This window comes from Enterobacter cloacae complex sp. SHL018 (assembly GCF_049237905.1).
In the GTDB taxonomy this organism is placed as follows: domain Bacteria; phylum Pseudomonadota; class Gammaproteobacteria; order Enterobacterales; family Enterobacteriaceae; genus Enterobacter; species Enterobacter hormaechei_C.
In genome coordinates, this window is sequence record NZ_JBMKJE010000005.1 from 169128 (window position 1) to 226798 (window position 57671).

52 protein-coding genes and 1 tRNA gene (2 of these 53 cut by a window edge) are annotated in these 57671 nt (G+C 54.8%); 22 read left to right on the forward strand and 31 right to left on the reverse strand.

Annotated elements, in window-relative coordinates; genetic code table 11:
• Positions 1-341, reverse strand: the 5' portion of a protein-coding gene (arsD, locus tag ACOTY5_RS18430) for an arsenite efflux transporter metallochaperone ArsD (RefSeq protein WP_023305193.1). Its footprint begins 22 nt before the window's first position; only the first 341 of its 363 coding nucleotides appear in the window; it begins with the start codon at positions 339-341; the stop codon falls past the left edge of the window.
• A 48-nt stretch (positions 342-389) separates the two neighbouring features.
• Entirely contained in the window at positions 390-740 is a 351-nt protein-coding gene (gene arsR / locus ACOTY5_RS18435; RefSeq protein WP_023305194.1) for an As(III)-sensing metalloregulatory transcriptional repressor ArsR, read from the reverse strand.
• A 300-nt stretch (positions 741-1040) separates the two neighbouring features.
• Between arsR and ACOTY5_RS18440 the strand changes: the two genes are divergently transcribed.
• Positions 1041-2027: an AAA family ATPase gene (locus ACOTY5_RS18440; RefSeq protein WP_023305195.1), complete on the forward strand. Its 987-nt coding sequence runs from the start codon at positions 1041-1043 to the stop codon at positions 2025-2027.
• Positions 2028-2030: 3 nt separating this feature from the next.
• Positions 2031-4421: a S8 family peptidase gene (locus ACOTY5_RS18445; RefSeq protein WP_023305196.1), complete on the forward strand. Its 2391-nt coding sequence runs from the start codon at positions 2031-2033 to the stop codon at positions 4419-4421.
• Positions 4422-4521: 100 nt separating this feature from the next.
• Here the strand turns inward: ACOTY5_RS18445 and ACOTY5_RS18450 are convergent, their stop codons facing one another.
• Complete coding sequence (locus ACOTY5_RS18450; RefSeq protein WP_023305197.1) at positions 4522-5706, reverse strand: tyrosine-type recombinase/integrase; 1185 nt, start codon at positions 5704-5706, stop codon at positions 4522-4524.
• A gap of 162 nt (positions 5707-5868) precedes the next feature.
• Positions 5869-5963 (reverse strand) — tRNA-Sec (locus tag ACOTY5_RS18455).
• Between the two features lie 288 nt (positions 5964-6251).
• Here ACOTY5_RS18455 and ACOTY5_RS18460 point away from each other — a divergent pair.
• Both ACOTY5_RS18460 and yicI read left to right on the forward strand, forming a co-directional pair.
• The gene (locus ACOTY5_RS18460) at positions 6252-7643 is read left to right on the forward strand and encodes a glycoside-pentoside-hexuronide family transporter (protein WP_015570055.1); all 1392 of its coding nucleotides are present in this window, start codon (positions 6252-6254) and stop codon (positions 7641-7643) included.
• 12 nt (positions 7644-7655) lie between these two features.
• Entirely contained in the window at positions 7656-9974 is a 2319-nt protein-coding gene (gene yicI / locus ACOTY5_RS18465; protein ID WP_045142715.1) for an alpha-xylosidase, read from the forward strand.
• 128 nt (positions 9975-10102) lie between these two features.
• Here the strand turns inward: yicI and ACOTY5_RS18470 are convergent, their stop codons facing one another.
• Together ACOTY5_RS18470 and xanP are read right to left on the reverse strand one after the other, a co-directional pair.
• Positions 10103-11797 carry an AsmA family protein gene (locus ACOTY5_RS18470; RefSeq protein WP_017383632.1) on the reverse strand — a complete coding sequence of 565 codons (1695 nt, stop codon included), beginning with the start codon at positions 11795-11797 and terminating at the stop codon, positions 10103-10105.
• 118 nt (positions 11798-11915) lie between these two features.
• Complete coding sequence (xanP, locus tag ACOTY5_RS18475) at positions 11916-13307, reverse strand: xanthine/proton symporter XanP (RefSeq protein WP_015570053.1); 1392 nt, start codon at positions 13305-13307, stop codon at positions 11916-11918.
• Between the two features lie 225 nt (positions 13308-13532).
• Between xanP and gltS the strand changes: the two genes are divergently transcribed.
• Complete coding sequence (gltS, locus tag ACOTY5_RS18480) at positions 13533-14735, forward strand: sodium/glutamate symporter (protein WP_006812438.1); 1203 nt, start codon at positions 13533-13535, stop codon at positions 14733-14735.
• Between the two features lie 3 nt (positions 14736-14738).
• Here gltS and recG read toward each other — a convergent pair whose 3' ends face one another.
• The 5 genes from recG to gmk are packed head-to-tail and all read right to left on the reverse strand — an operon-like array spanning position 14739 to position 20605.
• Positions 14739-16820, reverse strand: a complete 2082-nt coding sequence (gene recG, locus ACOTY5_RS18485; protein WP_045142716.1) for an ATP-dependent DNA helicase RecG — start codon at positions 16818-16820, stop codon at positions 14739-14741.
• A 3-nt stretch (positions 16821-16823) separates the two neighbouring features.
• Entirely contained in the window at positions 16824-17513 is a 690-nt protein-coding gene (gene trmH, locus ACOTY5_RS18490; protein ID WP_003860922.1) for a tRNA (guanosine(18)-2'-O)-methyltransferase TrmH, read from the reverse strand.
• A 4-nt stretch (positions 17514-17517) separates the two neighbouring features.
• Positions 17518-19632 carry a bifunctional GTP diphosphokinase/guanosine-3',5'-bis pyrophosphate 3'-pyrophosphohydrolase gene (gene spoT, locus ACOTY5_RS18495; protein WP_003860921.1) on the reverse strand — a complete coding sequence of 705 codons (2115 nt, stop codon included), beginning with the start codon at positions 19630-19632 and terminating at the stop codon, positions 17518-17520.
• Positions 19633-19651: 19 nt separating this feature from the next.
• A complete protein-coding gene (rpoZ, locus tag ACOTY5_RS18500; RefSeq protein ID WP_000135058.1) occupies positions 19652-19927 on the reverse strand; it encodes a DNA-directed RNA polymerase subunit omega in 276 nt (91 codons plus the stop codon).
• Between the two features lie 54 nt (positions 19928-19981).
• A complete protein-coding gene (gmk, locus tag ACOTY5_RS18505; protein ID WP_006177710.1) occupies positions 19982-20605 on the reverse strand; it encodes a guanylate kinase in 624 nt (207 codons plus the stop codon).
• A gap of 250 nt (positions 20606-20855) precedes the next feature.
• On the opposite strand from gmk, the gene ligB reads away from it, so the two are divergent.
• The 8 genes from ligB to etk all read left to right on the forward strand — a co-directional run bounded on the left by ligB (position 20856) and on the right by etk (position 30928).
• Positions 20856-22526 carry an NAD-dependent DNA ligase LigB gene (gene ligB, locus ACOTY5_RS18510; RefSeq protein WP_062934144.1) on the forward strand — a complete coding sequence of 557 codons (1671 nt, stop codon included), beginning with the start codon at positions 20856-20858 and terminating at the stop codon, positions 22524-22526.
• Between the two features lie 710 nt (positions 22527-23236).
• A complete protein-coding gene (locus tag ACOTY5_RS18515; RefSeq protein ID WP_017383628.1) occupies positions 23237-23533 on the forward strand; it encodes a hypothetical protein in 297 nt (98 codons plus the stop codon).
• A 115-nt stretch (positions 23534-23648) separates the two neighbouring features.
• On the forward strand, positions 23649-24293 hold the full coding sequence (locus tag ACOTY5_RS18520; RefSeq protein ID WP_045142465.1) for a YjbF family lipoprotein: 645 nt from the start codon (positions 23649-23651) through the stop codon (positions 24291-24293).
• Complete coding sequence (locus ACOTY5_RS18525) at positions 24290-25027, forward strand: capsule biosynthesis GfcC family protein (protein ID WP_045142425.1); 738 nt, start codon at positions 24290-24292, stop codon at positions 25025-25027. The genes ACOTY5_RS18520 and ACOTY5_RS18525 overlap by 4 nt, the downstream gene beginning before the upstream one ends.
• Positions 25027-27120: a YjbH domain-containing protein gene (locus ACOTY5_RS18530; protein WP_074132691.1), complete on the forward strand. Its 2094-nt coding sequence runs from the start codon at positions 25027-25029 to the stop codon at positions 27118-27120. Before ACOTY5_RS18525 ends, ACOTY5_RS18530 begins: the two co-directional genes overlap by 1 nt.
• 43 nt (positions 27121-27163) lie before the next feature.
• A complete protein-coding gene (locus ACOTY5_RS18535) occupies positions 27164-28297 on the forward strand; it encodes a polysaccharide export protein (protein ID WP_045142427.1) in 1134 nt (377 codons plus the stop codon).
• On the forward strand, positions 28285-28728 hold the full coding sequence (locus ACOTY5_RS18540) for a protein-tyrosine-phosphatase (RefSeq protein ID WP_045142428.1): 444 nt from the start codon (positions 28285-28287) through the stop codon (positions 28726-28728). The genes ACOTY5_RS18535 and ACOTY5_RS18540 overlap by 13 nt, the downstream gene beginning before the upstream one ends.
• A gap of 22 nt (positions 28729-28750) precedes the next feature.
• A complete protein-coding gene (gene etk, locus ACOTY5_RS18545; RefSeq protein ID WP_062934143.1) occupies positions 28751-30928 on the forward strand; it encodes a tyrosine-protein kinase in 2178 nt (725 codons plus the stop codon).
• Between the two features lie 26 nt (positions 30929-30954).
• Here etk and ACOTY5_RS18550 read toward each other — a convergent pair whose 3' ends face one another.
• Positions 30955-31572 carry a trimeric intracellular cation channel family protein gene (locus tag ACOTY5_RS18550; protein ID WP_015570045.1) on the reverse strand — a complete coding sequence of 206 codons (618 nt, stop codon included), beginning with the start codon at positions 31570-31572 and terminating at the stop codon, positions 30955-30957.
• Positions 31573-31780: 208 nt separating this feature from the next.
• Complete coding sequence (locus ACOTY5_RS18555) at positions 31781-32644, reverse strand: YicC/YloC family endoribonuclease (protein ID WP_003860907.1); 864 nt, start codon at positions 32642-32644, stop codon at positions 31781-31783.
• Positions 32645-32769: 125 nt separating this feature from the next.
• On the opposite strand from ACOTY5_RS18555, the gene rph reads away from it, so the two are divergent.
• Both rph and pyrE read left to right on the forward strand, forming a co-directional pair.
• Positions 32770-33486, forward strand: a complete 717-nt coding sequence (gene rph, locus ACOTY5_RS18560; protein WP_015570044.1) for a ribonuclease PH — start codon at positions 32770-32772, stop codon at positions 33484-33486.
• Between the two features lie 66 nt (positions 33487-33552).
• Entirely contained in the window at positions 33553-34194 is a 642-nt protein-coding gene (gene pyrE, locus ACOTY5_RS18565; protein ID WP_015570043.1) for an orotate phosphoribosyltransferase, read from the forward strand.
• Between the two features lie 82 nt (positions 34195-34276).
• Here the strand turns inward: pyrE and slmA are convergent, their stop codons facing one another.
• The 3 genes from slmA to coaBC form a co-directional block, all read right to left on the reverse strand.
• Positions 34277-34873: a nucleoid occlusion factor SlmA gene (gene slmA / locus ACOTY5_RS18570; protein WP_003860901.1), complete on the reverse strand. Its 597-nt coding sequence runs from the start codon at positions 34871-34873 to the stop codon at positions 34277-34279.
• A 121-nt stretch (positions 34874-34994) separates the two neighbouring features.
• Positions 34995-35453 (reverse strand): dUTP diphosphatase, encoded by a 459-nt coding sequence (gene dut / locus ACOTY5_RS18575; protein ID WP_015570042.1) that lies wholly within the window; start codon positions 35451-35453, stop codon positions 34995-34997.
• On the reverse strand, positions 35431-36642 hold the full coding sequence (gene coaBC, locus ACOTY5_RS18580) for a bifunctional phosphopantothenoylcysteine decarboxylase/phosphopantothenate--cysteine ligase CoaBC (RefSeq protein ID WP_168728665.1): 1212 nt from the start codon (positions 36640-36642) through the stop codon (positions 35431-35433). The genes dut and coaBC overlap by 23 nt, the downstream gene beginning before the upstream one ends.
• Before the next feature lie 173 nt (positions 36643-36815).
• Here coaBC and radC point away from each other — a divergent pair, with 173 nt between their 5' ends.
• The 4 genes from radC (at position 36816) to mutM (ending at position 39007) form a co-directional block, all read left to right on the forward strand.
• On the forward strand, positions 36816-37481 hold the full coding sequence (gene radC, locus ACOTY5_RS18585) for a RadC family protein (RefSeq protein WP_045142430.1): 666 nt from the start codon (positions 36816-36818) through the stop codon (positions 37479-37481).
• A 217-nt stretch (positions 37482-37698) separates the two neighbouring features.
• Positions 37699-37935, forward strand: a complete 237-nt coding sequence (rpmB, locus tag ACOTY5_RS18590; RefSeq protein ID WP_002436699.1) for a 50S ribosomal protein L28 — start codon at positions 37699-37701, stop codon at positions 37933-37935.
• Between the two features lie 22 nt (positions 37936-37957).
• Positions 37958-38125 (forward strand): 50S ribosomal protein L33, encoded by a 168-nt coding sequence (rpmG, locus tag ACOTY5_RS18595; RefSeq protein WP_003024094.1) that lies wholly within the window; start codon positions 37958-37960, stop codon positions 38123-38125.
• A 72-nt stretch (positions 38126-38197) separates the two neighbouring features.
• Positions 38198-39007: a bifunctional DNA-formamidopyrimidine glycosylase/DNA-(apurinic or apyrimidinic site) lyase gene (gene mutM / locus ACOTY5_RS18600; protein ID WP_003860879.1), complete on the forward strand. Its 810-nt coding sequence runs from the start codon at positions 38198-38200 to the stop codon at positions 39005-39007.
• A gap of 2 nt (positions 39008-39009) precedes the next feature.
• Here the strand turns inward: mutM and coaD are convergent, their stop codons facing one another.
• The 7 genes from coaD to rfaQ form a co-directional block, all read right to left on the reverse strand.
• Positions 39010-39489, reverse strand: coding sequence for a pantetheine-phosphate adenylyltransferase (gene coaD / locus ACOTY5_RS18605; protein ID WP_015570040.1), 480 nt, complete (start codon positions 39487-39489; stop codon positions 39010-39012).
• Between the two features lie 3 nt (positions 39490-39492).
• The gene (locus ACOTY5_RS18610) at positions 39493-40263 is read right to left on the reverse strand and encodes a glycosyltransferase family 2 protein (protein ID WP_003860875.1); all 771 of its coding nucleotides are present in this window, start codon (positions 40261-40263) and stop codon (positions 39493-39495) included.
• Positions 40263-41537 carry a lipid IV(A) 3-deoxy-D-manno-octulosonic acid transferase gene (gene waaA / locus ACOTY5_RS18615; protein ID WP_003860874.1) on the reverse strand — a complete coding sequence of 425 codons (1275 nt, stop codon included), beginning with the start codon at positions 41535-41537 and terminating at the stop codon, positions 40263-40265. Before waaA ends, ACOTY5_RS18610 begins: the two co-directional genes overlap by 1 nt.
• Positions 41538-41603: 66 nt before the next feature.
• Positions 41604-42593 carry a glycosyltransferase gene (locus ACOTY5_RS18620; protein WP_015570038.1) on the reverse strand — a complete coding sequence of 330 codons (990 nt, stop codon included), beginning with the start codon at positions 42591-42593 and terminating at the stop codon, positions 41604-41606.
• An 11-nt stretch (positions 42594-42604) separates the two neighbouring features.
• Positions 42605-43705 carry a glycosyltransferase gene (locus ACOTY5_RS18625; protein WP_045142431.1) on the reverse strand — a complete coding sequence of 367 codons (1101 nt, stop codon included), beginning with the start codon at positions 43703-43705 and terminating at the stop codon, positions 42605-42607.
• Between the two features lie 2 nt (positions 43706-43707).
• Positions 43708-44835, reverse strand: a complete 1128-nt coding sequence (locus tag ACOTY5_RS18630) for a glycosyltransferase family 4 protein (protein WP_023295714.1) — start codon at positions 44833-44835, stop codon at positions 43708-43710.
• Positions 44832-45902, reverse strand: a complete 1071-nt coding sequence (gene rfaQ / locus ACOTY5_RS18635) for a putative lipopolysaccharide heptosyltransferase III (RefSeq protein WP_017383615.1) — start codon at positions 45900-45902, stop codon at positions 44832-44834. The genes ACOTY5_RS18630 and rfaQ overlap by 4 nt, the downstream gene beginning before the upstream one ends.
• A gap of 150 nt (positions 45903-46052) precedes the next feature.
• On the opposite strand from rfaQ, the gene ACOTY5_RS18640 reads away from it, so the two are divergent.
• Positions 46053-47006 carry a polysaccharide deacetylase family protein gene (locus ACOTY5_RS18640; protein ID WP_045142432.1) on the forward strand — a complete coding sequence of 318 codons (954 nt, stop codon included), beginning with the start codon at positions 46053-46055 and terminating at the stop codon, positions 47004-47006.
• A 26-nt stretch (positions 47007-47032) separates the two neighbouring features.
• Here the strand turns inward: ACOTY5_RS18640 and ACOTY5_RS18645 are convergent, their stop codons facing one another.
• The 6 genes from ACOTY5_RS18645 to rfaD are packed head-to-tail and all read right to left on the reverse strand — an operon-like array spanning position 47033 to position 53218.
• Complete coding sequence (locus ACOTY5_RS18645) at positions 47033-48244, reverse strand: O-antigen ligase family protein (protein WP_015570034.1); 1212 nt, start codon at positions 48242-48244, stop codon at positions 47033-47035.
• Positions 48232-49131 carry a glycosyltransferase family 2 protein gene (locus ACOTY5_RS18650; protein ID WP_045142433.1) on the reverse strand — a complete coding sequence of 300 codons (900 nt, stop codon included), beginning with the start codon at positions 49129-49131 and terminating at the stop codon, positions 48232-48234. Before ACOTY5_RS18650 ends, ACOTY5_RS18645 begins: the two co-directional genes overlap by 13 nt.
• 5 nt (positions 49132-49136) lie before the next feature.
• Positions 49137-50246, reverse strand: a complete 1110-nt coding sequence (locus ACOTY5_RS18655) for a glycosyltransferase family 9 protein (RefSeq protein WP_045142434.1) — start codon at positions 50244-50246, stop codon at positions 49137-49139.
• 3 nt (positions 50247-50249) lie between these two features.
• The gene (gene rfaC, locus ACOTY5_RS18660; protein WP_045142435.1) at positions 50250-51233 is read right to left on the reverse strand and encodes a lipopolysaccharide heptosyltransferase RfaC; all 984 of its coding nucleotides are present in this window, start codon (positions 51231-51233) and stop codon (positions 50250-50252) included.
• A gap of 3 nt (positions 51234-51236) precedes the next feature.
• Entirely contained in the window at positions 51237-52283 is a 1047-nt protein-coding gene (gene rfaF, locus ACOTY5_RS18665) for an ADP-heptose--LPS heptosyltransferase RfaF (RefSeq protein WP_062934140.1), read from the reverse strand.
• A 2-nt stretch (positions 52284-52285) separates the two neighbouring features.
• Positions 52286-53218 (reverse strand): ADP-glyceromanno-heptose 6-epimerase, encoded by a 933-nt coding sequence (gene rfaD / locus ACOTY5_RS18670; RefSeq protein WP_003860858.1) that lies wholly within the window; start codon positions 53216-53218, stop codon positions 52286-52288.
• 213 nt (positions 53219-53431) lie between these two features.
• Between rfaD and kbl the strand changes: the two genes are divergently transcribed.
• Both kbl and tdh read left to right on the forward strand, forming a co-directional pair.
• Complete coding sequence (gene kbl / locus ACOTY5_RS18675) at positions 53432-54628, forward strand: glycine C-acetyltransferase (RefSeq protein ID WP_015570030.1); 1197 nt, start codon at positions 53432-53434, stop codon at positions 54626-54628.
• A gap of 9 nt (positions 54629-54637) precedes the next feature.
• Positions 54638-55666, forward strand: coding sequence for an L-threonine 3-dehydrogenase (gene tdh / locus ACOTY5_RS18680; RefSeq protein WP_045142437.1), 1029 nt, complete (start codon positions 54638-54640; stop codon positions 55664-55666).
• A 26-nt stretch (positions 55667-55692) separates the two neighbouring features.
• On the opposite strand, the gene ACOTY5_RS18685 is transcribed toward tdh, so the two are convergent.
• On the reverse strand, positions 55693-56607 hold the full coding sequence (locus ACOTY5_RS18685; RefSeq protein ID WP_015570028.1) for a hypothetical protein: 915 nt from the start codon (positions 56605-56607) through the stop codon (positions 55693-55695).
• Positions 56608-56622: 15 nt separating this feature from the next.
• On the reverse strand, positions 56623-57671 hold the 3' portion of the coding sequence (locus ACOTY5_RS18690) for a glycosyltransferase (RefSeq protein ID WP_017383609.1). It continues 157 nt past the right edge of the window; the window shows 1049 of its 1206 coding nt (coding positions 158-1206); its start codon lies beyond the right edge, outside the window; the stop codon is at positions 56623-56625.

Genomic DNA, 57671 nt, shown 5'->3' on the forward strand with positions numbered 1-57671 from the left:
CCACAGCAACTGGTGGGAGCTAACCCTACCTTCTCCAGAGGAATACCGAACCAGCGAGCCAGCTCTGCACGTTTTGGGTATCGCCCTGCCATCACAGTTTCACCGTCCAACAGCAGTAGCGGAAGCCCTTCTGCTCCAGATGCTTCGAGGAATGCTTTCGCTTTCTCATTCTCAACAAAGCTCATGGGCTGCTGCGCCAGGTTGTAACGTTCAACCTGTACGCCACGTCCTTTCAGCCACTGCACATCAGCAGAAAAATCAACCAGAACCTGATCGACATCTGAGCCACATACGCCGGTACTGCAGCACATTGCCGGGTCAAACACCGTTAACGTCTTCATTCTAAATACCTCACATTCGTAAAATCATATATGTTCAGGCAAATTTTTTTAGATGCAAACAGCCTTACCGCTACCTGAGCAGTTTGCCGATGCCAGCTTACGGGCGATGGCCTGTACGTCGTCCTGTTGGCTTAACCAGGCCTGCTCAATCACCTGAGCGGCCCAGGAAGGAATATGCGGGGATAAGCGGTAGTGAACCCACTTGCCCTGTTTACGGTCCAGCAATAGACCACTTTCCCTGAGCATTGCAAGATGACGGGAGATCTTGGGCTGCGACTGCTCCAGCGCCGCGCAAAGATCGCACACGCACAGCTCTCCCATCTCCCTGAGCAGCAGCACGATGCCCAAGCGGGTTTCATCGGAGAGATTTTTGAAGAGTTGTAAGGATGTTAGTAGCATCTGTCCTCCGGTTAGTTTAATAACAGGATACTCTGTAGGTCTAAAATCGCAACAATACATTCGAAAAATCATATATAACTTTTGTTGTGGGATTTTTTTATCATGATATCAGTAAGTTGCTTAACTTATTGATATTCATATTTTTATAAAATTCCCTAAAGGATGTAACCCCCATTCTGATATGCAAACAAAATCTTCAGGGATTCAAGAAATGTTGATAGAACGAACTTCTTATGGCGTTACGCCGATGCTAAACTGAACTAAAGGTTTTATTTGTATGGGTATGCTCAGGGGAAAAAGATGGCTAACGGTAAGGTTCTCAGACAGCTTATAAAAGCTGGAGCGACAGGTGATGTCGCGGCCTTCCGTCGTGTTTCGGAAGTGATCATTGAAGAAGAACGACAAAAACAACATCATCTTCTTGCCAATGACCTTGAACATATTCTTTATGGTGATCATGCGATACAAACCTCTCGAGTGCCCGCTGCACCGCCAGTGCCAGTGGACAAAGAGCGAGGCTTGCCCTTGCTAGATATTAGACAGCCAAGTCGTTCTTTAGATGAAATCGTACTACCTGAATCAAGTTCAGATGCTGTCGAAGAGATACTTGAAGAAAATCGTAGGGCTGATGTGTTACGCACTTACGGAATGAAAGCTATCAGTAAAGTTATTTTTTTTGGTCCTCCTGGGTGCGGTAAAACTCTTGCTGCAGAAGTAGTGGCTTGTGAATTGGATATGCCGTTGGCCATCGTCAGGCTTGATACTCTGGTTTCTTCATATCTTGGTGAAACTGCTGCTAACCTACGCCAAATATTTGATTTTATCTCTCAATACCCAATGGTTGTACTCTTCGATGAGTTTGATGCTATAGGTAAAGAACGTGGGGATAGTGGGGATCATGGTGAGTTAAGACGAGTTGTAAATGCTGTTTTACAAATGATGGATGCATACCAAGGAAAAAGCTTAATTCTTGCAGCAACAAACCATGAACATATCCTGGATAGTGCTATTTGGAGGCGTTTTGACGATGCTATCGAGTTTCCACTACCCGATAAACATCAGTTGTCAGAATTGATGAAACTCAAACTTCGTGGTATTCGCCGCCAGTTTGAGCTTGAAGACGATGAGGTTCTCTCACTATTCCTTGGAAAAAGTGGTGCTGATTTAGAACGGATTGTAAGACGTGCAATCAAGAGAATGATTTTACGTAGCCAAGAGTTTTTGACTCTCAAAGATCTTAAGAATGCACTTTTACGGGAAAATATAAACAAAACTCGTCAGGGATAATAAATGACGGAACAATATCAACATCTTAGTATTGCTAAAGAATCTCTTCAGAACCCTAGACGCACACGCCAGTTCAAAATTCCGAGAACACAGCGTGCTGACTTGCGCTTACATGGACGCATTTTGTCTGAGCAATTACGAAGTATTACACAATTAGCTAATCCACAAATTCCAGGAAGGGATAATGATGGTCGGTATATGCTGAAATTACAGTATACCGGGATGTTAGATATTGCTCATATGGATAGGCATGGAATAGAGTTCGTCAGTCAAGAAGATAAAACAATATGTATTGCCTTTGCTGATGAACGAGGAATCGCTCTTTTTGAGGAACACCTTTCACAGCTTGGTCACGCTCATATAACCTACCAGCAAATTTTAACCGCATTGGATAGCGTTGATGTTTGGACTAATGAGGATCGCAAAAGCTGGTCAGTGAAACAGTATGGGTTTCCTGATTCAGATTCCTTCGGTCTAGATGTTGAGCTGTGGCCGGTAGAAACGACACAACATCCTTCTCGAGCTCGGATCTGCGGAGAATTTGAAAACTGGCTCCGTGAAAATATGATTCATCGCTTGGATAGAATTAATCTTGATAGTTTGCTGATGTACCGAGTACGAGTAAATTTAGAGCAAGCTGAAAAACTGCTTGAGCACCGTGATGTTCGAATGGTGGATCGTCTTCCTGTCAGTGGAATCTCTTATGAGAAACTGAACAAAGATATCAATTTTATCCCCGAATATATCCCATCTCCATTACCTAATGCCGTAAAAGTTTGCATCCTTGATAGTGGAATTAATACCGCACATCCATTATTGCGTAGTGCAATAGCCGAGAGTGCCTGCTTCGTGGATAATGAAGATGAATCTGACCATTTTGGACATGGTACTGCTGTTGCAGGTATTGCCCTATATGGTGATGTTGAGGCTTGCGATGCTAGCAATTTCTGGCAACCGTCAATGTGGTTATATAACGGCAAAATTCTTAATGCCCAAGGGGAATTTGATACTGCTACGATTGAAACAACTTTGACCGAAGCAGTTGAATATTTCGTTGGTCTAGGATGTCGTATTTTTAACTTATCACTTGGCAATGCAAATGCGCCTTACGATGGAAAGCACATCCGAGGTATTGCTTATGTGCTTGATGTGCTGGCGAGGCGTCACAATATTCTTTTCGTAGTTTCCGCAGGTAATTTTAATGGTAGCAGTGACCCTGATGTTCCAGTAGAAAGTTGGCGGGCAGAGTATCCCAGCTATTTAATCCACGATAGCTCAGTTATTATTGATCCAGCTCCTGCTCTCAATGTTCTAACGGCAGGAAGTTATGCAAGGCATAATGCAACATTTGACGCTCAACGTCGTGCTGATGAAATTAGCCATTTAAGCCCTGCAGGTGAATATCAACCTTCACCATTCACACGGCATGGACCTTCTGTGAAAGGTGCATTTAAACCAGAAATAGTTGCGCACGGTGGAAACTTTGCGGCACCTATGCGTAATGCTGGAGGTCAATGGCGACAACATGCCAGAGGACTTGGTGTGCTAAGCTGCCACCATCAATTCCAAGGAAGTACACTTTTCTCAGAACAAAGTGGAACTAGTTTTTCTGCACCTTATATCACGCACCTCGCTGCACGTTTACTCAATGAATATCCAGATATGTCTGCCAATATGTTGCGAGCGATGCTTGTCAATCACGCTGCGCTGACACCGCAGATGGAGAATACATTCTCAGAAGAGGTTACAGAACATTATAAATCTGCACCTTCAACCCGAAATCGTAGTGTTATTCGAGATGTCGTTGGATATGGAATTGTTGAGGAAGATGGTTTATATCGCTCGTCCGAGGAAGTAGTTGTTATGATGTGTGAAGAGCAAATCTCTGATGATACTCATCAATTCTTTGAGCTTCCATTACCTACATCTTTTTTAAGAACTCAGCGAGCAGTAAGAGAACTGCACATTACTTTAGCGTATTCACCAGCAGTCAGGACAACGCGATTAGATTATACAGCAACGCAAATATCTTACAGGCTTGTTAAAGGTTCTTCGTTGCAAGATGTTCAGCAATACTTTAATCATGATATACAAGATGGTACTGATTCTAGGAATGACGATGCGGTAAGCAATCGTTCTATTACTGCACAACAACGTGATCATGGTACAGTACAATCCTCTAGTTGGACTTTTAAGCAACGGTCTCCAGATGAAAAGTGGTTTGTGGTTGTAACTAGAAATGATCGTGAGTGGGGCACCCCACTTAATAGCCAACATGAACCTTATGCATTAGTTGTTACTGCAACGGACAGAGAAAACGCTGAAGCTAATCTTTATGCCGAAATTGAGGCACGAATTCGTGAGCAGGAGCGTTCCAGGGCTCGGGTAAGTTAAATATAAAGTATTTAGCTTTTGAGCTAGAGGGAAAAAAAGATTCTCAATCTCTATTATAAGAATGCTAATAGGGGTTGAGAATCTTTATACTGCTGAATTTTCACACACCTCGAGAGACTAAACTTTCTACGTAATCTGCATACTTCTGCATCATTTCTCTCCGCCCCTCCAAATACTGCGCATGGTTGTAAGTCCCACGTATCGCGTTCTTATCCACATGTGCTAGCTGCGTTTCTATCCAAGCTGAGTTAAAACCTTCTTCATGGAGGATGGTACTCATCGTGTGGCGGAAACCATGCCCTGTCAGCCTTCCTTTATATCCCAATAACTCAATAACCTGATTAACGCTTTCCTTTGAGATCGGCTTCGTTCGATCGTTACGTCCGACGAATACCAGTGGGTATAGCCCGGTAATAGGTTTAAGTGACTCAAAGAGCTCGACAACCTGATCCGACATCGGAACGATGTGTGGTCGTTTCATCTTCATCACTTCAGCAGGGATCTCCCAAAGCCGCTTTTCAAAATTGATATCCTCCCAGCGGGCAAAACGTAATTCCTGAGTTCGTACCCCTGTAAGCATGATGATTTGAGTCGCAGTCTTGGTAATAACGCTACCGGTGTAACCGGCAAGATCCCTAAGAAAGTGAGGGAGTTCTTCGGCTGTCAGGAATGGAAAATGTGTTTTCTTTGGTGTTGCGAGGGCTGTGGCGAGATCGGGTGCTGGATTGTATTCAGCGCGTCCGGTCACAATCGCATGACGGAATACTTCACCGCAGCGCTGTCTGACTTTGCGCATCTTTTCTAATGCACCACGCTTTTCCATACGACGAAGGGTTTCCAGCAATTCCATGGGCTTAATTTCAGCTATAGGGCGCTTACCGATGTAGGGGAAAATATCCTTTTCAAAGGTATCAATAATTTCATCGCGATAGCGTAATGACCAACGATCCGCTCTCAACTGATGCCATTCACGGGCAATAGCTTCGAAGGTATTTTCATAGTTAAGCTTTTGGGCAATTTTCTCTGCTTTCTTTACTTCACCGGGATCGCTTCCAGCAGACAGCAGCTTTTTCGCAGCATCACGCTTTTCGCGTGCTTGAGCGAGAGAAACCTCGGGATAAACGCCGAAAGCAAGACGCTTTTCTTTACCTGCGTAGCGATACTTTAAACGCCAGTAACGTGAGCCGTTGGTAGTTACTTCAAGGTAGAGGCCTCCACCATCAGATAGCTTATACGGCTTCTCTTTAGGCTTGGCTGTGTCGATTTGTCTAACTGTGAGCTTCATTGGGGGCATCTCAAAATGGGACTATAAATCATGCCCCCCATTATGCCCCCAGAATGCACTTGATTCTGGTAGAGACAGTAGACCTCGGGAGAACATAATCAGCTTTAATTGCGGGTATTATAGGGGATTTACTTGAGACAGTGGAGTTCTGTAGAGGCTAATTGGCGGAAGATCACAGGAGTCGAACCTGCCCGGGAACGCTGGCGCCCCCAACTGGATTTGAAGTCCAGCCACCTCACCGGAGATGACGATCTTCCGCGCCTGCATTGCTACATGGAGGCGGGGCGCATTATAGCTACTTTCAGGCATTTACCACATACCCCACACCACTTTTTTCACCTCTCTTTTGACCTGAATCCCCCTGTTTCAGTTAATTCTTAAGAAAATCCTCAGGTTAGCATTTCGTGCTCACCAACTTTTATCCCGATCACAAAAAACAAGAAACGTAATCTCTTAACCAGAAAACGCAATACCCGCTCCTGAAACAATGGTTTAAAAAACGGTAACCGGTCTCAGCGCCCCCTACAGCGTGAAGGATAAAAAAGATGAGCGAAGTCCTGTCAGTAAAAGAGAAGATTGGCTACGGCATGGGAGACGCCGCCAGCCATATCATTTTTGATAACGTCATGCTTTATATGATGTTTTTCTACACCGATATTTTTGGTATTCCCGCCGGGTTTGTCGGCACCATGTTCCTGCTGGCCCGCGCGCTGGATGCGATCTCCGACCCGTGCATGGGGCTGATTGCCGACCGCACCCGCAGCCGCTGGGGCAAGTTCCGCCCGTGGATTTTATTCGGCGCGATCCCGTTCGGCATCGTCTGCGTGCTGGCCTATACCACGCCGGACCTCAGCCTTAACGGAAAAATGGTTTACGCCGCCATCACCTACACGCTGCTGACCCTGCTCTATACCGTGGTCAACATCCCTTACTGCGCGCTGGGCGGCGTGATCACCAACGACCCGACGCAGCGTATTTCCCTCCAGTCCTGGCGCTTTGTGCTGGCGACGGCGGGCGGCATGCTCTCCACGGTGCTGATGATGCCGCTGGTAAACCTGATTGGCGGTGATGACAAAGCATTCGGCTTTCAGGGCGGGATCGCCGTGCTGTCGGTGGTCGCGTTCCTGATGCTGGCGTTCTGCTTCTTCACCACCAAAGAGCGCATCCAGGTGCCGCCGAGCACCACCTCCATGCGTGAAGATCTGCGTGATATCTGGCAAAACGACCAGTGGCGCATCGTCGGCGTGCTCACCATCCTCAACATTCTCGCCGTCTGCGTGCGCGGGGGCGCGATGATGTACTACTGCACCTGGATCATGGGTTCGCCGGAAGTGTTCGTCGCGTTCCTCACCACCTACTGCGTCGGCAACCTGATCGGCTCCGCGCTGGCGAAACCGCTCACCGACTGGAAGTGCAAGGTCAGCATCTTCTGGTGGACCAACGCCGCGCTGGCGGTGGTCAGCGTGGCGATGTTCTTCGTGCCGATGCATGCCACCGTCCTGATGTTCGGCTTCATCTTCGTTATCGGCGTGCTGCACCAGCTGGTGACGCCGATTCAGTGGGTAATGATGTCCGATACCGTCGACTACGGCGAATGGACCAACGGCAAACGTCTGACCGGCATCAGCTTTGCGGGCACGCTGTTCGTGCTGAAACTCGGCCTGGCGCTGGGCGGGGCGATGATAGGCTGGATGCTGGCAGGCGGCGGCTACGACGCGGCAGCCAAAACCCAGAACAGCGCGACCATCAGCATCATCATCGGCCTGTTTACCCTGGCACCGGCGATCTGTTACGTGCTGAGCGCCATCATCGCCAAACGCTACTACACGCTGAAAACCCCCTTCCTGACCAAAATTCTGCGCGAGCTGGCGCAGGGCGCGCGCCGCAATCAGCAGGAGTTTGAAAACCTGCCGGTCAGCAAAGAATTGCAGAACTAAGAGGACGTAAGCATGAAAATCAGTGATGGAAACTGGCTTATTCAACCGGGCCTGAATGTGACCTATCCGGTGCAGGTGTTCGACGTGGAGCAGCAGGGCAATGACCTGGTGGTGTATGTGGCGCCGCGTGACGTGCGCGAACGCACCTGGCAGCTCGACACGTTGATGTTCACGGTGCGCCTGTTTGCCCCGCAGGAAGGGATTGTCGGGGTGCGCATTGAGCACTTCCAGGGTGCGCTGAATAACGGTCCGCACTATCCGCTGAACGTTCTGAAGGATGTAAAAGTTGAGATTGAAAACAACGCCAAATTTGCCGAGCTGAAAAGCGGCAGCGTCAGCGTGCGCGTCACCAAAGGCGAGTTCTGGGCGCTGGATTTCCTGCGTAACGGCCAGCGCATTACCGGCAGCCAGCTGAAAAACAACGGCTACGTGCAGGACAGCAATACCGACCGCAATTACGTGTTCGAACGTCTGGATCTGGGCGTGGGCGAAACGGTCTACGGTCTGGGCGAGCGCTTTACCGCGCTGGTGCGCAACGGCCAGACGGTCGAAACCTGGAACCGCGACGGTGGCACCAGCACCGAGCAATCCTACAAAAACATCCCGTTCTACCTGACCAACCGCGGCTACGGCGTGCTGGTGAATCACCCCGAGAACGTCTCGTTTGAAGTCGGCTCCGAAAAAGTCTCCAAAGTGCAGTTCAGCGTGGAAGGGGAGTATCTGGAGTACTTCGTGATCGACGGCCCGACGCCGAAAGAAGTGCTGAACCGCTATACCCGCTTCACCGGCCGTCCGGCGCTGCCGCCTGCGTGGTCGTTCGGCCTGTGGCTGACCACCTCGTTCACCACCAACTACGACGAAGCGACGGTTAACAGCTTTATCGACGGCATGGCCGAGCGCGACCTGCCGCTGCACGTGTTCCACTTCGACTGCTTCTGGATGAAGGCCTTCCAGTGGTGCGACTTCGAGTGGGACCCGGTGACCTTCCCCGATCCGGAAGGCATGATCCGCCGCCTGAAAGAGAAAGGGCTGAAGGTCTGCGTGTGGATCAACCCGTACATCGGCCAGAAATCGCCGATCTTCCGGGAGTTGAAAGAGAAGGGCTACCTGCTCAAGCGCCCGGACGGCTCCCTGTGGCAGTGGGACAAATGGCAGCCGGGGCTGGCGATCTACGACTTCACCAACCCGGACGCGTGCCGGTGGTATGCCGACAAGCTGAAAGGCCTGGTGGAGATCGGCGTCGACTGCTTCAAGACCGACTTCGGCGAGCGTATCCCGACGGAGATCCAGTGGTTTGACGGTTCCGATCCGCAGAAGATGCATAACCATTACGCCTACATCTACAACGAACTGGTGTGGAACGTGCTGAAAGAGACGGTGGGAGAAGAAGAGGCGGTGCTGTTTGCCCGTTCTGCCTCCGTGGGTGCGCAACAGTTCCCGGTACACTGGGGTGGCGACTGCTACGCCAACTATGAGTCGATGGCCGAAAGCCTGCGCGGCGGGCTGTCGATTGGGCTGTCCGGCTTCGGGTTCTGGAGCCACGATATCGGCGGGTTCGAAAACACCGCTCCGGCGCACGTCTACAAACGCTGGTGCGCGTTCGGGCTGTTCTCCAGCCACAGCCGCCTGCACGGCAGCAAATCCTACCGCGTGCCGTGGGCGTACGATGACGAGTCCTGCGACGTAGTGCGTCACTTCACCCAGCTGAAATGCCAGCTGATGCCGTACCTGTATCGTCAGGCGGCGCTGGCGCGCGAGTTCGGCACGCCGATGCTGCGGGCGATGATGCTGGAGTTCCCGGACGATCCGGCGTGCGATTACCTCGATCGCCAGTACATGTTGGGGGATTCAATGATGGTGGCGCCGGTGTTCTCCGAGGCGGGGGACGTGCAGTTCTACCTGCCGGAAGGGCGCTGGACGCACCTGTGGCACAACGACGAAATTCAGGGTAGCCGCTGGCATAAGCAGCAGCATGATTTCCTGAGCCTGCCGGTCTATGTGCGCGACAACACGCTGCTGGCGCTGGGTAACAATAACCAGAAGCCAGACTATGCGTGGCACGAGGGGACGGCCTTCCAGCTCTTCAACCTGAGCGATGGCGCAACGGCGGTAAGTGAAGTGCCTGCGGCGGACGGTTCTGTGGTGTTTACGCTGAAGGCGTCACGTCAGGGCGACGTCGTGACCTTTACCGGCGCGGGAGATGCGCAAAACTGGTCGGTGTGCTTGCGCAACGTGCAGAAGGTCGGCGGCGTAAAAGGCGGTTCACATGCGGGCAGCGAGTGGGGTGTGGTGGTGAAAGCCGAGGGGGATGAGGTGGTGGTTCACCTCTGAGCTGGAAAAATGCCCGGTGGCGCTTCGCTTACCGGGCCTACGGTAATTATGCGGTCTGATGCCCTCACCCACGGTAGAAGGAACCAAAACCTCGTAGGCCGGGTAAGGCGAAGCCGCCACCCGGCTTTTTACTGTGCCGGAGCCACCGTCGACACCACACCACCCGTCATGGTCTGTTGCACCTGCTGTTTATCCATATTCACCGCGCTCAGCTTCCCGTTCACCGTCGGCTTCAGCGGCGCATTCGCCTGCACGCTGCCGCTGGCGGTGAGCTGAATATTGCCGTCGCCCGCAATCGGCAGCGCTGGCCAGCCCCACTGCTGCAAAACGTTGAGCGGTACACCGCGCCCGTTCAGGCTCACGGTGGTTTGTCGCTGTGGCAGCTGTGACACGGTGGCGGTCGCTTCCAGGATCCCTTTCTCGGTAAAGGCGCTCAGATCGGTAATATTTACCGTTGCGGCGTTGGCATTCAGCGCCAGCGACGGGCGACGCACGTCGACGCGGTTAAAGGTTGCTGCCGCCCCGTTGAGGGTTGCGTTACCGCCCCACACGCCCCACTTGTGATCCTGCGCCAGCCGCAGATTAGCGCCATAACCGTCGAGGGAGGTGATCTGCCACGGGAACGCCGGATCGATGTCGATCACCAGGTTGCGGCTCAGGCCAAATTTTTTCAGCGTCACGCTGTTCAGCCATGACGGGAGCGGGTCCATCCACAGCGTTTTCCAGTTTTCCGGAAGCGTATATTCCAGCCCGGCAATGGCAACGTCGTCCAGCACCAGCGCCTGACCCTCGCGCAGCCAGTTGCCGGAGGTGCGCACCATGCCTCCTTCCCAGCGGGAGGTGAACTGACGCAGCGCAATGCCCTGCGGGGAGAATTCCGCATTCAGGATAGGGTCAAACAGATGCAGCGAGCCGTAGATAAATTCGCTGGCGTTCATGGATAACCGTCCCTCCTGGCTTTGCCAGTCACCTTTACTCAGGGTGAGGTTACGCAGGCTGAGATCGAGGTCGGTTACCGCCCAGTCTGGCCCCTGTAGACGGGCATCGGTCACTTCCAGCCGCCCAATCTGTAACGAAGGCAGGGTGGAGAGAGGGGCGAAGAAATCCAGCAGCGATTTGTCGCTTTGCAGGCGGATCTCATTCAGACGCAGGGTGTTGATAACCCAGCCACCGTCGGCATTACGCAGAGCCGAGCCCGTCAGCGAGCCGCGCGCCATATCGGCACCGATGGTATTCAGCACCACCTCTTTGCCGTTGAGTTGTCCCTGAATCAGCACGTTGTTGGCCGGTATGCCGTTGAGCGTGAGCGACCCGGCGCTCATCTGGATTTGCGCATTTTTTCCCAGTACGTTCCCCGCCTCGGGCTGCCACGGGCTGACGCCGCCGGTCACCTTTTGCGCACTGAGATCCCACTCCGTATTCGGGCTGTTAAAGGCCATGTTATTCAGTTGCAGACGGTCGGCCTGGAACGGCAGCGGCGCCGTCTGCGGCGATAAATTCAGCGTGCCATCGAACAGGGTGATGGCATCCATATGCAGCGGGTCGGTGATCTGGCGGCTGCTTAAGCCAATATCCACTTTTTTAGCGACCAGCGTGGCCGGTTTGCCATCTCGTCCGAAGGTAACGTTTTCCAGAAGGATGTGAGAAGGGGATGAAAAGCGGTGATCCATCAGGTCAAAGTTGAGCTCGTAATCGGTATTCACCGTGATCCAGCTGCTGACCTGCGATGCGCCCCAGCGGGTCTGGAGCAGAAAATAAAAGGCGAGCACTACAATGAGCAGGGCTACCAGAAGATAGATAAGCAGCTTTCCAATAAATTTCATGGTCTTCCTTCCCGCGAAACGCACATAAGGGTGTTATGCACGATTTATGCGCAATGCTCAAGGCGGGAATGGTGTAAAGAGATGTCACGGCAGGCATTGACAGCCTGCCGTGTGGGGATCAGTTCTTTTCAGGCGGGAAAATGAGATTCAGCACAATAGCGGTAATACCGCCCGCGGCGATGCCGGAAGAGAGCAGGTTTTTCACCCAGTCCGGGGCAAACTGCAAAATCATCGGCTGCTGGGAGACGCCAAGCCCTACGGCGAGAGACAGCGCAATAATCATGATTGCGCGGCGGTTCAGCGGCTCGCGGGAGACGATACGCACGCCAGAGGCCGCGATGGTACCGAACATGACCAGCGTCGCGCCGCCCAGCACCGGCTCAGGGATGTGCTGCACAAACCCGCTCACCGCCGGGAACAGGCCGAGGACCACCAGCATCAGCGCTACCACGAAGCCCACGTAGCGGCTGGCCACGCCGGTCAGCTGGATCACGCCGTTGTTCTGGCCAAAGCAGGAGTTCGGGAAGGTGTTGAACACCGCCGAGACAAACGAGTTCAGTCCGTTCGCCAGCACGCCGCCTTTGAGACGTTTCATGTACAGTGGGCCGGAGACCGGCTGCTCGGACACGTCGGAAGTGGCGGTGATATCGCCGATGGTTTCCAGCGAAGTGATCATAAAGACCAGCATCAGCGGCAGGAGCAGACTCCAGTCAATGCCCAGGCCGTAGTAGAGCGGCGTTGGCACGGTAATCAACGCGCTGTTGGTTGGGGTGGTGTTTTCCGGCAGCATGCCCAGCGCCCACGCCAGCAGGTAACCGGCCGCCATGGCGATCACCAGCGATGCCACGCGCAGGTACGGGTTACGCTGGCGGTTAAGCAGAATAATGATCGCCAGCACCACGCCTGCCAGCAGCAGGTTTTTCGGCGCGCCGAAGGTATGGTCGCTCATTGCCGCGTAGCCGCCCCCGATGGAGGTCAGACCCACCTGGATCAGTGACAGGCCGATAATCATCACCACCACGCCGGAGACCAGCGGGGTGATCACCCGGCGCGCCAGGTGCAGAACGCGGGAAATGATCATCTCTGTGCAGCTTGCCAGCATCAGGGTGCCGAAAAGCGCCGCCATCATCGTCGGGACATCTGCGCCGCCGGTTTTCAGTGCCGTACCGCCCATGATCAGCGGCGCCACAAAGTTAAAGCTGGTGCCCTGAATCGACAGCAAACCCGAGCCCACCGGACCCCAGGCTTTAATTTGAATGATGGAGGCCACGCCGGAAGCGAACAGAGACATACTGATGATGTGTTGCGTATCCTGCGCCGGTAACCCCAGCGCCTGGCAAATCAGCAGAGCCGGCGTGATGACCGCAACGAACATCGCCAGCAGGTGCTGGCAGGCGGCAAACAGGGTTTGAGGCAGCGGGGGACGATCTTCAAGGCGGTAAATCAGTTCGCTGTTTTGCTTCTGCGCAATCGGTTGCGCATCAGCAGACTCCAGAGTGTTAACAGACATCGGCGGCAATCCCACGGTGGAAAAGCGGGCATTTTAGCTGACCACCTGGTAAAAGCAAACGATTGCCAGCAAAAAAAAGAGAGAAAATCTGCCGGTGTGAGCAGGTTTTCTACAACGAACAGGAAAAAAAAATTACACTTTTCGCGCCGGCGGCTCATGACGAGCATCACCCGGCCCAGGATAACGCCGCGTGTGTATGGAACACGCGCATAACAGGAGCCTTTTATGATTCATCTCGATACGTTGTCGACCCTTGTTGCCGCAACGCTGGTTCTTCTGCTTGGTCGCAAGCTGGTACACAGTGTTTCCTTTCTGAAAAAGTACACCATTCCTGAACCTGTCGCCGGTGGATTGCTGGTGGCGCTGGCCCTGCTGGTACTGAAAAAAAGCATGGGCTGGGAAATCGATTTTGATATGTCCCTGAAAGATCCGTTGATGCTGGCCTTCTTTGCTACTATCGGCCTGAACGCTAACCTCGCAAGCCTGCGTTCGGGCGGCAAGGTGCTGGGCGTGTTTCTGATTGTTGTGGTGGGCCTGCTGCTGATGCAAAACGCCATCGGCATCGGTATGGCGTCGCTGCTGGGGCTGGATCCGCTGATGGGTCTGCTGGCGGGGTCGATTACCCTGTCAGGTGGCCACGGAACGGGCGCGGCGTGGAGCAAGCTGTTCATCGAACGCTATGGCTTTGAAAACGCAACGGAAGTGGCAATGGCCTGCGCGACCTTTGGCCTGGTGCTTGGCGGGCTGATTGGCGGCCCGGTGGCGCGCTATCTGGTGAAACACTCCACCACGCCGGAAGGCAGGCCAGACGATGAAATGGTGCCGACCGCATTTGAAAAACCGGACGTTGGCCGTAGTATCACCTCGCTGGTAATGATTGAAACCATCGCCATGATTGCCATCTGCCTTACCGTGGGCAAAATCGTTGCGCAATGGCTGGCGGGAACGGCTTTCGAACTGCCAACCTTTGTCTGCGTGCTGTTTATCGGGGTGATCCTGAGCAACGGTCTGGCGCAGATGGGCTTCTACCGCGTCTTTGAGCGCGCAGTGTCCGTGCTGGGGAACGTCAGCCTGTCGCTGTTCCTGGCGATGGCGCTGATGAGCCTCAAGCTGTGGGAACTGGCCTCGCTGGCGCTGCCGATGGTGGCGATCCTGGCGGTGCAGGCCGTGTTCATGGCGCTGTATGCCATCTTTGTTACCTGGCGCATGATGGGCAAAAACTATGATGCGGCGGTACTGGCTGCGGGTCACTGTGGATTTGGTCTGGGAGCGACGCCAACGGCCATCGCGAATATGCAGGCGATCACCGAACGGTTCGGCCCGTCGCACATGGCGTTTCTGGTGGTGCCGATGGTGGGCGCATTCTTCATTGATATCGTCAACGCGCTGGTCATTAAGCTCTACCTGATGCTGCCGATGTTTGGCTGACCGTCAGGCGTTGGAATACCGCTCGGTTTCCGGCATCCAGCGTTCAATTAACGCTGCCGCCTGTTCGGGGTAGCGTTCATGAATATGACGCGCAAGGCGTTGTACTTCGGGGATCATGGCCTGATCGCGCAACAAATCCGCCACTTTAAATTCGGCGTTACCCGTCTGACGCGTGCCCAGCAGTTCGCCCGGGCCGCGGATCTCCAGATCTTTTTGCGCAATGACGAAGCCGTCATTGCTGTCGCGTAATACCTGCAAACGCATCTGCGCGGTTTTCGACAGCGGGGCTTTGTAGAGCAGCACGCAGTGAGAGGCGATCGCGCCACGGCCCACGCGGCCTCGTAGCTGGTGGAGCTGCGCCAGGCCCAGGCGCTCCGGGTTCTCAATAATCATCAGGCTGGAGTTCGGCACGTCCACGCCCACTTCGATGACCGTGGTCGCGACCAGCAAATGCAGCTCGCCCTGTTTGAACGACTGCATCACCGCCTGCTTCTCGGCAGGCTTCATGCGCCCGTGAACCAGACCTACGTTCAGCTCCGGCAGGGCGAGCTTTAACTCTTCCCACGTGGCTTCGGCAGCCTGCGCTTCCAGCAGCTCAGACTCTTCAATCAGGGTACAGACCCAGTAAGCCTGACGTCCTTCGTGGGTGCAGGCGTTGCGCACGCGGTCAATGATGTCGCTGCGGCGCGTGTCCGGAATGGCGACCGTTGTCACCGGCGTACGACCCGGGGGGAGTTCGTCGATGGTGGAGGTATCCAGATCGGCATAGGCCGTCATCGCCAGGGTGCGCGGAATCGGCGTGGCGGTCATGATCAGCTGATGCGGGTGGAAGCCCTGTTGCAGACCTTTCTCCCACAGCGCCAGACGCTGATGAACACCAAAGCGGTGCTGTTCGTCGATAATGACCAGCGCCAGGCCGTTAAACTGCACCTGTTCCTGGAAAATGGCGTGCGTGCCGACAATCATCTGCACCTGCCCGCTGGCAATGGCTTCCTGCTGCGCAAGGCGCGCTTTGCCCTTCTGCTTCCCGGCCAGCCAGCCCACTTCAATTCCCTGCGGGGCAAACCAGTTCCGGAAATTGTTGGCGTGCTGCTCGGCCAGCAGTTCCGTCGGCGCCATCAGCGCCACCTGCTTACCGTGGGCGATGGCGCGCAAAGCGGCCAGCGCGGCGACCAGCGTTTTACCGGAACCCACGTCGCCCTGCACCAGGCGCATCATCGGCACATCCAGCGCCATATCGCGTTCGATCTCGGCAGTCACCCGCGCCTGGGCGCCGGTGGGTTTAAACGGCAGTGAGGCCAGCAGCTTATCTTTGAGCTCATCACGCTGGCTTAATGGCTGCGCGTGGAAGCGCTGCGCTCCTGCGCGCAGAGCCAGCATGCTCAGGTTGTGAGCCAGTAATTCCTCAAGGATAAGACGCCGTTGGGCGGGGTGTTTCCCGCTCTCTAAATCAACAAGCTGAAGCGTTGGCGGTGGACGGTGCAGGGTGCGCAACGCCTCCGGCAGGCTCATCATGCCCTGCGCCAGCTCCGGCGGCAGCAGCTCGTTAATGGCGCAGGTATCAAGCAGCTCCAGCGCCTGGTCGGTGAGCTTGCGCAGCGTAGCCTGCTTAATGCCTTCAGTGGTTGGATAGACCGGCGTGAGCGTCTCCTGTAGCTCAGGTGAGCTGAGATCGCCCTGCACGCGGTATTCCGGGTGGATCATCTCCGCGCCGTATTTGCCCCGTTTGGCTTCACCGTACGCAAGTACGCGTCGTCCAGTGGCAAGGCTGTTTTTCATTGCCGCATTGAAGTTGAAAAAGCGCATGGTGAGAATGCCGGTGCCGTCGCTGATCTGGCAGGTCATCATCCTGCGTCCGCCAAAGGTGATGTTGCAGTTCAGCACTTCCCCTTCAACGGTGGCGTAAATAGCGGGCAGCAGATCGCCAATCTTATAAAGCTGAGTACGGTCTTCGTAGCGCAGGGGGAGGTGGAGCAGGAGATCCTGCACGGTGTGCAGGCCTATCTTCGCCAGTTTACTGCTTTGTGCCGCGCCCACGCCCGTCAGGCTGTTGAGCGGTATGGCGTCCAGCAGGCGGCCTTTCATGATTTACCCCGCGTACTGCATGGTGGACCACCACTCGGCATCGGCTTCAATTTCGCCCTGCGCGTTGACGTGGGGGTAAGGCAATTTCTTCTGCTTCGCAACGCGAGCCAGCACCGGATAGCCACCTTCAAACAGCAGGCGCTGCTGCTCCTCTTCCGGCAGCATGCTGTTGCTGCGCTCGTACATTCCGGCATTCTGACGCTGGCGCTGCGCTTCATACAGGATCAGCGCTGAGGCGACCGACACGTTGAGTGACTGGACCATGCCGATCATTGGAATGATGATGTCCCGATCGGCCAAATCCAGTGCTTCCTGCGTGATCCCCGTTTTCTCCTGGCCCATTAAAATGCAGGTCGGACGGGTGTAGTCGATCTCACGGAAATCCACGGCTTTAGCAGAGAGGTTGGTTGCCAGAACCTGCATGCCACGCCCTTTCAGGTGCGAGACCGCTTCACCAATAGTCTGGTGAGTTTTCACGGATACCCAGCTGTTGCTGCCTGCGGCGGTGGAGGCCATGGTACGCATACGTGCGCCAGGCCAGACGGCGTGGACTTCATGCACGCCGACGGCATCTGCGGTGCGGACGATAGCAGAGACGTTATGAGGTTTATGGACCTGCTCCATGCAGACCGTCAGATCAGGCTGACGCCTGGCGAGCATTTCGCAGATTCGCTCGTAACGTTTTGAATTCATAATGCTAGTTTCGGTTACGGGTGACTTTAATGACATCCGGCATCACGCGGATCTTGCGCATAATATTGGCCAGATGCACACGGTCACGGGCGGTCAGGCGAATAAAGGCGCTATAAACGCGGCCATCTTTTTCTTCCGTATTCAGGCTTTGAATGTTGGATGAGGCGGTGTTGATCGCTGCCGTCAGGTTCGCCAGGGCACCCTGGTGGTTGAACATATCCACCTTGATTTCAGTGATAAATTCCTGGGCCGTCTCTTTATCCCACTCGACCGCCATGAACTTCTCAGGCTCTTTCTGATAGCCACGGATGTTACGGCAGGATTCATGGTGGATCACCAGCCCTTTACCCGGGCTGACATGCGCAATAATCGGGTCGCCCGGGATAGGACGGCAGCATTTGGCGAAGGTGATGAGCACCCCGTCAGCGCCTTTGATCGGCAGGTGACCATGATTTTGCGTGGTGGCAGGAACGGCTGTCGTTTCGCCTTGTTGCAGATTCTTCGCCACGACCACGCTCATGGCGTTGCCGAGACCAATCTCTGCCAGCAGGTCATCCAGCGAGGCGAGCTTCATACGCTCCAGCTCATGCTGAATGTTTTCTGGTGGGATCTCTGCCAGTTTGCGGCTGCCACCCAGCGCGTGATTGAGCAGACGACGCCCCAGGCTAACGGAGTCGTCGCGCTTGAGGTTTTTCAGCAGCTGGCGGATTTTTGCGCGCGCTTTTGAGCTCACGACAAAGTTCAGCCAGGCGGCGTTAGGACGTGCCCCCGGCGCGGTAATGATCTCCACCGTCTGTCCGCTGAAAAGCGGCTGCGACAGCGGATACGGCTGCCTGTCGACGCGGGCACCTACGCAGGCATGGCCGATATCGGTATGCACGGCGTAAGCGAAGTCGACCGGTGTCGCGCCCGCAGGCAGTTCGACAATGCGCCCTTCCGGCGTGAAAACGTAAATCTCATCCGGGAAGAGATCGGATTTAACGCTCTCGATAAATTCAAACGAGCTACCTGCGCTCTGTTGCAGCTCCAGCAGGCTCTGCATCCAGCGCTGGGCGCGGATTTGCGCGGTGGTGCTGCTTTCGCCGCCGTGCTCTTTATAAGCCCAGTGCGCCGCGACACCCATCTCCGCCATCTGATCCATATCTTCGGTACGAATCTGCACCTCAACAGGGACACCGTGCGGGCCAATCATGGAGGTGTGCAAAGACTGGTATCCGTTCGCTTTTGGAATGGCGATGTAATCTTTGACGCGCCCCGGACGCGGCTTGTACAGGCTGTGCATCTGCCCCAGCACGCGATAACAGGTGTCTGAATCGTGGACGATGACGCGGAACGCGTAGATATCCATGATCGAGTGAAAACGCTGCTCTTTGAGCACCATTTTGCAGTAGATAGAGTACAAATGCTTTTCGCGACCGCTCACGCGGCACGGAATGCCCGCTTCCTGCAAACGCCCTTCGATTTCAGAGAGGATCTTTTGAATCATCTCTTTACGGTTACCGCGAGCGGCTTTCACCACCTCTTTAATCACGCGATAGCGGTTCGGGTACAACGCCTCAAAACCCAGCTCTTCCAGCTCGGTTTTAATGTGATGAATACCTAAACGGTGCGCCAGCGGACTGTAAATTTCGAGGGTTTCACGGGCGATGCGGCGACGTTTATCCGGGCGAAGTGAGCCCAGCGTGCGCATATTGTGGGTGCGGTCAGCCAGTTTGATGAGAATGACGCGGATATCCTGCACCATCGCCATGATCATCTTGCGGAAGTTTTCGGCCTGCGCCTCTTTCTTGTCGCGGAATTTCAGCTTATCAAGCTTAGAGACCCCTTCCACCAGCTCGGCAACGCTTTTGCCAAACAGCTGTTCCATGTCCTGGTAGGTGGCAGGGGTATCTTCGATCACGTCGTGCAGCAGGGCGGCCATCAGCGTTTCGTAGTCGAGTTTCATCTCGGCCAGAATACAGGCCACCGCTACCGGGTGCGTGATATAGGGTTCACCGCTTGAACGTGTCTGGCCCTCGTGAGCGTCACGTGCAACGAGATACGCCTGCTGAAGACGCTTAATCTGGTCTTCAGGCAGGTAGGTTTGAATCAGTTGATTCAGGCTTTCAAACAGATACAAGGGCGACCCGCAGGTTTAATTAACGACGACCTTCAGCAATAGCGGTAACAGCTTGTAATTCAGCGGCTTCCTGCTCTTGCTGCTCCTGGCGCTCACGCACGTCGAGGATCTGGTTGTTGATCAGACCTTCTTCGATTTCGCGAAGTGCAATAACGGTGGTTTTATCGTTTTCTTCCGGTACCAGCGGATCTTTACCGCCTACCTGCATCTGACGAGCGCGACGCGCGGCGACCAGCACCAGGTCAAAACGGTTACCAATTTTCTCTACAGCGTCCTGAACAGTTACGCGTGCCATACTTAAAATGCTCCACAGGTGAAGAAATGACTGGGCATGATACTGAAAGTGGGTTCAGTCTGCCAACAGTTTGGTGATTAATGCGTCATGTCGCTGCTTCTGGCGGCTCATACGCAGACGTTCTGCGCGAAGGATAGTTTTGAGATCGCTCAGCGCGGCATCAAAATCATCATTCACAATAAGGTAATCATATTCCGCGTAATGGCTCATTTCTGCAACTGCCTGCGCCATACGCTTCGCGATAACTTCTTCGCTGTCCTGGCCGCGACCACGCAGGCGGCGATCCAGTTCATCTTTCGATGGCGGTAAAATAAAGATACTGCGCGAATCAGGCATTTTCTTACGAATTTGCTGTGCGCCCTGCCAGTCGATATCCAGGAACACGTTAACGCCGGTCGCCAGTACCTGCTCAATGGTTTCACGCGAAGTACCGTAGTAGTTACCGAAAACTTCTGCGTGTTCAAGAAACGCGTCTCTGCCAATCATCGCTCTGAATTCGTCGTGATTCACAAAGAAATAGTGTTCACCGTGCACTTCACCCGGACGCGGTGCTCGCGTGGTGTGAGAAACAGAAACCTGCGTATCGTACAACGGTTGGGTTTTTAACAGTGCCTGAATAAGGCTGGATTTACCCGCGCCACTAGGGGCAGAAACAATATAAAGCGTGCCTTGAGCCATGAGAGTCTTTTGTATGTGTTAACGAAGAAGTCCTACATACGGGCTTATTATACACGTCGCCGCTGTGTGACGTAGCCTTTGTCACACTTTTTCCCCTGGATGATTAAATTTTGCGTGCCGTTTTCAGCTTTTACCTTCTTTTTGCTGCAATAAAAACAATGCGCTGAAGCGCGCTCGTAAAATGCAATTTTGCAGCTGGTCTGCGGCTCCCGGGCAGGGTATACCCTTCGCAAAACAGGGAGGGGTAATAATGGTGAAATGGATAAGCATACTGATGATCTTCTTAAGCAGCGGGGCGATGGCTATCTGCCCGGTCTGGTCACCGGCTAAAGCCGGGCAGGAGATCGCGGCCCTGAAGGCGCAGCTGACCCGCTGGAATGATGATTACTGGAAGCAGGGCAGCAGCGAGGTGAGCGACGACGTTTACGACAGGCTTAACGCCCGCTTAAAACAGTGGCAGCGCTGTTTTCACGATGAACCGCTGCACGACGATCTTCCAGCTGCCAGTGGGACGGTGAAACATCCCTTCGCCCATACCGGCGTGCATAAGGTAGAAAGCAAGCAGGCGCTTAGCCGCTGGATGGCGACGAAGCAGGATCTCTGGGTACAGCCAAAGGTGGATGGTGTTGCGGTCACCCTGGTCTACAAAAACGGCAAGCTGGTGCAGGCGATTAGCCGGGGCGACGGCTTACAGGGGGAAGAGTGGACGGCACAGGCGCGAATGATCCCCGCTATTCCGCAAACGCTGGCCGGGCCGCTTGCCAACAGCGTGTTGCAGGGTGAACTTTTTCTGCTGCGCGAGGGGCATATCCAGCAGCGGATGGGAGGGATGAACGCGCGTGCGAAGGTAGCGGGAGCGATGATGCGCGCGACCGATCGCGCAGCGCTGAAGCAGACAGGCATTTTTATCTGGGCCTGGCCGAACGGCCCAAAAGCGATGAAAGCACGCCTTTCCACGCTGGCGGAGGCAGGTTTTACCCTGACGGCCCGCTATACCGTGCCGGTTAAAAACGCGGCTGATGTGGAGGCGCAGCGGACGGTTTGGTTTAAGGCTTCGTTGCCCTTCGCCACGGATGGTATTGTGGTTCGCGCCTCGGCAGAGCCGCCGGGCGAGCGATGGCTGCCGGGGGAAGGGAGTTGGGTCGTCGCATGGAAATACCTTCCTGTGGCCCAGGTGACGGAAGTCAAAGCGATTCACTTTACCGTTGGCCGTACCGGGCGGATCACCGCGATTGCGCAGCTTGAGCCGCTGATGCTCGACGATAAACGCGTACAGCGCGTCAGCTTAGGGTCGGTTAACCGCTGGCAGAGGCTGGATATTGCCCCCGGCGATCAGGTGCTGGTAAGCCTGGCGGGACAAGGTATTCCCCGGCTGGATAACGTGGTGTGGCGCAATGTGGATCGCCGTAAACCGCAGCCGCCCTCATCGCGCTATAACGGCTTAACCTGTTTCTATGCCTCCCCGGAGTGCATGGAGCAATTTTTTGCCCGGCTGACGTGGCTAAGTTCCAGGCAGGCGTTAGATATCGAAGGAATGGGCGAATCAGGATGGCGGACCCTCTATCAGGCGCATCGGTTTGAGCACCTCTTCTCCTGGCTACAGCTCACGCAGGCGCAGCTCACCGCGACGGCGGGGATATCGGCATCGCATGGCGCTGCGCTGTGGCATCAGTTTAACCTGGCGCGGGAGCGACCTTTTATCCGCTGGATCACCGCGATGGGAATACCGCTGGCCCGGTCGACGCTCAAGGCGGCAGGGGATCGCACCTGGCAGGCGCTGATTCAGCGAAGCGAAGCGGAGTGGCGGATGCTGCCGGGTGTCGGGCAGGAGAAGGCCCGCCAGATCGTAAACTGGCTGCATCAGCCTCAGATTGATGCCCTGGCAAAATGGCTGGCCGCAGAGCACATCGGTGGATTTTAATCTGCGTGCGCTCCTGAACAGACTGGCGAGGGGGCACACTTCCGCTGCCGTGAATAGCGTATTTATGAGACGCGGTTTATATACGCAATAATTATGAATATAAATGAATTATTCATGGTAAATATATTTTGAGGAAATATTATTCCCGATCCCGATCCCGATTTCAGGATTTGCTCTGCTTGCGTTTTTATTTTCTTTGAGAGATCGGCATAATTGATCTCAATCACTATTAATCGAGAGCAATAGCCGGGAATGAAGGGGTTATAGGTGATGTAGCCTGTATGCTGAATGAGGTGTTACTTTTAATTTCAATCACTTAACTGTTTTATTAATAATGTGTTGAGTTTTTCTTGGTTAACAATTGGTCATATTTATTCTGCCGGAAATCATTGCGTCAAATTATTATAAGAATTATCTTATCCAAAATTTTTAAGGTAGTTACCGCTGGGGTGCATTTCGCATCACTTCTGCGTTTTCCTTTCTTTTTGCACCCCGTGAGGGAGTTAACTATCTGAACTCCAATTGAAGCAATTAAGGGTACCGAAATATATCCTGGCGGTTTATATGCGCTGGTGTTCAGAGCCCAGGGCTTTTACATGGATGATTTTCCGTCCCTGTCGGGCCGGAATTCAGCCCCGGGCTTTATGCCCGTTAACCGGGACCTGGTTTCCAGGTGCTCATATTTTCCTTCATTTGAATGAGGACCAAAAATGAAAAGGACGCTTTGTACAGTGCTGACGGCACTCACGCTGGCGACTGCCCTGCCTGCTATAGGCGCTACCACCGAAGCAGGTAGCACCAGCGCAGCAACAACCGGTACAACAACCGGAGCAACGGTGGGAACTACCGCTGGCACTACGGGAGGACTGGCGGCAGGCGCGATTGGGACAACCGCTGTTGTCACCACCGCTGCGATTGCCGGCGTAGCGACGTTAGCCGTTGTCGCGGCAAGCGACAGTGGCGATGACTCAGGCAATGGTACTTCCACGACGACAGTTACCCGCTAAGGCTGGCGCGCAAGGCGATATAGCTTTGCGCTGAACAGCGCAACGACTTGACCCGGCGGAAATATCAAAGCCGGGTATTTAATTGATTTCAATGTTATTTAATCAAGGATTTCTGGTGAGACTGTTTATTCTGCTCATCATGACTCTGCTGATCCAGGGATGTACGCCGAGCCAGCAGAGCATTATTGAGACCTTTAACGCCAGCCTGGACGGGCGCCAGGATGTGACGGTAACGGACGGGCAGATTCAGGCGCTCCCATACTCAACCATGTACCTGCGTCTGGATAATGGCCCGAGGATCCTGGTGGTTCTCGGATACATCGAACAGGGAAACAGTAAGTGGTTATCGCAGGATAATGCGATGATCGTTACGCATAACGGTCGCCTTATCCACACGCTCAAGCTCCCTTATAACCTGCTTGAGGTAACCAATCTTGAGCACGATCCGCTGCGCCACACGCCGCAGCTCCGCGACGGCAGCCAGTGGTCGCGTGATGTGCGCTGGCAGGAAGAGGGGCGGTATCGCTCCGCACACCTGACCTCGCGCTTCTCCCTGAGCGGGATGGAAAACCTGACCCTTGCCGGAAATACGCTACGTTGTCAGGTCTGGCAGGAGACGGTGCAGGCCGACGGCCTCGATCGTCGCTGGCATAACACCTTCTGGATTGATTCCGCCACCGGCCAGGTACGCCAGAGCGAACAGATGCTCGGCGCGGGCGTATTCCCTGTCGCCATGACGATGTTGAAGCCCGCCCCATGAACAGACTCAGAAAATGGTTACCTGGTGTAGGGCTATCTCTCTTCAGCCTGCCCGCCTTATGCGCAAGCGTCGTTACCGTGCATCAGCCGGGCAAAACGTGGTCTGCTGAACCGGCTGATACGCTCTCCCGGCTGGTCACCCAGCCGCAGCTGAACAACGTCTGGTGGCAGGGCGCTGTCATCGCAACCCCTTCCGCCACGCGGCGCGCGCAACAGACGCAACAGCAGGTGCTGGCGTCGCTTTCAGCCTGGCAGAATCGCGCCGATGACGAGCGGATCGCGACCATTCGCGCTGTCGCTGCACAGATCCGCTCCCTGCGGATCGTCGGGCGGCAGTTTGTCAGCCTCGATCCAGACGCCGTGCGTACCGACGCCCGCGGCGATCGTTCCCTTGAGGGCCGTTACGATCTGTGGCTCTCGCCTGCGCCCCGCACCGTCACGCTGATGGGGGCGGTCGCCACACCGGGGAAACTGGCCTGGCGACCGGGCGCAAGCATCAGGGATTACTTACAGGGGCAGCTGCGGCTGGCTGGCGCCGACAGGAATAACGTGACCGTTATCGATCCTGACGGCAGTAGGGTTGTTGCGCCGGTGGCGTACTGGAACGCACGCCATATTGAAGCAGAGCCGGGCGCTGTTCTGTGGGTGGGGTTTGATCCCCGGGCGGTGCCGGACGATTTTACCGGTCTGAATGAGCAAATCGTTGCGCTCCTGACGCGGCGGATACCTGACTGATGAACAAACTTTTTTTACTGAGCGGCCTTGCTCTGGCGATCTCTTCTGCCTGCCACGCGGAGCTGCGTACCTGGCCCGATCCGACCGGACCTTCACAGTCCGACTTTGGCGGCACCGGCCTGATGCAAATGCCCGACGCGCGCTTTGGTCGGGAAGGGGAATTCAGCGTCAACTACCGCGATAACGACCAGTATCGTTTTTACTCCTCTTCGGTCGTGCTCTTTCCGTGGCTGGAAGGGACGATTCGTTATACCGACGTCCGCACCCGCAAATACAGCAGCGACGAGGATTTCAGCGGCGATCAAAGCTACAAGGATAAGTCGTTCGATTTTAAGGTTCGTCTGTGGGAAGAGGACTATAGCCTGCCGCAGGTGGCGCTCGGCAAGCGCGATATTGCGGGCACCGGCCTGTTCGACGGTCAATATCTGGTTGCCAATAAAATGGCCGGACCGGTCGATTTTACCTTTGGAATAGCCTGGGGATATCCCGGTAATAGCGACAACGTGGGTAACCCGCTGTGCCACGACAACAATAAGTATTGCACCCGCGGCGAATCACATGATGCCGGGGATATCAGCTTTAGCGATATGTTTCGTGGTCCGGCGTCGCTGTTTGGCGGCCTCCAGTATCAGACGCCCTGGCAGCCCCTGCGCCTGAAGCTCGAGTATGACGGCAACAATTATGCCGATGATTTTGCCGGCTCCATTAAGCAGTCGAGCCATATCAACGTGGGGGCAGTCTATCGCGTTGCCGACTGGGCCGATCTCAACCTCAGCTACGAGCGCGGCAATACGCTGATGTTTGGCTTCACCCTGCGGACCAACTTTAACGATCTGCGCCCCGCGCTGCGTGATAACCCGAAACCGGCCTGGCAACCGGCACCGGCAGGCGAGACGCTGGACTATACCTCGGCGGCAAACCAGCTCACCGCGCTTAAGTACAACGCAGGCTTCGATGCGCCGGAGATCCTTCAGCACGGCAATACCTTATACATGACCGGCGAACAGTATCGCTATCGCGATCCGCGCGAAGCGGTGGATCGCGCCAACCGTATTCTGATCAATAACCTGCCCGACGGGGTCGACACGATCGCTATCACCCAGCAGCGTGACCATCTGCCGCTGGTCACGACGCAAACCGATGTCGCCAGCCTGCGCAAACAGCTGGCGGGACAGCCGCTCGGCCAGGAGGAGGCGCTCAGGCAGCAGCGCGTCGAGCCTGTGGATACCACAGCGTTCGGGCGCGGCTACCGTATTCGCGCCGATCGCTTCAGCTACAGCGTCAAACCGACGCTGGCGCAGTCGCTGGGCGGCCCGGAAGATTTCTATATGTTTCAGGTGGGGGTGATGGCCAGCGCCAGCTACTGGCTGACCGATCGTCTGCTGCTCGACGGCGGCGTGTTCGCCAACCTCTATAACAACTACGACAAGTTCAAATCCTCGCTACTTCCCGCCGACTCCAGCCTGCCGCGCGTCAGAACCCATATTCGCGATTATGTCAGCAATGACGTCTATATCAACAACTTACAGGCCAACTATGTCGATGCGCTGGGGCACGGCTTCTATGCCCAGATTTATGGCGGCTACCTCGAAACCATGTACGGCGGCGTGGGAGCAGAGGCGCTCTGGCGCCCGCTGGATAGCGACTGGGCGCTGGGCGTGGATGCGAACTACGTCAAGCAGCGCGACTGGGACGACATGATGCGCTTCACCGACTACAGCGCGCCAACCGGATTTATCACCGCCTACTGGAACCCGGCGAAGCTCAACAGCGTGCTGATGAAGCTGAGCGTCGGGCAGTACCTGGCGAAGGATAAAGGCGCCACCCTCGACGTCGCGAAGCGATTCGACAGCGGCGTGACGGTAGGCGTCTGGGCGGCGCTGACCAACGTCTCGAAAGAGGATTATGGCGAAGGTGGCTTTAGCAAAGGCTTCTACATCTCGATCCCGCTTGATCTGATGACGATCGGCCCAAATCGCAACCGGGCGGTGGTCTCGTGGACGCCTCTCACCCGTGATGGCGGCCAGATGTTAGGCCGTAAATATCAGCTCTATGACATGACGTCAGAACGCGAAACCCCGGTAGGGCAGTAGTACCGGATGAAACAGGCATTACTTAACCAGATGATTTTCCTGAATGAAAAACGTTAAATTTTCCGTGCTTGCGTTGGCTATGATGGCGTTAAGCGGTTGTACTATCGTACCGGGCCAGGGACTTCGCACCCAGGGCAAAGATATTATCGATCTGCCTGACAGCAATTACGATCTGAATAAGATGGTCAACGTCTATCCGCTCACGCCGGGGCTGGTGGAGCAGTTGCTGCCTGGCAAAGTCGACTCCTGCGCGAATCCTGAACTGGATCGCCAGCTTCAGAACTACCAATATCGCATCGGCGTCGGCGACGTGCTGATGGTTACCGTCTGGGACCACCCGGAGCTGACCACCCCCGCAGGTCAGTACCGTAGCGCCAGCGATACGGGCAACTGGGTGAATGCCGATGGCACGATCTTCTACCCCTATATCGGCAAAATCCGCGTCGTCGGCAAAACGCTGGCCCAGGTGCGCGATGAGATCGCCGCCCGGCTGGACTCGGTGATTGAGAGCCCGCAGGTGGATGTCAGCGTCGCGGCGTTCCGCTCGCAAAAAGCCTACGTGACGGGCGAAGTGGCTAAGTCGGGCCAGCAGCCCATCACTAACATTCCGCTGACCATAATGGATGCGATCAATGCGGCAGGCGGCCTGACGTCGGAGGCGGACTGGCGCCACGTGGTGCTGACCCATAACGGCCAGGACACGCACATTTCTCTCTACGCGCTGATGCAGCGCGGCGATCTCACCCAGAACAAACTCCTCTATCCGGGCGATATTCTCTTCATTCCCCGTAATGACGACCTGAAAGTGTTTGTCATGGGCGAGGTGGGTAAACAGAGCACCCTGAAGATGGACCGTAGCGGCATGACGCTGGCGGAAGCGCTGGGTAATGCGCAAGGCGTAAATCAGGATATGGCCGACGCCACGGGGATCTTTGTGATTCGTCCGTTGCAGGGCAAGCAGAACGGCAAAATCGCCAACATCTACCAGCTTAACGCCCGGGATGCCACCGCGATGGTGTTGAGCACCGAATTTCAGCTTGAGCCTTACGACATCGTCTATGTCACCACCGCGCCGCTGGTGCGCTGGAACCGCGTGATCTCTCAGCTTGTGCCGACCATTACCGGCGTACATGACCTGACTGAAACAGGGAGATATATCAGAACATGGCCAAACTAACGTTTAACGCCATCCTGGTGATCTGTACCGGCAATATCTGCCGCTCTCCCATTGGGGAACGGCTGCTGCGTCGGTTGCTTCCCGCCGCCCGGGTCGATTCAGCGGGAATTTGTGGCCTGGAAGGGCGCACCGCCGATTCACAGGCGACAGAGATCGCCGCCGAACGCGGCACCCTGCTTGAGGGCCACGTGGCGCGCAGGCTCACCCCCGCCATGGTGCGCGATTACGATCTGATTCTGGCGATGGAGCTGGAACATATCGAGCAGGTCACGGCTATCGCACCGGAGGCGCGCGGCAAAATGATGCTCTTTGGTCACTGGACGGGCAGAAAAGAGATCCCGGACCCCTACCGTAAAAACCGGGACGCATTTGAATATGTTTATGGGCTGCTGGAGCAGGCCAGTCTGGAATGGGCGAAACGGCTCAGTTAATCACACGGGATAGTTACGTTTTATGTCAACAAATAACCTTCACGCCCATGATGCGTCTGCCGCGAATAACGAGATCGATCTGGTGCGCCTGTTGGGTGAGTTGCTCGACCACCGAAAATTTATTCTCATCCTTACCGCGCTGTTCACGCTGGCGGCACTGCTTTATGCGCTCTTTGCCACACCAGTTTATCAGGCCGATGCGCTGATACAGGTGGAACAGAAGCAGGGCAACGCGCTACTCAGTAACCTTAGCGAGTTCATCCCTGACTCCTCGCCTGAGTCGGCGCCGGAGCTTCAGCTTCTCCAGTCGCGCATGATCCTCGGTAAAACGATTGATGACCTGAACCTGCACACGCAGGTAAGTGAAAACTATTTTCCCCTTGTCGGACGCGGCTGGGCGCGGCTCACCGGCCAACAGCCTGGCATCGTCGATATCCGTATGCTCAATCTTCCCCCTGTCGCGGGCCGGGCGCAAAAGCTGACGCTGACCGTCGGCGAGAAGGGCCACTATCAGCTGGAAGGCGATAACGTGACGTTACAGGGCGTCGTGGGACAGCCGCTGAGCGCGGCGAATATCGCCATTACCATTGCCGCTATCCAGGCGAAGCCGGGTACGCAATTTACGATTACACAGCTGAGCGAGCTGGAGGCCATTGACGCGCTACAGCTGCGTTTTTCCGTGAGCGAGCGCAGCAAGGACAGTGGGATGCTTGGCCTGACCATCACGGGGGAAGATCCCGATGAGATGGCGCGCGTGCTTAACTGCATCGCCGATAACTATTTACAACAGAACGTGGCTCGCCAGGCGGCGCAGGATGCGAAAAGCCTGCAATTTTTGAAGCAGCAGCTTCCGCAGGTGCGCAGCGAGCTGGACCAGGCCGAGGAGAAGCTCAACCGCTATCGCCAGCAAAATGACTCCGTTGACCTGAACCTGGAGGCAAAAGCGGTGCTGGAGCAGATTGTAAATGCGGACAATCAGCTCAATGAACTGACCTTCCGGGAAGCGGAAATTTCGCAGCTCTACAAAAAAGATCACCCCACCTACCGGGCGCTGATTGAGAAACGCCAGACGCTGGAGCAGGAAAAAAACCGCCTGAATAAACGGGTATCGTCCATGCCGTCGACCCAGCAGGAGGTGTTGCGCCTGAGCCGTGATGTGGAGTCGGGACGCGTTATCTACCAGCAGCTGCTTAACCGCGAACAGGAGCTGAGCATCGCCCGGTCGAGCGCAATTGGTAACGTCCGCATTATCGATCCGGCCGTGACCCGGCCGCAGCCAGTCAAGCCGAAAAAAGCGCTGGTCGTCGTTCTGGGGGTTCTCCTGGGTCTGTTCGTCTCTGTGGGCTGGATCCTGGCGCGCAGTATGCTGCGTATGGGCATTGAAACGCCGGAGCAGCTGGAGGAGCATGGGATTAACGTCTATGCCACCGTACCGCTGTCGGAATGGCTGGCTAAAAAGATGCGTTTGCGCAAAAAAGACTTTATGTCCTCAGGGCTGCGCCATAAGACCAAACATATCCCCTTCCTGGCGGCGGATAACCCGGTCGATCTCTCCGTGGAGGCGATTCGCGGCCTGCGCACCAGTCTGCATTTTGCGATGATGGAGTCAGCGAACAATATACTGATGATCTCTGGCGCCACGCCTGACAGCGGTAAAACCTTTGTCAGCAGTACCCTGGCGGCCGTCGTGGCGCAGGCGGGCCAGAAAGTGCTCTATATTGATGCGGATATGCGTCGCGGGTATGCCCATGATCTGTTTAAGCTCGACAAGACCTGCGGCTTGTCGGAGATGTTGTCCGGTAAGGCGGAGTTTACCCAGGGCGTACAGACCTTCGATAAAGGCGGGTTCGATACCATCGTGCGCGGGCAAATCCCCCCTAATCCGGCGGAGCTTCTGATGCATACGCGTTTCCAGCAGCTGCTGGACTGGGCGAATGAACGCTATGATCTGGTGATTATCGATACGCCACCGATCCTGGCGGTCACCGACGCGGCGGTTGTCGGCCGTCGCGCAGGCACCACGCTGCTGGTCGCCCGCTTCGGGATGAACAGCGTGAAGGAGATGCTGGTCTGTGTACAGCGTCTGGAGCAGAGTGGCGTCAATACTAAAGGGGTGATTCTCAACGGCGTCGTTAAGCGGGCAAGCAACGCTTACGGCTACGGCTATCATCATTACGGTTACAACTATTCGAGTAACTGATTATCCGGCGCCTGCCCGCTCTGACATTAATGCGCATTGTGTTTGTAATGAAAAACGGGCAGGCCCAGCTTAAGGCGCAATGCCAGCATACGCGCGGTGAAGCCAAACAGCAGGGTGGAGATAACCACCACATCGTGGCTGGTGACATAGTGCTGCAAGGCGACATAAAGCACTGCCGCGGCAAAGGAGATGCCGGCATACAGTTCCTTCTGGAAAACCAGCGGGATACGTTTGCAGAACATATCCCGCAGCACCCCGCCAAACACGCCCGTGATCACGGCAGCAATGGTGGCGATAACCGGGCCTTCACCCATATCGAGAGCGATTTGTGCGCCAATGATGGAAAAAACAATCAGCCCAAGCGCATCCAGCACCAGGAACACGCGGCGCAGATGAGGCATCACCGGGGCCACAATCGTGGTTAGCACGGCTGCCGTTGCCACGATAATGACGTACTCAGGGTTTTTTACCCAGCCGAGCGGATAATGGCCAAGCAGGATATCGCGCACGGACCCGCCGCCGAGCGCGGTGGCCGTGGCAATAATAATCACGCCGAAGGTGTCCATACGGCGACGTCCGGCAGCGAGCGCGCCGGTCATGGCTTCTGCGGTAATGCCAATAAGATAGAGAATGTGAAGCAGCATAAACCCTCCGGAATGAAGAGGAGGAGATTAGCGATTTGTGCGGAAGATCACGATTGAGATTTTCTAAGGCGAGGGGGTTTGCCCTACAGAAATTTATCAACGCATGCCTGGCGGGCTTGTGATAAGGCGGGAGGAAAAGAAAGTAAGGCTAAATAAGGATTAGAAAAAGTAATGGGTGATGGGCGAGGCAACACCACCCTGAAAGGAATTACTCGATATTCTGGATCTGCTCGCGCATCTGCTCAATCAGGACCTTCAGCTCAATCGCTGAATTGGTTACCTCTGCATTGATAGACTTAGACGCCAGCGTGTTCGACTCGCGGTTGAACTCCTGCATCATAAAGTCGAGACGGCGGCCTACCGCTTCTTTCTTCTTCAGAATGTTGTAGGTCTCTTTAACGTGCGCTTCCAGACGATCCAGCTCTTCAGCCACGTCCACACGCTGCGCCATCAGCACCAGCTCTTGTTCCAGACGGTTGTTTTCCAGCTGAACTTCCGCCTCTTCCAGTTTGGCGACAAGACGCTCACGCTGCCATTGCAGCACTTCTGGCATATGAGCGCGCACTTTAGCGACTTCGGCGCTCACGCCTTCAAGGCGTTGCTCAATCATCGCTTTCAGCGCCTGGCCTTCGGTTTCGCGGGCAACGATAAAGTCGTCCAGCGTGCCGTCGAGTGCAGCCAGGATTTCAGCGGTAATCGCGTCCAGATCCTGCTCTCCGGCGGCCATCACGCCAGGCCAGCGCAGAATATCAACCGGGTTGATCTCGCCTTCATCGCTTTGCATTTTGACCCAGTTCGCCGCATTAACCAGCTGTTTTGCCAGCTTTTCGTTCAGGATCAGTTCGCCCTGTGCGCTGGCATCGGGCTCAAAACGCAAATTACATTCCACTTTCCCGCGGGTCAGACGCGTACGGATACGCTCACGCACCACAGGCTCCAGGCTGCGGAACTGTTCCGGCATACGGAAATACGTTTCCAGATAGCGCTGGTTTACCGAGCGCATTTCCCAGGTAGCGCTACCCCAGCTACCCTTGATTTCACGCCGGGCGTAGGCGGTCATACTGCGGATCATAGACATTCCCGTTTTTAAAGGAGAGATGGGGGGATTATAGCTTTCAGGGGCTTCCCAGGATAGGAATAAGCGTCCTTTATCCGTATAATGCGCAGCCACATTCGTTTCAAGCCGGAGAATCCATCATGCGTCCAGCAGGTCGTAGCGCCAACCAGGTGCGTCCCGTCACCCTGACCCGTAACTATACAAAACACGCTGAAGGCTCCGTGCTGGTTGAGTTTGGTGACACCAAGGTGCTTTGCACCGCGTCCATTGAAGAGGGCGTGCCTCGCTTCCTGAAAGGTCAGGGCCAGGGGTGGATCACCGCCGAATACGGTATGTTGCCGCGCGCAACCCATACCCGTAATGCCCGTGAAGCGGCAAAAGGTAAGCAGGGCGGCCGTACTATGGAGATCCAGCGCCTGATCGCGCGTGCGCTCCGCGCCGCGGTTGACCTGAAAACGCTGGGTGAGTTCACCATCACGCTGGACTGCGACGTGATCCAGGCCGATGGTGGCACGCGTACGGCCTCTATTACCGGTGCCTGTGTGGCGCTGGCAGATGCCCTGAACAAACTGGTTGCCGCCGGTAAGCTGAAAACCAACCCAATGAAAGGGATGGTTGCTGCTGTCTCCGTTGGTATCGTTAACGGCGAGGCGCTTTGCGATCTGGAATACGTTGAAGATTCTGCCGCAGAAACCGACATGAACGTGGTGATGACCGAAGATGGTCGCATCATTGAAGTGCAGGGTACGGCAGAAGGCGAGCCATTCACCCACGAAGAACTGCTCACCTTGCTGGCGTTGGCCCGAGGGGGAATCGAATCTATTGTAGCGACGCAGAAAGCGGCGTTAGAAAATTGATTTTAAGGCGACCAATGAGTCGCCTTTTTTTTGCCTGTAAGACTGAAAAGACAAAGGAGCAAATCCATGAAATCGTATCAGCGCCAGTTTATTGAGTTTGCGCTTAACAAGCAGGTACTTAAGTTTGGCGAGTTCACGCTGAAATCCGGGCGTAAAAGCCCGTATTTCTTCAACGCCGGGCTGTTTAATACCGGGCGCGACCTGGCACTGTTAGGCCGCTTCTATGCCGAAGCGCTGGTGGATTCCGGGATTGATTTTGACCTGCTGTTTGGCCCCGCGTACAAAGGCATTCCAATTGCAACCACCACGGCGGTAGCGCTGGCGGAGCACCATGACCGCGACGTACCGTACTGCTTTAACCGTAAAGAGGCCAAAACCCACGGTGAAGGCGGCAATCTGGTAGGCAGTGCGTTGCAGGGGCGTGTGATGCTGGTGGATGACGTGATCACCGCAGGTACCGCGATCCGTGAATCGATGGAGATTATCCAGGCTAACGGCGCAACGCTTGCGGGTGTGCTGATTTCGCTCGATCGTCAGGAGCGCGGGCGCGGCGACATCTCTGCTATTCAGGAAGTGGAGCGCGATTATGGCTGCAAGGTCACGTCGATTATCACGCTGAAAGACCTGATTGCGTATCTGGAAGAGAAGCCTGAGATGGCTGATCATCTGGCGGCGGTGCGTCAATACCGCGAAGAGTTTGGCGTATAATTCAATTGCCCGGTGGCGCTACGCTTACCGGGCCTACCCGTTCGTAGGCCGGATAAGGCGAAGCCGCCATCCGGCGATGGCGTTACTGTAACTGAGCAGCCACTAACGGCCAGCGGGCGTCAAAATCGTCCGTTGGTCGATATTTAAACTCGCTGCGCACAAACCGGGAGAGCATCCCTTCGCAAAATGCCAGGATCTGGCTTGCCAGCAGGGTCTCATCCGTATTATATCCCTCGCCTTCCCGCATTTTCTTCTCGCGCAGAACCTGACGCAGCTGGGCTTCGATACGCTCAAAAAGCTGGTTTATACGGCCTTGCAGACGATCCTGTTCAAACATCAGCGCGTGGCCGGTCAGAATACGGGTCAGACCCGGGTTACGTTCACCAAAGCCCAGAATCAGCAGCACAATCAGACGCAGACGCGTGCTGGTGTCTTTTTCATCCTTCAGAATCAGGTTGATGCGCGTGATCAGGCTGTCTTCGATAAACTCGATCAGGCTGTCAAACATCCGGGTTTTGCTCGGGAAATGACGGTACAGCGCCGCCTCTGACACGCCCACAGAGGCCGCCAGTTTTGCGGTGGTGATGCGTTGACTGCCGTCGCTGGATTCAAGCATCAGAGCCAGAGATTGAAGTATTTCTTCGCGACGATTCCTTTTCGCGGTTTGTTTTTCTGCCATGTTACAAAATACCCCTGAAAATAAGCACTTGTCAGGCTGGCAACCACACAGCGACCCGCAAACTGACGTTTGCGGTTTGTTATTGCATTATGGCGCTGTGAGATGCGTGTTTGTCGGGCAGTTATTTGCGCCCGGAATGGCCGAAGCCGCCTTCGCCACGGTCGGTAGCGTCGAAGTCTGCCACCAGGTTAAATTCTGCCTGCACCACCGGTACAAACACCATCTGCGCGATACGCTCGCCCGGCTCAATGGTGAAGCTGTCCTGGCCACGGTTCCAGACGGATACCATCAGCTGACCCTGATAGTCAGAGTCGATCAGGCCGACCAGGTTACCCAGCACGACGCCATGCTTGTGGCCCAGGCCAGAGCGCGGCAGGATCACCGCTGCCAGTGACGGGTCAGCAATGTGAATCGCCAGCCCGGTCGGGATCAGGGTCGTTGCACCCGGCGCCAGTTCTACGGCGTCATCAAGACAGGCGCGCAGGTCAAGACCGGCAGAGCCGGAGGTGGCATACGTTGGCAGCGGAAATTGCTCGCCAACGCGCGGGTCCAGAATCTTAACGTCGATTTTTTTCATCATAACGGGTAACGATCTCGTCCAATAAGTGTTGGCCCAGGAGTTCTTTGCGCTCAAGCGGTAAGACTTTATCTCCATCCTGCCAGAAAAGGTGCAATGCGTTGCTGTCGCTGTTAAATCCTTGCGTGGACAGCGATACGTCGTTCGCGCAAATCAAATCGAGGTTTTTGCGGGTACGTTTTTGCCGGGCATATTCTTCCACATTATTCGTTTCTGCGGCAAACCCAACAACGTAAGGTCGATGAGTTTTCAATGCGGCGACACCGGCAACGATATCCGGGTTCTTCACCATTTTTATTGTTAATTCATCACCTTGCTTTTTAATTTTGGCGTCGGCAATGGTTTCGGCGCGGTAATCAGCGACGGCCGCACAGCCGATAAAAATATGCTGCTGTTGAGCATGTGCCTGTACGGCGGCTTCCATTTCCAGCGCGGTCGTTACATCAATACGCTGCACAAACGCAGGGGTGGTAAGCGACACCGGGCCGCTCACCAGCGTGACGTTCGCGCCGCGTTTGGCTGCCGCGGCAGCAATCGCAAAGCCCATTTTGCCTGAGCTGTGGTTGGTGATGTAACGCACCGGATCCAGCGGCTCGCGCGTGGGGCCCGCGGTAATCATGATGTTGAGATGTTGCAGATCGTTGACAGGCGAGAAATGGGCGGCGGCCATATCAACAATCGTCAATGGGTCGAGCATACGCCCTGGCCCAACGTCGCCGCAGGCCTGGCTGCCACTGTCCGGTCCCCAAATCAGCAGGCCGCGCGAGGCCAGCGTGTCCAGATTATGCTGGGTAGCGGCGTTGCGGTACATCTGCTGGTTCATTGCGGGCACAACCGCGACGGGCGCAGGCGTGGCGAGGCAAATGGTCGTTACCAGATCGTTCGCCATACCGGCTGCCACGCGGGCAATTAAATCTGCCGTGGCGGGGGCAAGGATAACCAGATCGGCCCATTTCCCCAGCTCAATGTGGCCCATTGCGGCTTCGGCCGCCGGGTCGAGCAGGCTGTCGGATACCGGGTATCCCGAGACGGCTTGCAGGCTCAGCGGGGTGATAAAGGCTTTGCCGCCTTCGGTGATCGCGACCCGTACGTCGGCCCCGCGCTCGCGCAAACGGCGCACCAGGTCTGGCGTTTTATAGGCAGCAATACCGCCGCTGACGCCAAGAACGATTTTTTTACCGGCCAGGCTCATCATGATTCTTTCCTGTTGGGTTTCACCAGAGAGCGGGCATTTTATCACAATCCCTAAAACGGGGTGATGATGTCCTTAATTCACTTTGCGAGGCGTTACGCAAGAACGAAATGCCAGCGTCGAACCCCGAATTTGCCTGTGGCAGCATAATGGCAAACAGAAGGAGGCCGGGCATGGAAGATACTGAACTGCTGCTACCGCGTGAAAAAATGCTGCGTCATGGCGTCACGTTGTTAAAGGACGACGAGCTGCTGGCGCTCTTTTTACGCACAGGCACGCCGGGGAAAACGGTATTTACGCTGGCGAAAGAACTGATAGACCATTTCGGTTCACTGTATGGATTGCTGACCGCTGAGCTGGAGGCGTTTACGCACGTTGAGGGCATTGGCGTGGCGAAATATGCCCAGTTACGGGGCATTGCCGAGCTGGCCCGGCGATTTTACAACGTGCGTATGGAGGAAGAAGACCCGATCCTCACCCCCGACATGACCCGCGAATTTCTGCAAAGCCAGCTCTCCGATCTGGAGCGGGAGATCTTTATGGTGATCTTTCTCGACAACAAAAACCGGGTACTGAAACATACCCGCCTTTTTTCGGGAACATTGAGTCACGTTGAGGTGCATCCGCGTGAAATTGTGCGGGAAGCGATAAAAGTGAATGCAGCCGGCGTGATCCTCGCGCATAATCACCCCTCTGGCTGTGCAGAACCAAGCAGAGCTGACAAAGCAATTACCGAACGTATTATCAAATGCTGTCAATTCATGGACATTCGTGTGCTGGACCATCTGATAATTGGCCGCGGAGAGTACATTTCTTTTGCCGAACGTGGCTGGATTTAGGCCTTTTCTCGCGATCCATCGGGATCTTTGTCTGTTCGGGACTTGAGCACACCGCCGAGTCAGCGTATACTACGCCACCTTTGAGAATCTCGGGTTTGGCATTTGGGCCTGGCAATCGAGAGTTCAATAGAACTATGCGATGACCGGGCTGTAAAGCCTGACGAGGCGCCGATACCCCATACGAAGCTCGAGCTAATTTGATTTTTGGAGAATAGACATGTCCCGAGTCTGCCAAGTTACTGGCAAGCGTCCGGTGACCGGTAACAACCGTTCCCACGCACTGAACGCGACTAAACGCCGTTTCCTGCCGAACCTGCACTCTCACCGTTTCTGGGTTGAGAGCGAGAAGCGTTTTGTCACCCTGCGCGTATCTGCTAAAGGTATGCGTGTAATCGATAAGAAAGGCATCGATACAGTTCTGTCCGAACTGCGTGCCCGTGGCGAAAAGTACTAAGTACTTAAAGAGGAAATAAATCATGGCTAAAGGTATTCGCGAGAAAATCAAGCTGGTTTCTTCTGCTGGTACAGGTCACTTCTACACCACCACGAAGAACAAACGTACTAAGCCGGAAAAACTGGAACTGAAAAAATTCGATCCAGTTGTACGCCAGCACGTACTGTACAAAGAAGCTAAAATCAAATAATTTTAGTCTCCTTGTATTGAAAAACCCCGCAACTGCGGGGTTTTTTGCATTCTGCATCTCAACGGAGGAACCATGCCTGAATTACCTGAGGTAGAGACCAGCCGCCGCGGCATTGAGCCCCATCTGGTTGGCGCGACTATTCTTCATGCTGTCGTTCGCAACGGGCGTCTGCGCTGGCCGGTGTCCGATGAGATCCACGCGTTAAGCGACAAACCCGTCCTGAGCGTGCAGCGCCGCGCGAAATACCTGCTGCTGGAGCTGCCTGACGGCTGGATCATTATCCATCTGGGCATGTCGGGAAGCTTGCGCATCCTCACCGAAGAGTTGCCTGCGGAAAAGCACGACCACGTTGATCTGGTGATGAGTAACGGCAAAGTGCTGCGTTACACCGACCCGCGTCGCTTTGGCGCATGGCTGTGGACCAAAGAGCTGGAAGGACACAACGTGCTGGCGCATCTCGGACCTGAGCCGCTGTCAGAGGCGTTTAACGCGGATTATCTCAAAGAGAAGTGCGCGAAAAAGAAAACCCCGATTAAACCCTGGCTGATGGATAACAAGCTGGTGGTGGGCGTGGGAAATATCTATGCCAGCGAATCGTTGTTTGCCGCCGGGATCCATCCCGATCGGCTGGCCTCCTCGCTGTCGGCGCAGGAGTGCGAGCTGCTGGTCAGAGTAATTAAAGCGGTACTGCTGCGCTCAATTGAGCAGGGCGGGACGACTCTGAAGGATTTCCTGCAAAGCGACGGGAAGCCGGGCTATTTTGCGCAGGAGTTGCAGGTTTATGGCCGTAAGGGTGAGCCGTGCAGAGCCTGCGGGACGCCGATTATTGCCACGAAGCACGCTCAGCGCGCCACGTTTTACTGCCGTCAGTGCCAGAAGTAGGGTTACTTTAGCTTTTCCATCAACGCCTGGTGGACGTTAACCGGCAGGAAGTGGGTAACGTCCCCGTGATGGCGCGCCACCTCTTTCACCAGTGAGGAAGAGATGAAGGACCACTCTTTGGAGGGCATCAGGAATACGCTCTCCAGCTCCGGCATCAGATGGCGGTTCATGTGTGCCAGCTGCATCTCATATTCGAAGTCTGCTACCGCGCGAAGACCGCGGATCAGGATATTGGCCTGCCGGTCACGGGCAAAGTTTGCCATCAAGTCGCTGAATCCGACGACCTCAACATTCGACAGATGCGAAATCGCATCGGTGGCAAGCTGCACGCGTTCGTTCAGGTCGAACATCGGCTTTTTGCTCGGGCTGGCGGCAATGGCCAGAATCACCTTGTCGAACATACACGCCGCACGGGTGATGATATCAAGATGACCGTTAGTGATCGGATCGAAGGTACCCGGATAAATCGCTTTTGTGCTCATGGCTCACGTTTTCTCTGAGTAGCCGCGGTTCAGCGCCCACAGCTCGGTGTATTTGTTGAAAGTATACTGGGCATTCACTACGGCCAGTAACCAGCCCTGTTTGCCGTCCAGCACGCCGCCACGCAGCAGCAGCGTTTTCAGAAACGCGCCCAGCGTGTGGGTGAAGATGCCGGTCAGCGTGGCCTTCTTGCCGCGCGCATGCCGCTCCTGTGCCCAAGCGGTGGCATAGTTCAGCTGTTTGCGCTGGAAGCTGGCGAAATCGCGGCAGGTCAGATGAAGCAGATCGCCCGTCAGGGGGATGACCTGAGCATTATCGCAGGCCAGAGACTCATGGACCAGGTTGTCGTTGTACTGATAACGCTCGCGCGCATAGAGGCGCATCACGCGGTCGGGGTACCAGCCGCTGTGGCGCATAAAGCGGCCCAGGAAATAGTTACGACGCGCGATACTGTAGACCGCGCCGGGCTGTGGCGCGGCAAGCACCGTTTGAATGGCCTGTCGGAGTTCCGGGGTGACGCGCTCATCGGTATCGATCATCAACACGTAATCGCCCGTGGCGTAACCCTGCGCACGCTGGCGCTGAATACCGTAGCCCTGCCAGTCGGTGTCGGTAAAGACTTTTGCCCCGGCTGCACGGGCAACGTCCGCCGTGTTGTCCGTACTTCCGGAGTCGAGAATGACGATTTCGTCAGCCCAGGCAACAGAGGCCAGGCAATCCGGAAGCAGGTCGGCGGCGTTTTTGGCGATCATCACGACCGACAGACGCGTTGACATTAGTGGCTCCGCTGCGGCAGGTAAGGTTGCAGAAGTTGCAGCAGACGGGTCAGTGCGCCCTGGTTCTGATGCAGGACTTCAACGGCGTGACGACCGTACCACAGGCGGTAATCTTCGTCAGTCAGAAGGGTAGAGACCTCTTTGACCACCGAATCCGCGTCGGTCACGGTGATTAAGCCATCGGCTTGCTGCAATTTCGCGCAGATATCTTTGAAGTTAAACGTGTGTGGCCCCATCAGTACGGGGATGGCGTGGGCTGCTGGCTCCAGCGGGTTATGACCACCGCGCTCCACCAGGCTTCCGCCAACGAAAGCAAGATCGGCGATCCCGTACAGCAGCATCAGTTCGCCCATCGTATCGCCAATCACCACCTGCGTGCTGCCAGAGGGGATTTCGCCGCTGCTGCGCAGGGTGAAGCTGAAACCGCCTTTTTGCACCATCTCGCGGGCATCTTTAAAACGCTCAGGATGGCGAGGAACCAGAATCAGAAGTAAATCAGGGAATTTTTCCAGCAGCTGGCGGTGAGCCTGAAGAATAATGGCTTCTTCGCCGTCATGGGTGCTGGTGGCAATCCAGACCTGGCGACGCGGCGCCCACTGACGACGCAGTGTTACCGCACGGGCGGCGAGTTCAGGGGTGACGGAAATATCGAACTTCAGGCTACCCGTGACCGCAAGCTGGTTGCGCTTCAGGCCGAGGGCGATAAAGCGCGCGGCATCTTCTTCGTTCTGCGCGGCGATCAGCGTGATTTTGCTGAGCAGGCGACGCATAAATTTACCCAGCTTGCCGTACCCTTTCGCCGAGCGTTCCGACAGACGCGCGTTGGCGATAACCAAAGGAATTTTACGGGCATGCAGGGCGGAAATCATATTCGGCCACAGTTCGGTTTCCATGACGATCACCAGTTTAGGGCGCACGGTATTCAGGAAACGGTTCATGGCGCAGGGGAGATCGTACGGCAGGTAGACGTGATGCACGTCTTTACCGAAGGCAGACATCACGCGCTCTGAGCCGGTTGGCGTCATCGTGGTGACGGTGATGGGCAGTGACGGATAACGGTGGCGCAGGGCACGCACCAGTGGAATGGCGGCCAGCGTTTCCCCGACTGACACGGAATGCAGCAGAATACCGTCCGGCGCCACTTTATTGCGGCAGTAGCCATAACGTTCGGCCCAGCGTTTACGGTACGCAGGCGCTTTACGGCTACGAAGCAACAGTCGCAGCCACACCAGTGGCTGAATGATGTAGAGCAGGGCGGTATACAACAATTCCAAGCGATTATCCGTTTTTTTAGTTTCGGCCGGGAAATTCTAAGCATTTAAGCGTGCTAAAGCTATCTCTTATGCCAGATACCGTTTTAAACGGAAGTAGCGCCGGCCCAGGCGCCAGCGCAAACGCGGGCTTTTGGCACTTTTCCAGATGAGCTTCCAGATCCCGGTGTCGAAGAACTCTTTGATTATCATTGATTTCTTCGCCTCATCCTTCATGTTGTCGAAGGTATGAATAATTCCCAGACCCTCTTTAGCGATTTGCCAGTAACAGGCCGGGATATTTTTCACTTTATCCGGGTAGCGCTGGTTAATGGCATCAAGCATCTTCAGGATCTTCATATAATGGCGCGCAGAGCGAATCAGCGTGTCGTCATTATCCGGGGTGTGCGATACCGAGGCGGAGTGAATGTAGTAGTCGTAAAAGCGTTCGCTGGTGTACTGAACGCGTTCCGCGGCAAGCAGCACCTCAGTCGTCCACGGGATATCCTGATGGCGCAGGCCTGGCTCGAAACGGAAGCCGTGCTGACGAATAAAATCGTGACGATAGATATTCAGCCAGGTCACATGCAGGAACTTACGTGAATCCAGCGCCTTTTTTAACCATGCCGCGCCATTCATGACGCCCGTTGAGGCGAGCTTATCTTCAGGGAAGATAGGGCGAGACGGTTTTTTGTTATTTTCCCAGACGTAGTTGCCATTGCAGGTGGCGACATCCAGATTCTGCGTGACGGCCATATCCAGCAGACGCTGGTACATGCCGGGTTTGAAGACATCATCAATATCCGGGAAAGAGAGATACTGCCCGGTCGCAACGGCCAGGCCAGTATTACGCGCGATGGACACGCCCTGATTAGGTTGTTCAATAACCTGCATCTGTGGCAGCTTTTCGCGCCATTTTTCGACAATCTGCATCGAGCGGTCAGTGGAACCGTCATTCACGATGATGACTTCCATACTGTCGATGTGTTGATTTACAAGGCAGGTAAAGAACTGATCGAGAAAAGCTTCACCGTTATAAACGGCCACCACCACGCTTAATAAAGGCGCTGAATTTTGCATATGAAACCTGATTATTTTTGGTTGTCGACCAAAGCAATGTATTGCTGGCAAATGGCGTTGATACCGAACGATGCGATCGTTTCGCGATCAACAACCGGCGGAGAGGCATACAGTTCTGCCAGTGTTTTCGCCAGTGATTCGTCGGTTAACGCTGTCAGACCAAGCGCCAGGGGGCCAGTAAGGATCTCAGCAGGGCCGCCAGGGCAGTTTGTACTCACCGGTGGGGTCTGACAGATAATGGACTCTACCAGTACATTACCAAAACCTTCGCAGTCGGAACTTAACACTAAAAGGCGTGCCCCTTTGATCCACGGGTAGGGGTTGGTTTCGAACGGGCGGAAGACGATCTTGTTTTCAATTCCCAGCTTAGCGGCAAGCTGTTTGAGCTGATTTATTTTCGCGTCAGAACCTTTGCCCATCAACACCAGCGATGCGTCGATCTTGCTCAGCGCAAACGCCCGCAGCAGCCTGTCGTGACGTTTGTGTTCATGAAAACGGCCAACGTGGATAATGTAATCCTGCCCCTGCATCTCAAAGGGCGCTTCCGCCAGACGCTGAATTTCAGGGATATCAAAGGGGTTATGGATAACCGCTTTGCGCCGCAGGGGGATCGCGAGTACTTCAGACAGATCGTGCAGCACGGCGCCGGATACCGCCACCACGTTGCGGTTTTCATAGGTATGACGGATTTTATAATGCTTAAACCAGCGAGAAAGCCCGCTGCGATGGCGCAAATAGGAGAAGGAGAACATCCCGTGTACGCAGAACCAGACCTTATCCCGATCCAGCACGCGGCTGTGCGCCACGATACGGTCGGTTTTATGCAGATGTGAGAACACGACGTCAAATTTACCGCTGCGTTCTGCCTGCTCGATGGCGCGATCCAGCAAACGGGCGCGACGCGGGATCTCGGTCAGCTTCCGCCAGGGTTTTTTACAGGTATCCTGCACAACCTGAAAATCGATGCCTTCCGGAATGGCGTAGTCGCACACCTTCCGTAAGGAGAAAAGGGTGACCTGATGCCCCAGTTCTGTCAGTCCGCTGGAGAGGGTGAGAACCGTTTTTTCGGCTCCTCCACCGGGTAAACCATCAATAATCATTAGGATGCGCATTATTAATCCAGTAATTTTTGATAAAGCGAAATAAGCTGACTTGATAGTTTTTCAGGGGTTGCTTCTCTGACGCGTTCACGCGCCGCAAGCCCCATATTGTTATTTTTTTCCAGTGAAGGGATGGACATGACGGCCTCCTTCAATGTGTGGATATCAAGTGCATCACAGTAAAACCCGTTCTGGCCTTGCTCAATAAATTCTGAACCACCGCAACTCTCTGACGTAATGACGGGCAATCCACAGGCCATTGCTTCAAGTATGACGTTCGGGAAAGGATCATACAGCGTCGGCAGCAGTAAACCATCAGAAAGCTGATAAAATGGCAGCGTCTCTTTTTGCATCCCCAGGAAACGGATTTGCCCCTCACAGCCTAATGAACGGGCGAGGTCGCGATAACGGCTTTCCGCTTTATCCTGACCGACCACAACCAGCCACGCCGAGGTTCCTGCTATAGCCCGAATAGCGCTTGCCAGCCCCTTGCGTTCAAACCCTGAACCCACGAAGCAGAAAATGACGGCATCAGCGGGTAAGCCAAATTGCTGACGCAGTACAGCGCGTTGTCTCTCTTCTGCCGGAACGAAGCGGCTGGAATCTATTGAATTATAAATCACATGTATCTTTTTTGCGTCAATATCAAAGTCTTCGACGATTTCGCGCTTGATCATCTCCGCATTACAGATAACGGCTTTCAACTCGGGAGCCTGGTACATTTCACGTTCTGCGTGCATCACGTAGCGGTGATAGCGATCGTGCATAAGCAGCTTCGCGCGCCAGGCGGGGAGAATACGCGTACGCTGTAGCAGCCAGCGTCGATGTACACCATCCCCGGCGCGGTAAATATCGCAGCCCGGAATACGTTCGTGGCTCTGGACAATATCAAACTGCTGTTGCTGCCACAGCGTGCGCGCGGCGTGTGCAAAGCCGCGCTCACGGCTGATGCGGCCCCACTTTCGTGGATCGCAAATATGAATATGCCAGTCGTCCTGCTTTTCGCCCTGCCACTCGCGGGTGATGACGTTGAGCTCAAGATTTTGATTGCTCAGCGCGGTAAGTGCCCTGGAGACAAAACGTTCTGCTCCCCCATCCGGACGATATTTTTGGCGCACAATGGCCAGACGATGAAGCTTCATTGCAGGTATCTCCTTGCGGCGGAGACGACAGCATCAACGGGGATGGCGTCGAGATAACGTTCCGTCGTTTTTGTATCAATGGCGTCAGGGTTGGGAAGCGGGCCGTAGTTACCTGCCCAGATGACCTCTCCGTTAACCTGCCATGGCGACCAGAACGTCAATTTTGACGGGCCAAACAGCGCCACGCAGGGCGTCTGAAGAGCGGCGGCCATGTGCATGGGTACGGAGTCAACGCCAATGAACAGGATCGCGTGATCGATTAGCGAGGCCAGTTGGCGCAGGGTTAACTGCCCTGCCAGCGATACAACACCCGTCTGCGGGGAGGCGGCAAGAATGCGGTCAATCATCGCCAGCTCTTTCTTGTCCGGTCCCGCCGTGAGGACGATAGTGTGGCCGTCCTGCTGCAACGCGGCGATAGTTTGCGCCATTTTGCCTTCGTCCCAGCACTTAAAGAACCAGCGTGAAGTGGGTTGAATAACGATGTAGCGGTCTCCCACGCCCTTTTGCGACAGCTTTTGGTGAGCATGGCGCCAGTCATCCGCGCTGTAAGCCATGGTCACGGTAGGGTTGGCCATTACCGGCAGCGCTGACAGTATGGAGAGATTTTGTTCAACGGTGTGCAACGACTGATGGCTGGCGACCGAGACCAGTTCACTGTGACAAAAACGCCAGAAGGCATTATTGCGCTTGTTAAAAGCGAACCCGAGCCGAACCGGTGCACCGGTGAAGCGGGTAACAATCGCGCTGCGCCACTGATCGGCAAGATTGATCACCAGATGATAATGCTGAGCACGTAAAGCACGAAGCAACTGCCACTCTTTTTGCAGGTGCTTCAGCGTCCCCAGCTGCTTCCATTTACGATCGATACCATAGATCGTCCCGATTGCCGGGTGCGCGGCGAGCATGTCTCGCGTCTCTTCATAGAGAAGCACGTCGATTTGGGCGTCAGGCCATTTCTGGCGTAATGAATTGATGACGGGGGTGGTGAGTAACATGTCACCATGATGGCGAAGTTTGATCAGTAAAATGCGCAAATCAGGCGTGTCAGGTAAGTTATTCATCATCATCTTATCGGCGTTGTACTATTGGCAATTCTAATAGACCTGGTAACGACTTGCACTCTTTCTCCATAATGTCAGGAATTTCCCTGGAAGGGTTTACTCCTGCTTTCGGGCGTGCGTAACATAGCGCTAACTATTTTGTCTTGCGGGCTCATTATGAAAAAACCAGCGTTTATCATCACGATCGATACCGAAGGGGATAATCTCTGGCAGAACCACCGGGTGATCAAAACGGAAAACGCGCGCTACCTGGCGCGGTTTCAGGCGCTTTGTGAACGCTTCGGCTTTAAGCCCGTCTGGCTGACCAACTACGAGATGGCCGTCGAACCGGTATTCATTGAGTTCGCGAAAGAGGTCATAGCCCGCGGCCAGGGTGAGGTGGGAATGCATCTCCATGCCTGGAATAGCCCTCCGGAGCACGATCTGACCGGTGATGACTGGCGCTGGCAGCCTTATCTGATTGAGTTTTCAGACGAGGTCATGCGTGAGAAAGTGCTCTTCATGACCCGCTTACTGGAAGAGACTTTCCAGACAAAAATGCTCAGCCATCGCGCCGGGCGCTGGGCATTCGACAGCCGTTACGCCCAGTTGCTGATTGAGCTGGGGTATCAGGTAGATTGTTCCGTTACGCCGCGCGTGAACTGGCGCAACGCGAAAGGTGTCCCGCAGGGTAATGGCGGAACGAATTACCAGCATTTTCCCGATAGTGCCTACTTTTTGGACGTAGACGACATTTCCCGGCCGGGAAACAGCCCTCTCCTCGAAGTGCCGATGAGCATCCAGTATAAACACCCGGCATGGCTGAATTCCCTGAAGCAGGGTTATGATCGTCTGCGCGGTAAATACCGTTCTCCGTCAGTTAACTGGTTACGTCCGTCCGGAGGAAATGCGGCGGAGATGATTAAGGTTGCGCAGCAGTGCCTGGCTCAGGGGAATGACTACGTGGAATTCATGCTGCATTCGTCGGAATTTATGCCTGGCGGGAGCCCTACTTTTAAAGACGAGGCCGCGATTGAGGGGCTGTATCAGGATCTGGAGCAGCTCTTTACCTGGTTATCAGATAAGACCGTGGGGATGACGCTGGCGGAGTTTTACCAGTACAAAAAATAGTTATGCCCGCCAGGCGGGCATATTTGTTATTGCTGTTTTGTTTGTGAGAAAGGTGTACTTAGCGCAAACAAAATCATAAAGAAGATTAAGGCTTCTGAACTGAGCAGTATGACATCCGTCAGTCCATACAAAAGCAAAAGAAGCATCGACGTCAGCAGCAGTGCGTTTCTGTTTCGTAGGGCATACACAATCATCGAAACGAAGAAAAAGAGCATTACCGCTACGCCGGGGATCCCCTGCAAAGAGTATTTCTCAATAAATTCATTATGCAGGTGGACTTTGATGTATTCGAGTGCACTGCCAAGGTGAGGATGGCCGTCTTTAATGTAGTGTCGGGTCCACGCTTCACGCTCTTCCAGCGATTGCCCTAACGGATGGGCAAGACCATTCTCGATCCCGATAGTCCACATCGAAAAACGTGCGCCGAGTGAGGTGCGGTCAAAACCTTGTTGATAACGTTCAACCTCACGTTGGGTTTGTTGTATTTTTGGCGAAATCAATGGCTTGTAGCTAACGATTACAACGCCTGCAACAATGCATAAAAAGATGAGGGCTGATTTAAGATGAATCTTTCTGAAATGATAAAGCGTGAGCACAATCGCCAGAAGCAGATATAAACCCATCGCAGCGCGGGTCCCCGTCAACAGTATGACGAAGTAAGAGATTAATATAGTGAAGCCCGCAACAACATACAGCTTCACGTTCTGTTGAAGGTAAAGACTGTATACGAAAGCCAGTGACAGGACAGAATAAACATAGGCTGAAACGGTGGCACGGTTAATTGCCATCTCAACGCGAGTCATACCTTGCGAGGCCTGCCACAAGCCATACCCTGTGGCGAGCACAAACCCCAGGGCCGTTGCGAAGAAGAAGAATTTCCTGAAGGTATCCTTATCGATATAAAACTTAAAGCGGTCGATATAGAAAATCAGGACACTCGCTAAAATTAACTTTTTGCTGGCACCGAGGTAGTCGCTGTAAAGGTTGAGGCCCTCGTTATGATACTCATAGAGTAAGTACCAGCCGAGGTTAAGTAACCCAATCAGCAGAATGGGCAGTGCTATAGTAAAAGGTCGCAGAGTGATTTTTTTATATTCGAAAGCCAGGCCAATAATACTGACGTAAATAGCGATATAGAAAAATTCTCTTTGCTTCCCAGAACTGACTAAAGCCAGTATCAAGGAGATGAGGCTTAAAGCGATCGTCAGTTGATATAGCCGTGGTTTTATTTTTTCCATAACGCCTCAATAACCCTTTTTTTGTAGCTAAAACGAACATCGGTGGACATGAAAAAAGACAATGTATACATGGTCTTTACGCGTTGTTTCACGAGCTGCAATTGTTGGTCTGTCAGACAGGAGCGATGGTTGCTGTAAATATCAAACCAGTGGCAATTGACGAGATGTTTGTAGCGTGACGGAAATGTTCTTTCCATCTGTAACGTGCATTCGACAAGCGTTGAAATTTTGCTGGCGTCCAGACTGCTCGACAAACTGTCGCGACGCTTGATGTAATAATAATGCCCCTGGCGTTGATAGGCTATTTTGCTCGATTGCATCAACATTCCCGGGAAGACAGCGAAATCCTCATAACATAACATCGGAGGTATGGGATTTTTCTCGTAAAGACTACGATGAATAAACTGGCCAATGAGATGTGCCTGAAAGTCTTTATGACGTAAGAAACGAGCAATTGCTTCATGTTGTGACAATGGCACAGGATTAAATCCCTGCCAGTCTGAAGTCATTCTCCGGGGATCGCGAATCTCAAGCAAACGTGTCAGTAACATATCCGGACGTTGCGCTTTCAGGTAGGCCATTGCGTCCCTGAGGCTGCCCGGCTTTAAGCAATCATCACTGTCGAGCATCGTAATATACTCACCCGATGCCAGCGCGACAGCGCTGTTTCTTACCCGGCCTACGTTACGAAAGTTCACGGTGCGCGTTATGATCTGAGGAAATTTCGGCGACCACTCTTCAATTATTGCCTGCGTGGCATCCTCAGAACTGTCATTGAAAATAATAATTTCAGTGTCCTGATCGGTTGCTGCCAGCAGGCTTGAAAGCGTGGCGTGCAGCGTAGCTTCAGCGTTATGCGCAGCAATAATGACGCTTAAAAAAGCCATAAAAATTAGTTTCCTTGAGCGTCGGTAGCGCTAGCCAGTGAGCGGGCTTTTGGTAATGTACGGATAAACTGCTGAAGATCGTGTAACGCGGAGTCAGTGACAGAGAATAGTGCTTCCCGTTCTTGCGGGAAGTAATAGCGCGTTTCAAACACATAAGAACAAATGTTATCGTCATTCCCGATCAGCATCACATTGCCAAGCGGACGCTGTTCATAGTGACAACACGGTCCAAACAGCAGGACCACCGGCACGCCGACGGCGTCTGCGATGTAGACATTCCCCGAGTCAGACGCGATATAGCAGTCCATCTTAGAAATGGCCCAGGGAAGCTCTTCCAGCGAAATTTTGCCAATAAGATTGATAAAATTGGGGATTTCACCGTAAAGACGGGTGATATCGTCCATCCACGACTGTTCGTTTGGCGCGCCGAAGACATAAAACTCGCAGGGTAAATCAGCGAGTTGATCAACAATCCGCTTCCAGATAACCGGAGGGACGGTTTTGGCTTTATTGCCCGCCGCAATACTGATGCCGATGCGGATAACGCCAGGTTTATCAAGAATGGCCGGCCAGGTCGTCGGCTTGAAGAGTGGCTTTGTGGCGTGCTTGGGAGAGTCTTGCCACGTGAGCGAGCGGTCGGCCAGTTTCAGGTAATTCGTCACCGAAAGCGTTTTTTTGCCATGCTCAACGGTGCCGTCGGCTGCGAGATAGAAAATCCCGTGATACCACCTGCGCGTGTAAATGCTTAAAAATTGTTTGTTTTTGGCATTGCAGACGGCGGCAAAAAAGAGGTTCACGCTGTTGGGCTGTAGCAGGTAGACGTTGTCGTATCGGTTCATGATCCTGCACGCGAAGCACAGTTTACGCCACAGGTTGCGCTTATGCTGCTCAATAAAATAGATCTGCTCAATAGTCTCATCATGCTTCGCCAGCGCGCCAACGCTGCGACTGATCAACACATCGCTTTTTTGCAGATATGCCAGAAGAGGCGTCGCATTAATAAAGTCACCGATTTTGGCTGTCTGAATGACAAGGTTCTTGCCCGTGTCTTTTCGAAACAGCTTCCGGATGAGTTTCACCGGAAAGAGTAAAATCAGCAGAAATACATAACTCATGGGTTAAATATCCCTGTTGGAAAGCCGATGGCTGCCCTGTAAAAATGAAAAAATAGCATCTGCGCTAATATCCTTCGTTTGTTGCGTAGGGCTAACCATCTGATGCTGGTTTTTACCGTAACCCCCGATCAACCCCGGATCGGTCGGGCCGAAAATCGTGATATTAGGACGATCCAGTGCGGCGGTTAAATGGCTTAACCCTGTATCCACAGAAACGACGGCGTTAGCGCCCGCCAGCTGTGCGGCAACCTGCGCCAGCGTGAGTTTGGGTAACACCTCGACGTGGGAAAAACCTGCTGCCAGACGTTCCGCTCGCTGCCGCTCATGTTCAGCGCCCCACGGGAGTTTAATATGGATACCGCTAGGTTGCATTAGTTCAATCAGCCTTCTCCAGTGCGTTTCCGGCCAGTGCTTATCGTCGCGCGTTGTGGCATGCAGGAAAACCAGATAGGGCGCGATATCCTTGTCCGTTTCGCGCAGAAAATGCTGTGCGATGGCGTAGTCACCCTGGAGGTCGGGTTTTGCATAGCCGAGACTCTTAGCGAACAGCTCGCGGGTACGTTCCACGGCGTGCTGCTGCTTCGCAATATGGTGGCGACGGTTATAGAACAGGCTCGCCAGCGGTTCGCGGGCGGTTTGCCAGTCCATGCCGTGCTTTACGCCGTGCGCCAGACGCGTGACCAGCGCGGCGCTTTTCACCAGCCCCTGGGCGTCGACGATCGCGTCGTAACGCCGGGCCTGCACCGCTTCGCGGAAGGCTTTGCGTTCGGCTTTAATCTGTGCGGAGAACCATGCTTTGCGCCAGCGGCGAATGGCCACCGGGATCACGCGATCAACCGCTTCATGCCAGGTGGGGATCTGCGCGAAGCCTTCTTCCACCACCCAGTCAAAACGGATGCCGGGAATGGCCCGCATGGCGTCCGTCAGCGACGGCAGCGTATGCAGAACATCACCCATTGAGGAGGTTTTAACGATCAATACCCGCATCCGTTATCCTTCTTCGCTCAACAGCAGTGCGTTGAGTTCTTCGAGAACACGCTGCGGGGTAATGTCGATCAGGCTCTGATGGTAACCTTCTGCGGCATCGCCTTTGCGCACCTTGTGGTAGCCGGTGATCAAACGGATCACGCGCGCCTTGTGCGACAGCGGCGGCGTGAAGTCCGGGCTGCTTGGACCATACAGCGCGACCAGCGGGCAATCCAGCGCGGCGGCGACGTGCATCAGGCCAGAGTCGTTACTGACCACGGCCTTACAGGCGGCAATCAGGATAACCGCCTGCTCGAGCTGCGTTTCCCCGGCCAGGTTTCGGCACCATGCCTGTTGCTCGGTGCTCAGCGTGGCGAGAATTTCATTGCCCGCCTCATGATCTTTCGCCGAGCCAAACAGCACAATCTGATAGCCTTCATCGATAAGCTGTTTCGCCAGCTCTGCATAGTGATAGTGCGGCCAGCGTTTTGCCGGACCGAATTCTGCGCCAGGGCAGAACCCAATCATCGGGCGTTCGGACGAAATGCCAAATGCGTTGCAGGTGTGGGATTTCTCCCCATCGCTTACCTGGAGCTGCGGCCACAGCAGCGGCTGCGGCAGATCTTTCGCGCTGCGCATCACGCCTTTGTCGTAGGCCAGCGCCACGTAGCGCTCCACCATCAGCGGCCAGGCCTCTTTATCCAGCACCCGGGCGTCGTTCAGCAGGCCGTAGCGCATTTCACCGCGCCAGCCGGTACGGTGCGGGATGCCCGCAAAGAAGGGCACAAGGGCGGATTTGAAGGAGTTAGGCAGCACGTACGCGCGGTCATAGCGTTTCTCGCGCAGGCTGTGGCCGAGTTTGCGGCGTTCACCGATTTCCAGCGCGCCGTGTCCGAGCGGCATCGGGATCGCCTCGTTCACTTCCGGCATACGCGATAACAGCGGACGGCACCATGCGGGTGCCATCACGTCGATTATCGCCTGGGGATAACGCGCCTTGAGCGTGCGATAGAGACTTTGCGACATCATCATGTCGCCCACCCATGACGGGCCGATCACCAGAATTTTCATGCTTATGCGTCGCGGTTCAGCCAGGCCATATATTCCGTTACGCCTTCGGCAACGGTCTTGAACGGCTTGTCGTAGCCTGCGGCGCGCAGGTTAGTCAGGTCCGCCTGGGTGAATGCCTGGTAGCGGCCTTTCAGCTTATCCGGGAACGGAATGTACTCGATGCTGCCTTTCTTATGGTACGCCAGCGTCGCGTCTGCCACCGCCTGGAAGGATTCCGCGCGGCCAGTGCCCAGGTTGAAAATGCCGGACACGCCATTTTCCAGGAACCACAGGTTTACTGCCGCCACATCGCCCACGTAGACGAAGTCACGCTTGAAGCCGTCGCTGCCTTCGAACAGTTTCGGGCTTTCGCCGTTATTTAACTGGGTGTTCAGGTGGAACGCCACGCTCGCCATGCTGCCTTTGTGACCTTCGCGCGGCCCGTAGACGTTGAAGTAGCGGAAGCCGACAATCTGCGAGTTCGCTTCTGGCAGGATCTGACGCACGTACTCGTCAAACAGGAATTTGGAGTAACCGTAAACGTTCAGCGGCTGCTCATATTCGCGGGATTCGATGAAATCTGAAGTGCGCCCACCGTAGGTTGCCGCGGAAGAGGCGTACAGGAACGGAATTTCACGCTCCAGGCAGTAGTGCAGGAGCTCTTTGGAGTACTGATAGTTGTTATCCATCATGTACTTGCCGTCCCACTCGGTGGTGGAGGAGCAAGCACCTTCGTGGAAGATGGCTTCGATCTCGCCGAACTCTTCACCCGCCATAATCTGGATAAGGAAGTCTTCTTTATCCATGTAGTCAGCGATGTTCAGATCCACCAGGTTAACGAACTTGGTGCCGTCTTTCAGGTTATCCACCACCAGAATGTCGGTGATGCCTTTGTCATTGAGGGCCTTAACAATATTGCTGCCGATAAAGCCCGCGCCGCCAGTAACGATGATCATAACTGTAACCTTTGAAGTATGAGTCGGGGAATATCCCGAACGCTAATCTCTTTATCATATCATCACAATGCTCAGGCTTCAGCCATTCACCGATATGCAGCAGGGGTACGCGTGATTTATGCTGCAAAAACGAGAAGAGATACTGCGTCATCTCGTCATGAACTATTGGTTTGGGTAATATGTGCCAAAATTTGCCGAGTCTGGAGAATTGCAATGCGTGGTGATTTTTACAAACAGTTAAACAGCGACCTCGACACCGCACGTGCGGAAGGGTTGTTCAAAGAAGAGCGTATTATCACGTCTGCCCAGCAGGCGGACATCACCGTTGCCGACGGCAGCCATGTGATCAACTTTTGCGCGAACAACTATTTAGGTCTTGCGAATCACCCTGAGCTAATTGCCGCGGCGAAAAACGGCATGGACACCCACGGTTTCGGTATGGCCTCCGTTCGCTTTATCTGCGGTACGCAGGACAGCCACAAGCAGCTTGAGCAAAAGCTGGCGAACTTCCTCGGAATGGAAGACGCGATTCTGTACTCCTCCTGCTTCGACGCCAACGGCGGTCTGTTTGAGACCTTGCTCGGCGCAGAAGACGCGATTATCTCCGACGCCCTGAACCACGCCTCCATCATCGACGGCGTACGCCTGTGCAAAGCGAAGCGTTTCCGCTACGCCAACAACGACATGGTGGAGCTGGAAGCGCGCCTGAAAGAGGCCCGTGAAGCGGGGGCTCGCCACGTCCTGATCGCCACCGACGGCGTGTTCTCCATGGACGGTGTGATCGCCAACCTGAAGGGCGTGTGCGATCTGGCGGATAAATACGACGCGCTGGTGATGGTGGATGACTCTCACGCGGTCGGTTTTGTCGGCGAAAACGGTCGTGGCTCCCACGAATACTGCGACGTAATGGGCCGCGTGGATATCATCACCGGTACGCTGGGCAAAGCGCTCGGCGGCGCGTCTGGCGGCTACACCGCCGCGCGTAAAGAGGTGGTCGAGTGGCTGCGCCAGCGCTCCCGCCCGTATCTGTTCTCCAACTCCCTGGCGCCGGCGATTGTGGCTGCCTCCATTAAAGTGCTGGAGATGGTGGAATCCGGGGCTGAGCTGCGCGACCGCCTGTGGGCTAACGCCCGCCTGTTCCGTGAAAAAATGAGTGCCGCAGGATTCACCCTGGCCGGTGCCGATCACGCGATCATTCCGGTGATGTTGGGCGACGCGGTTGTCGCGCAGAAATTTGCTCGTGAGCTTCAGAAAGAAGGGATTTACGTGACCGGGTTCTTTTTCCCGGTGGTACCAAAAGGTCAGGCGCGTATCCGCACCCAGATGTCTGCGGCGCACTCGCCTGAACAAATTGAACGTGCGGTGGAAGCCTTTACCCGCATCGGCAAACAGCTGGGCGTCATTGCCTGAGGACGTATGATGAAAGCGTTATCCAAACTGAAAGCGGAAGAAGGGATTTGGATGATCGACGTGCCGGAGCCGGAAGTCGGTCATAACGATCTGCTGATCAAAATTCGTAAAACCGCCATCTGCGGTACTGACGTTCACATCTACAACTGGGACCAGTGGTCGCAGAAAACCATTCCGGTACCGATGGTTGTCGGTCACGAATATGTCGGCGAAGTGGTGGGTATCGGCCAGGAAGTAAAAGGCTTCAACATTGGCGATCGCGTCTCCGGTGAAGGCCACATTACCTGCGGTCACTGCCGTAACTGTCGCGGTGGGCGTACCCACCTGTGCCGCAACACCGTCGGCGTGGGCGTGAACCGTCCGGGCTGTTTCGCGGAATATCTGGTGATCCCGGCGTTTAACGCCTTCAAAATCCCGGACAATATCTCTGACGATCTGGCCTCCATTTTCGACCCGTTCGGCAACGCGGTACACACGGCGCTCTCCTTCGACCTGGTGGGTGAAGACGTGCTGGTTTCCGGCGCGGGCCCCATCGGCATTATGGCGGCAGCCGTGGCGAAGCATGTGGGTGCGCGCAACGTGGTGATCACCGACGTGAACGAATACCGCCTGTCGCTGGCGCGCAAAATGGGCGTCACCCGCGCGGTGGATGTCTCGAAAGAGAGCCTGACCGATGTGATGGAAGAGCTGGGCATGACCGAAGGCTTTGACGTGGGTCTGGAGATGTCCGGCGCGCCACCGGCGTTCCGCACCATGCTCGACACCATGAACCACGGTGGCCGTATCGCGATGCTGGGTATTCCGCCGTCAGATATGTCCATTGACTGGAACAAAGTCATCTTCAAGGGGCTGTTCATTAAGGGCATCTATGGCCGTGAGATGTTCGAAACCTGGTACAAGATGGCCGCGCTGATCCAGTCCGGTCTGGATCTGTCCCCGATTATCACTCACCGTTTCTCCATCGATGAGTTCCAGCAGGGCTTTGACGCAATGCGGTCCGGCCAGTCAGGGAAAGTGATCCTGAGCTGGGATAAGTAATTAAAAAGGGGCCAGCGGCCCCTTTTTTACTGATTCTTTTTCTCTTCGTCCGTCAGGTAGCGCACCTTGCGGGTGTAATCCTGGCCTTTGAACAGCAGTTTGTTATCCGGCGATTCCAGATACTTCTGCCATTCGGAAAGCGGGAAACCACCGTGCGCGCCAATCACCTCTTTCGGCACAACGGCTTCCTGACCGCCGATCTTCTTGGAGACCGGCCAGTTCATCCAGTCACCGAGGTTAACCGTTTTTACATCCAGCATGTCCAGCAGCGCAGCGAGCGGCAGCTGATCGGTCGGCGGCTGCGTATCGTCCATCAGCTCCCAGGTATCCTGGAACAGCGTCAGCCACAGCGGGCAGATACGGCGCCAGGTCTTTTTGGTGGCGGCAAGAAACGCGCCGTTAACGTGATCGACCAGATACGGACGCACCGTTTCTTTGTAATATGCCGGCACTTTCTCCGCTGGCGCGCCGTCCAGCTTGGCAATCATTTTGCCCTGACGGAAGCTGGAGTAGATGTGCATATCCGCCATGTTGATCTCTGGCATTTTAAGCAGGTTGAGATCGGAGTCGATCATCAGCACACCTTCACCGCGCGCCTGCAACGGAGCGTTAAGCTTCACCAGACGACTGAGGTAGATCTGCTTATAGCGGTAACCTTCTTCACGTTTTGGAAGCGTGAGGGTAACAACGCGGGTTTTTGGCGGCAGCTCGCCGAAAGCGGATTCAGGCTGATCGCTGACGATAACAATCTCGCTGACGTCGGTGGCATAACGCTCTGCAAAGGTCGCTGACAATAACGCCTCTTCGACGAAATCCGCGCCCGTACACGGGATCACAATGGAATCCACCGCAACGAGATCGCGCGTGACCGGAAGGGAAGCGTAAGGAATGTTATGACGCCCGGTAATGTGGCGGTAGCGAGCATTCAGGAATTTAAACATGTTCTTCTCGTTTGGTTATTGCGCGCCAAGAACGGCCTCGACACCGTTAACATAGCTTTCAATGGCATACATGTTGCAGACATTCTGGTGTGCGGCAGCGGCGAGCCGGGCGCGCAGAGCAGGATCCTGCCAGATATTATCCAGATGTTGAGCAAGTTGCGACACGTCGCTCCAGGGAAACAGCAGGCCGGTCGACTCATGATCGATCAATTCTGCCGTGCCGGTCACCTTTGAACCAATCACGGGAATATTCAGCAGCATCGCCTCCAGCACGACGCGCGGCAGGCCTTCGCTCTTCGAGGCCAGAATAAATGCGTCAAAGGTGGCGAGATAGTCAAAAGGCGTGTTCTGGAAACCGGTAAAAATGACGTGCTCAGCAATACCCAGCGCGTCAGCCTGTGCCGCCAGTGCGCCGCGCTCCGCCCCTTCACCGACCAACACCATCTTCCATTTTGCCTGCGGGTGCCTCTGGCTGAACTGTGCCAGCGCCTCCAGCGTATGGTGGTTGGCTTTGCGAGGGATTAGCGAGCCAATGCTGCCGAACACAAACGTGTCGTCATCAATGTTCAGGCGCTGGCGCATCGCGCGTCGGTCGGGCAAAGGCTGGTGGATGTCGATAGCATTGTTGACCGTGGTACACAGCGCTGGCCGGACGCCATGCTGAAGCAACACGCGTTCAACGCCGTGCGAGACGGCGATGATTTTTGTGGCATGGGCATTGACCAGCTTCACCAGCGGCGGGGTCAGCACCGGTTCAATCCGGCAGTGCTGGATTATCCGCGCATGCAGGTTTGCGCCCGCCAGATACCCTTCTTCGTTAGAGCCTGGCTGGTTGTTCATATACAGCGTATCGAATCCACCTTCCCTGAAAATGGTCTCGATCTTGCTGACGTTGGGGCGAATGCGCCACAGGGTATCGATATGCCGCGTAAAAGCTTTGCGCGCTGAACGCGAGAAAAACAGCAGACCACGTCCCGCTTCTTTCAGTAGTTTTGCCCATGCCGGTTGCTTACGTTGAGGGATAACGAGTAGCGGGATCCCAATGCTATTGAGCACCTGGCCAA

Coding starts and splice junctions, on each gene's coding strand:
- arsR (WP_023305194.1), bottom strand. CDS start 740: ATGCTACTAACATCCTTACAACTCTTCAAAAATCTCTCCGATGAAACC.
- ACOTY5_RS18440 (WP_023305195.1), top strand. CDS start 1,041: ATGGCTAACGGTAAGGTTCTCAGACAGCTTATAAAAGCTGGAGCGACA.
- ACOTY5_RS18445 (WP_023305196.1), top strand. CDS start 2,031: ATGACGGAACAATATCAACATCTTAGTATTGCTAAAGAATCTCTTCAG.
- ACOTY5_RS18450 (WP_023305197.1), bottom strand. CDS start 5,706: ATGAAGCTCACAGTTAGACAAATCGACACAGCCAAGCCTAAAGAGAAG.
- ACOTY5_RS18460 (WP_015570055.1), top strand. CDS start 6,252: ATGAGCGAAGTCCTGTCAGTAAAAGAGAAGATTGGCTACGGCATGGGA.
- yicI (WP_045142715.1), top strand. CDS start 7,656: ATGAAAATCAGTGATGGAAACTGGCTTATTCAACCGGGCCTGAATGTG.
- ACOTY5_RS18470 (WP_017383632.1), bottom strand. CDS start 11,797: ATGAAATTTATTGGAAAGCTGCTTATCTATCTTCTGGTAGCCCTGCTC.
- xanP (WP_015570053.1), bottom strand. CDS start 13,307: ATGTCTGTTAACACTCTGGAGTCTGCTGATGCGCAACCGATTGCGCAG.
- gltS (WP_006812438.1), top strand. CDS start 13,533: ATGATTCATCTCGATACGTTGTCGACCCTTGTTGCCGCAACGCTGGTT.
- recG (WP_045142716.1), bottom strand. CDS start 16,820: ATGAAAGGCCGCCTGCTGGACGCCATACCGCTCAACAGCCTGACGGGC.
- trmH (WP_003860922.1), bottom strand. CDS start 17,513: ATGAATTCAAAACGTTACGAGCGAATCTGCGAAATGCTCGCCAGGCGT.
- rpoZ (WP_000135058.1), bottom strand. CDS start 19,927: ATGGCACGCGTAACTGTTCAGGACGCTGTAGAGAAAATTGGTAACCGT.
- gmk (WP_006177710.1), bottom strand. CDS start 20,605: ATGGCTCAAGGCACGCTTTATATTGTTTCTGCCCCTAGTGGCGCGGGT.
- ligB (WP_062934144.1), top strand. CDS start 20,856: ATGGTGAAATGGATAAGCATACTGATGATCTTCTTAAGCAGCGGGGCG.
- ACOTY5_RS18515 (WP_017383628.1), top strand. CDS start 23,237: ATGAAAAGGACGCTTTGTACAGTGCTGACGGCACTCACGCTGGCGACT.
- ACOTY5_RS18525 (WP_045142425.1), top strand. CDS start 24,290: ATGAACAGACTCAGAAAATGGTTACCTGGTGTAGGGCTATCTCTCTTC.
- ACOTY5_RS18530 (WP_074132691.1), top strand. CDS start 25,027: ATGAACAAACTTTTTTTACTGAGCGGCCTTGCTCTGGCGATCTCTTCT.
- ACOTY5_RS18535 (WP_045142427.1), top strand. CDS start 27,164: ATGAAAAACGTTAAATTTTCCGTGCTTGCGTTGGCTATGATGGCGTTA.
- ACOTY5_RS18540 (WP_045142428.1), top strand. CDS start 28,285: ATGGCCAAACTAACGTTTAACGCCATCCTGGTGATCTGTACCGGCAAT.
- etk (WP_062934143.1), top strand. CDS start 28,751: ATGTCAACAAATAACCTTCACGCCCATGATGCGTCTGCCGCGAATAAC.
- ACOTY5_RS18550 (WP_015570045.1), bottom strand. CDS start 31,572: ATGCTGCTTCACATTCTCTATCTTATTGGCATTACCGCAGAAGCCATG.
- ACOTY5_RS18555 (WP_003860907.1), bottom strand. CDS start 32,644: ATGATCCGCAGTATGACCGCCTACGCCCGGCGTGAAATCAAGGGTAGC.
- rph (WP_015570044.1), top strand. CDS start 32,770: ATGCGTCCAGCAGGTCGTAGCGCCAACCAGGTGCGTCCCGTCACCCTG.
- pyrE (WP_015570043.1), top strand. CDS start 33,553: ATGAAATCGTATCAGCGCCAGTTTATTGAGTTTGCGCTTAACAAGCAG.
- slmA (WP_003860901.1), bottom strand. CDS start 34,873: ATGGCAGAAAAACAAACCGCGAAAAGGAATCGTCGCGAAGAAATACTT.
- dut (WP_015570042.1), bottom strand. CDS start 35,453: ATGATGAAAAAAATCGACGTTAAGATTCTGGACCCGCGCGTTGGCGAG.
- coaBC (WP_168728665.1), bottom strand. CDS start 36,642: ATGAGCCTGGCCGGTAAAAAAATCGTTCTTGGCGTCAGCGGCGGTATT.
- radC (WP_045142430.1), top strand. CDS start 36,816: ATGGAAGATACTGAACTGCTGCTACCGCGTGAAAAAATGCTGCGTCAT.
- rpmB (WP_002436699.1), top strand. CDS start 37,699: ATGTCCCGAGTCTGCCAAGTTACTGGCAAGCGTCCGGTGACCGGTAAC.
- rpmG (WP_003024094.1), top strand. CDS start 37,958: ATGGCTAAAGGTATTCGCGAGAAAATCAAGCTGGTTTCTTCTGCTGGT.
- mutM (WP_003860879.1), top strand. CDS start 38,198: ATGCCTGAATTACCTGAGGTAGAGACCAGCCGCCGCGGCATTGAGCCC.
- coaD (WP_015570040.1), bottom strand. CDS start 39,489: ATGAGCACAAAAGCGATTTATCCGGGTACCTTCGATCCGATCACTAAC.
- ACOTY5_RS18610 (WP_003860875.1), bottom strand. CDS start 40,263: ATGTCAACGCGTCTGTCGGTCGTGATGATCGCCAAAAACGCCGCCGAC.
- ACOTY5_RS18620 (WP_015570038.1), bottom strand. CDS start 42,593: ATGCAAAATTCAGCGCCTTTATTAAGCGTGGTGGTGGCCGTTTATAAC.
- ACOTY5_RS18625 (WP_045142431.1), bottom strand. CDS start 43,705: ATGCGCATCCTAATGATTATTGATGGTTTACCCGGTGGAGGAGCCGAA.
- ACOTY5_RS18630 (WP_023295714.1), bottom strand. CDS start 44,835: ATGAAGCTTCATCGTCTGGCCATTGTGCGCCAAAAATATCGTCCGGAT.
- rfaQ (WP_017383615.1), bottom strand. CDS start 45,902: ATGATGATGAATAACTTACCTGACACGCCTGATTTGCGCATTTTACTG.
- ACOTY5_RS18640 (WP_045142432.1), top strand. CDS start 46,053: ATGAAAAAACCAGCGTTTATCATCACGATCGATACCGAAGGGGATAAT.
- ACOTY5_RS18645 (WP_015570034.1), bottom strand. CDS start 48,244: ATGGAAAAAATAAAACCACGGCTATATCAACTGACGATCGCTTTAAGC.
- ACOTY5_RS18650 (WP_045142433.1), bottom strand. CDS start 49,131: ATGGCTTTTTTAAGCGTCATTATTGCTGCGCATAACGCTGAAGCTACG.
- ACOTY5_RS18655 (WP_045142434.1), bottom strand. CDS start 50,246: ATGAGTTATGTATTTCTGCTGATTTTACTCTTTCCGGTGAAACTCATC.
- rfaC (WP_045142435.1), bottom strand. CDS start 51,233: ATGCGGGTATTGATCGTTAAAACCTCCTCAATGGGTGATGTTCTGCAT.
- rfaF (WP_062934140.1), bottom strand. CDS start 52,283: ATGAAAATTCTGGTGATCGGCCCGTCATGGGTGGGCGACATGATGATG.
- rfaD (WP_003860858.1), bottom strand. CDS start 53,218: ATGATCATCGTTACTGGCGGCGCGGGCTTTATCGGCAGCAATATTGTT.
- kbl (WP_015570030.1), top strand. CDS start 53,432: ATGCGTGGTGATTTTTACAAACAGTTAAACAGCGACCTCGACACCGCA.
- tdh (WP_045142437.1), top strand. CDS start 54,638: ATGAAAGCGTTATCCAAACTGAAAGCGGAAGAAGGGATTTGGATGATC.
- ACOTY5_RS18685 (WP_015570028.1), bottom strand. CDS start 56,607: ATGTTTAAATTCCTGAATGCTCGCTACCGCCACATTACCGGGCGTCAT.